This is a genomic window from Halobacteriovorax sp. CON-3, from assembly GCF_043196995.1.
Lineage (GTDB): Bacteria > Bdellovibrionota > Bacteriovoracia > Bacteriovoracales > Bacteriovoracaceae > Halobacteriovorax_A.
The window spans coordinates 577,136-634,173 of the sequence record NZ_JBEBNA010000002.1 but is presented as its reverse complement, the minus strand read 5'-3'; the positions used below and the strand labels follow the sequence as shown (position 1 = coordinate 634,173).

At 36.4% G+C, this 57,038-nt stretch carries 62 protein-coding genes (1 of these 62 cut by a window edge); 19 read left to right on the top strand and 43 right to left on the bottom strand.

The genetic code is table 11. The features are described from left to right. Positions 1-821 carry the 5' portion of an NnrS family protein gene (locus ABMA72_RS13750; protein WP_392859314.1) on the bottom strand. 340 nt of this gene lie to the left of the window's left edge, so 821 of the gene's 1,161 nt are visible here — the first part of the coding sequence; the start codon lies at positions 819-821; the stop codon falls past the left edge of the window. Positions 822-834: 13 nt separating this feature from the next. Then, on the bottom strand, positions 835-1,200 hold the full coding sequence (locus ABMA72_RS13745) for a group 1 truncated hemoglobin (RefSeq protein WP_392859312.1): 366 nt from the start codon (positions 1,198-1,200) through the stop codon (positions 835-837). Positions 1,201-1,279: 79 nt separating this feature from the next. Here ABMA72_RS13745 and ABMA72_RS13740 point away from each other — a divergent pair, with 79 nt between their 5' ends. Further along, positions 1,280-1,714, top strand: coding sequence for an RrF2 family transcriptional regulator (locus tag ABMA72_RS13740; protein WP_392859310.1), 435 nt, complete (start codon positions 1,280-1,282; stop codon positions 1,712-1,714). Here ABMA72_RS13740 and ABMA72_RS13735 read toward each other — a convergent pair. Then, complete coding sequence (locus tag ABMA72_RS13735) at positions 1,698-2,039, bottom strand: MerR family transcriptional regulator (RefSeq protein WP_392859307.1); 342 nt, start codon at positions 2,037-2,039, stop codon at positions 1,698-1,700. The two genes, ABMA72_RS13740 and ABMA72_RS13735, sit on opposite strands and share 17 nt — an antisense overlap. A 78-nt stretch (positions 2,040-2,117) precedes the next feature. On the opposite strand from ABMA72_RS13735, the gene ABMA72_RS13730 reads away from it, so the two are divergent. Continuing rightward, positions 2,118-2,954 carry an MBL fold metallo-hydrolase gene (locus tag ABMA72_RS13730; protein WP_392859305.1) on the top strand — a complete coding sequence of 279 codons (837 nt, stop codon included), beginning with the start codon at positions 2,118-2,120 and terminating at the stop codon, positions 2,952-2,954. Positions 2,955-2,956: 2 nt separating this feature from the next. Here the strand turns inward: ABMA72_RS13730 and ABMA72_RS13725 are convergent, their stop codons facing one another. Beyond that, positions 2,957-3,559: a trimeric intracellular cation channel family protein gene (locus ABMA72_RS13725; protein WP_392859303.1), complete on the bottom strand. Its 603-nt coding sequence runs from the start codon at positions 3,557-3,559 to the stop codon at positions 2,957-2,959. Between the two features lie 124 nt (positions 3,560-3,683). Between ABMA72_RS13725 and ABMA72_RS13720 the strand changes: the two genes are divergently transcribed. Continuing rightward, the gene (locus tag ABMA72_RS13720) at positions 3,684-5,147 is read left to right on the top strand and encodes a carbon starvation protein A (protein WP_392859300.1); all 1,464 of its coding nucleotides are present in this window, start codon (positions 3,684-3,686) and stop codon (positions 5,145-5,147) included. On the opposite strand, the gene ABMA72_RS13715 is transcribed toward ABMA72_RS13720, so the two are convergent. From ABMA72_RS13715 to ABMA72_RS13705, 3 genes are all read right to left on the bottom strand, one after another. Next, the gene (locus ABMA72_RS13715) at positions 5,140-6,084 is read right to left on the bottom strand and encodes a carbon-nitrogen hydrolase family protein (protein ID WP_393057531.1); all 945 of its coding nucleotides are present in this window, start codon (positions 6,082-6,084) and stop codon (positions 5,140-5,142) included. The genes ABMA72_RS13720 and ABMA72_RS13715 overlap by 8 nt on opposite strands. A 78-nt stretch (positions 6,085-6,162) precedes the next feature. Next, positions 6,163-6,339, bottom strand: coding sequence for a hypothetical protein (locus ABMA72_RS13710; RefSeq protein ID WP_392859296.1), 177 nt, complete (start codon positions 6,337-6,339; stop codon positions 6,163-6,165). Between the two features lie 203 nt (positions 6,340-6,542). Then, entirely contained in the window at positions 6,543-6,971 is a 429-nt protein-coding gene (locus tag ABMA72_RS13705; protein WP_392859294.1) for a host attachment protein, read from the bottom strand. 163 nt (positions 6,972-7,134) lie between these two features. On the opposite strand from ABMA72_RS13705, the gene rlmF reads away from it, so the two are divergent. Further along, positions 7,135-8,049, top strand: a complete 915-nt coding sequence (rlmF, locus tag ABMA72_RS13700; RefSeq protein WP_392859291.1) for a 23S rRNA (adenine(1618)-N(6))-methyltransferase RlmF — start codon at positions 7,135-7,137, stop codon at positions 8,047-8,049. Between the two features lie 51 nt (positions 8,050-8,100). On the opposite strand, the gene ABMA72_RS13695 is transcribed toward rlmF, so the two are convergent. Continuing rightward, positions 8,101-8,592, bottom strand: coding sequence for a hypothetical protein (locus tag ABMA72_RS13695; protein WP_392859289.1), 492 nt, complete (start codon positions 8,590-8,592; stop codon positions 8,101-8,103). A gap of 224 nt (positions 8,593-8,816) precedes the next feature. On the opposite strand from ABMA72_RS13695, the gene ABMA72_RS13690 reads away from it, so the two are divergent. Further along, entirely contained in the window at positions 8,817-9,605 is a 789-nt protein-coding gene (locus tag ABMA72_RS13690; protein WP_392859287.1) for a hypothetical protein, read from the top strand. After that, a complete protein-coding gene (locus tag ABMA72_RS13685) occupies positions 9,602-10,042 on the top strand; it encodes a hypothetical protein (protein ID WP_392859284.1) in 441 nt (146 codons plus the stop codon). The genes ABMA72_RS13690 and ABMA72_RS13685 overlap by 4 nt, the downstream gene beginning before the upstream one ends. 10 nt (positions 10,043-10,052) lie before the next feature. Here ABMA72_RS13685 and ABMA72_RS13680 read toward each other — a convergent pair whose 3' ends face one another. Then, positions 10,053-10,412 (bottom strand): nucleotide pyrophosphohydrolase, encoded by a 360-nt coding sequence (locus ABMA72_RS13680; RefSeq protein WP_393057529.1) that lies wholly within the window; start codon positions 10,410-10,412, stop codon positions 10,053-10,055. A gap of 34 nt (positions 10,413-10,446) precedes the next feature. Then, positions 10,447-10,779 carry a hypothetical protein gene (locus ABMA72_RS13675; RefSeq protein ID WP_392859279.1) on the bottom strand — a complete coding sequence of 111 codons (333 nt, stop codon included), beginning with the start codon at positions 10,777-10,779 and terminating at the stop codon, positions 10,447-10,449. Positions 10,780-10,990: 211 nt separating this feature from the next. Here ABMA72_RS13675 and ABMA72_RS13670 point away from each other — a divergent pair, with 211 nt between their 5' ends. Further along, complete coding sequence (locus ABMA72_RS13670) at positions 10,991-12,619, top strand: AMP-binding protein (protein ID WP_392859276.1); 1,629 nt, start codon at positions 10,991-10,993, stop codon at positions 12,617-12,619. Here ABMA72_RS13670 and ABMA72_RS13665 read toward each other — a convergent pair. After that, entirely contained in the window at positions 12,616-13,782 is a 1,167-nt protein-coding gene (locus ABMA72_RS13665) for a hypothetical protein (protein WP_392859273.1), read from the bottom strand. The genes ABMA72_RS13670 and ABMA72_RS13665 overlap by 4 nt on opposite strands. A gap of 120 nt (positions 13,783-13,902) precedes the next feature. Between ABMA72_RS13665 and rluF the strand changes: the two genes are divergently transcribed. Beyond that, complete coding sequence (rluF, locus tag ABMA72_RS13660) at positions 13,903-14,790, top strand: 23S rRNA pseudouridine(2604) synthase RluF (RefSeq protein WP_392859270.1); 888 nt, start codon at positions 13,903-13,905, stop codon at positions 14,788-14,790. Between the two features lie 22 nt (positions 14,791-14,812). Here the strand turns inward: rluF and ABMA72_RS13655 are convergent, their stop codons facing one another. The 5 genes from ABMA72_RS13655 to ABMA72_RS13635 all read right to left on the bottom strand — a co-directional run bounded on the left by ABMA72_RS13655 (position 14,813) and on the right by ABMA72_RS13635 (position 18,994). Next, positions 14,813-15,643 carry a hypothetical protein gene (locus ABMA72_RS13655; RefSeq protein WP_392859267.1) on the bottom strand — a complete coding sequence of 277 codons (831 nt, stop codon included), beginning with the start codon at positions 15,641-15,643 and terminating at the stop codon, positions 14,813-14,815. A gap of 194 nt (positions 15,644-15,837) precedes the next feature. Next, positions 15,838-16,377 (bottom strand): hypothetical protein, encoded by a 540-nt coding sequence (locus ABMA72_RS13650; RefSeq protein WP_392859265.1) that lies wholly within the window; start codon positions 16,375-16,377, stop codon positions 15,838-15,840. Positions 16,378-16,408: 31 nt separating this feature from the next. After that, on the bottom strand, positions 16,409-17,068 hold the full coding sequence (locus tag ABMA72_RS13645; protein WP_393057527.1) for a hypothetical protein: 660 nt from the start codon (positions 17,066-17,068) through the stop codon (positions 16,409-16,411). Between the two features lie 37 nt (positions 17,069-17,105). Further along, the gene (locus tag ABMA72_RS13640) at positions 17,106-18,428 is read right to left on the bottom strand and encodes a peptidoglycan DD-metalloendopeptidase family protein (RefSeq protein ID WP_392859260.1); all 1,323 of its coding nucleotides are present in this window, start codon (positions 18,426-18,428) and stop codon (positions 17,106-17,108) included. A gap of 62 nt (positions 18,429-18,490) precedes the next feature. Continuing rightward, positions 18,491-18,994 (bottom strand): GrpB family protein, encoded by a 504-nt coding sequence (locus ABMA72_RS13635; RefSeq protein ID WP_393057525.1) that lies wholly within the window; start codon positions 18,992-18,994, stop codon positions 18,491-18,493. 45 nt (positions 18,995-19,039) lie between these two features. Here ABMA72_RS13635 and ABMA72_RS13630 point away from each other — a divergent pair, with 45 nt between their 5' ends. After that, positions 19,040-19,999, top strand: a complete 960-nt coding sequence (locus tag ABMA72_RS13630) for a YeiH family protein (RefSeq protein WP_393057523.1) — start codon at positions 19,040-19,042, stop codon at positions 19,997-19,999. Here the strand turns inward: ABMA72_RS13630 and ABMA72_RS13625 are convergent. Then, positions 19,989-20,696 carry a hypothetical protein gene (locus tag ABMA72_RS13625; protein ID WP_392859253.1) on the bottom strand — a complete coding sequence of 236 codons (708 nt, stop codon included), beginning with the start codon at positions 20,694-20,696 and terminating at the stop codon, positions 19,989-19,991. The two genes, ABMA72_RS13630 and ABMA72_RS13625, sit on opposite strands and share 11 nt — an antisense overlap. Positions 20,697-20,763: 67 nt before the next feature. Here ABMA72_RS13625 and ABMA72_RS13620 point away from each other — a divergent pair, with 67 nt between their 5' ends. Next, positions 20,764-21,663 carry a helix-turn-helix domain-containing protein gene (locus ABMA72_RS13620; RefSeq protein ID WP_392990075.1) on the top strand — a complete coding sequence of 300 codons (900 nt, stop codon included), beginning with the start codon at positions 20,764-20,766 and terminating at the stop codon, positions 21,661-21,663. Between the two features lie 12 nt (positions 21,664-21,675). Here the strand turns inward: ABMA72_RS13620 and ABMA72_RS13615 are convergent, their stop codons facing one another. From ABMA72_RS13615 to ABMA72_RS13585, 7 genes are all read right to left on the bottom strand, one after another. Then, positions 21,676-21,855: a hypothetical protein gene (locus ABMA72_RS13615; protein ID WP_392859250.1), complete on the bottom strand. Its 180-nt coding sequence runs from the start codon at positions 21,853-21,855 to the stop codon at positions 21,676-21,678. Positions 21,856-21,983: 128 nt separating this feature from the next. Next, positions 21,984-26,111 (bottom strand): ankyrin repeat domain-containing protein, encoded by a 4,128-nt coding sequence (locus ABMA72_RS13610; RefSeq protein WP_393057521.1) that lies wholly within the window; start codon positions 26,109-26,111, stop codon positions 21,984-21,986. Next, positions 26,108-27,820, bottom strand: a complete 1,713-nt coding sequence (locus tag ABMA72_RS13605; RefSeq protein WP_392859245.1) for a hypothetical protein — start codon at positions 27,818-27,820, stop codon at positions 26,108-26,110. Before ABMA72_RS13605 ends, ABMA72_RS13610 begins: the two co-directional genes overlap by 4 nt. Then, positions 27,817-28,755 (bottom strand): hypothetical protein, encoded by a 939-nt coding sequence (locus ABMA72_RS13600; protein ID WP_392859243.1) that lies wholly within the window; start codon positions 28,753-28,755, stop codon positions 27,817-27,819. Before ABMA72_RS13600 ends, ABMA72_RS13605 begins: the two co-directional genes overlap by 4 nt. Next, the gene (locus ABMA72_RS13595) at positions 28,734-29,390 is read right to left on the bottom strand and encodes a hypothetical protein (protein WP_392859240.1); all 657 of its coding nucleotides are present in this window, start codon (positions 29,388-29,390) and stop codon (positions 28,734-28,736) included. The genes ABMA72_RS13600 and ABMA72_RS13595 overlap by 22 nt, the downstream gene beginning before the upstream one ends. An 18-nt stretch (positions 29,391-29,408) precedes the next feature. Beyond that, entirely contained in the window at positions 29,409-30,407 is a 999-nt protein-coding gene (locus tag ABMA72_RS13590) for a hypothetical protein (RefSeq protein WP_393057519.1), read from the bottom strand. 92 nt (positions 30,408-30,499) lie between these two features. Next, positions 30,500-31,066, bottom strand: a complete 567-nt coding sequence (locus ABMA72_RS13585) for an NAD(P)H-dependent oxidoreductase (RefSeq protein ID WP_392859234.1) — start codon at positions 31,064-31,066, stop codon at positions 30,500-30,502. An 84-nt stretch (positions 31,067-31,150) separates the two neighbouring features. Here ABMA72_RS13585 and ABMA72_RS13580 point away from each other — a divergent pair, with 84 nt between their 5' ends. Beyond that, the gene (locus ABMA72_RS13580) at positions 31,151-31,702 is read left to right on the top strand and encodes a TetR/AcrR family transcriptional regulator (protein ID WP_393057517.1); all 552 of its coding nucleotides are present in this window, start codon (positions 31,151-31,153) and stop codon (positions 31,700-31,702) included. Positions 31,703-31,715: 13 nt separating this feature from the next. On the opposite strand, the gene ABMA72_RS13575 is transcribed toward ABMA72_RS13580, so the two are convergent. Beyond that, entirely contained in the window at positions 31,716-32,336 is a 621-nt protein-coding gene (locus ABMA72_RS13575) for an HD domain-containing protein (protein WP_393057515.1), read from the bottom strand. Between the two features lie 152 nt (positions 32,337-32,488). Between ABMA72_RS13575 and ABMA72_RS13570 the strand changes: the two genes are divergently transcribed. Further along, complete coding sequence (locus tag ABMA72_RS13570; protein ID WP_393057513.1) at positions 32,489-34,222, top strand: cystathionine beta-synthase; 1,734 nt, start codon at positions 32,489-32,491, stop codon at positions 34,220-34,222. Here ABMA72_RS13570 and ABMA72_RS13565 read toward each other — a convergent pair. Next, entirely contained in the window at positions 34,194-34,595 is a 402-nt protein-coding gene (locus ABMA72_RS13565; protein ID WP_392859213.1) for a MerR family DNA-binding protein, read from the bottom strand. The genes ABMA72_RS13570 and ABMA72_RS13565 overlap by 29 nt on opposite strands. 74 nt (positions 34,596-34,669) lie before the next feature. Between ABMA72_RS13565 and ABMA72_RS13560 the strand changes: the two genes are divergently transcribed. After that, positions 34,670-35,137 carry a DUF2938 domain-containing protein gene (locus ABMA72_RS13560; protein ID WP_393057511.1) on the top strand — a complete coding sequence of 156 codons (468 nt, stop codon included), beginning with the start codon at positions 34,670-34,672 and terminating at the stop codon, positions 35,135-35,137. A 313-nt stretch (positions 35,138-35,450) separates the two neighbouring features. Here the strand turns inward: ABMA72_RS13560 and ABMA72_RS13555 are convergent, their stop codons facing one another. Together ABMA72_RS13555 and ABMA72_RS13550 are read right to left on the bottom strand one after the other, a co-directional pair. Then, complete coding sequence (locus ABMA72_RS13555; RefSeq protein WP_392859209.1) at positions 35,451-35,663, bottom strand: hypothetical protein; 213 nt, start codon at positions 35,661-35,663, stop codon at positions 35,451-35,453. Positions 35,664-35,722: 59 nt separating this feature from the next. After that, a complete protein-coding gene (locus ABMA72_RS13550) occupies positions 35,723-35,995 on the bottom strand; it encodes an RNA recognition motif domain-containing protein (RefSeq protein WP_392859207.1) in 273 nt (90 codons plus the stop codon). A gap of 396 nt (positions 35,996-36,391) precedes the next feature. Between ABMA72_RS13550 and ABMA72_RS13545 the strand changes: the two genes are divergently transcribed. After that, positions 36,392-37,855 carry a hypothetical protein gene (locus ABMA72_RS13545; protein WP_393057509.1) on the top strand — a complete coding sequence of 488 codons (1,464 nt, stop codon included), beginning with the start codon at positions 36,392-36,394 and terminating at the stop codon, positions 37,853-37,855. A gap of 15 nt (positions 37,856-37,870) precedes the next feature. Here ABMA72_RS13545 and ABMA72_RS13540 read toward each other — a convergent pair whose 3' ends face one another. Next, a complete protein-coding gene (locus ABMA72_RS13540) occupies positions 37,871-38,548 on the bottom strand; it encodes a hypothetical protein (protein ID WP_392859203.1) in 678 nt (225 codons plus the stop codon). A 176-nt stretch (positions 38,549-38,724) separates the two neighbouring features. Here ABMA72_RS13540 and ABMA72_RS13535 point away from each other — a divergent pair, with 176 nt between their 5' ends. Beyond that, positions 38,725-39,738, top strand: a complete 1,014-nt coding sequence (locus ABMA72_RS13535) for a S8 family serine peptidase (protein ID WP_393057507.1) — start codon at positions 38,725-38,727, stop codon at positions 39,736-39,738. A gap of 22 nt (positions 39,739-39,760) precedes the next feature. Beyond that, positions 39,761-40,684, top strand: coding sequence for a hypothetical protein (locus ABMA72_RS13530; protein WP_392859198.1), 924 nt, complete (start codon positions 39,761-39,763; stop codon positions 40,682-40,684). Here ABMA72_RS13530 and mnhG read toward each other — a convergent pair. The 9 genes from mnhG to ABMA72_RS13485 all read right to left on the bottom strand — a co-directional run bounded on the left by mnhG (position 40,679) and on the right by ABMA72_RS13485 (position 47,259). Next, a complete protein-coding gene (gene mnhG / locus ABMA72_RS13525; protein ID WP_392859196.1) occupies positions 40,679-40,963 on the bottom strand; it encodes a monovalent cation/H(+) antiporter subunit G in 285 nt (94 codons plus the stop codon). The genes ABMA72_RS13530 and mnhG overlap by 6 nt on opposite strands. After that, a complete protein-coding gene (locus ABMA72_RS13520; protein WP_392859193.1) occupies positions 40,960-41,229 on the bottom strand; it encodes a monovalent cation/H+ antiporter complex subunit F in 270 nt (89 codons plus the stop codon). The genes mnhG and ABMA72_RS13520 overlap by 4 nt, the downstream gene beginning before the upstream one ends. After that, positions 41,226-41,573, bottom strand: a complete 348-nt coding sequence (locus ABMA72_RS13515; RefSeq protein WP_392859191.1) for a Na+/H+ antiporter subunit E — start codon at positions 41,571-41,573, stop codon at positions 41,226-41,228. Before ABMA72_RS13515 ends, ABMA72_RS13520 begins: the two co-directional genes overlap by 4 nt. Positions 41,574-41,583: 10 nt before the next feature. Then, on the bottom strand, positions 41,584-43,059 hold the full coding sequence (locus tag ABMA72_RS13510; protein ID WP_392859188.1) for a complex I subunit 5 family protein: 1,476 nt from the start codon (positions 43,057-43,059) through the stop codon (positions 41,584-41,586). Then, positions 43,059-43,370, bottom strand: a complete 312-nt coding sequence (locus ABMA72_RS13505) for a sodium:proton antiporter (protein WP_392859186.1) — start codon at positions 43,368-43,370, stop codon at positions 43,059-43,061. Before ABMA72_RS13505 ends, ABMA72_RS13510 begins: the two co-directional genes overlap by 1 nt. After that, positions 43,371-43,796: an MnhB domain-containing protein gene (locus ABMA72_RS13500; RefSeq protein WP_392859183.1), complete on the bottom strand. Its 426-nt coding sequence runs from the start codon at positions 43,794-43,796 to the stop codon at positions 43,371-43,373. Next, positions 43,789-45,906 (bottom strand): hydrogen gas-evolving membrane-bound hydrogenase subunit E, encoded by a 2,118-nt coding sequence (gene mbhE / locus ABMA72_RS13495; protein WP_392859180.1) that lies wholly within the window; start codon positions 45,904-45,906, stop codon positions 43,789-43,791. Before mbhE ends, ABMA72_RS13500 begins: the two co-directional genes overlap by 8 nt. A 117-nt stretch (positions 45,907-46,023) precedes the next feature. After that, positions 46,024-46,242, bottom strand: a complete 219-nt coding sequence (locus ABMA72_RS13490) for a hypothetical protein (protein ID WP_392859178.1) — start codon at positions 46,240-46,242, stop codon at positions 46,024-46,026. A 144-nt stretch (positions 46,243-46,386) separates the two neighbouring features. Beyond that, positions 46,387-47,259 carry a GyrI-like domain-containing protein gene (locus tag ABMA72_RS13485; RefSeq protein ID WP_393057505.1) on the bottom strand — a complete coding sequence of 291 codons (873 nt, stop codon included), beginning with the start codon at positions 47,257-47,259 and terminating at the stop codon, positions 46,387-46,389. Positions 47,260-47,373: 114 nt separating this feature from the next. On the opposite strand from ABMA72_RS13485, the gene thpR reads away from it, so the two are divergent. After that, positions 47,374-47,898, top strand: a complete 525-nt coding sequence (gene thpR, locus ABMA72_RS13480) for an RNA 2',3'-cyclic phosphodiesterase (protein ID WP_393057503.1) — start codon at positions 47,374-47,376, stop codon at positions 47,896-47,898. A 15-nt stretch (positions 47,899-47,913) separates the two neighbouring features. Then, on the top strand, positions 47,914-48,426 hold the full coding sequence (locus ABMA72_RS13475) for a M48 family metallopeptidase (protein ID WP_392859166.1): 513 nt from the start codon (positions 47,914-47,916) through the stop codon (positions 48,424-48,426). On the opposite strand, the gene ABMA72_RS13470 is transcribed toward ABMA72_RS13475, so the two are convergent. Then, positions 48,409-49,305, bottom strand: a complete 897-nt coding sequence (locus ABMA72_RS13470) for a M14 family metallocarboxypeptidase (RefSeq protein ID WP_393057501.1) — start codon at positions 49,303-49,305, stop codon at positions 48,409-48,411. The two genes, ABMA72_RS13475 and ABMA72_RS13470, sit on opposite strands and share 18 nt — an antisense overlap. Before the next feature lie 2 nt (positions 49,306-49,307). Beyond that, positions 49,308-50,666 (bottom strand): HD domain-containing phosphohydrolase, encoded by a 1,359-nt coding sequence (locus ABMA72_RS13465; RefSeq protein ID WP_393057499.1) that lies wholly within the window; start codon positions 50,664-50,666, stop codon positions 49,308-49,310. Positions 50,667-50,722: 56 nt separating this feature from the next. Between ABMA72_RS13465 and ABMA72_RS13460 the strand changes: the two genes are divergently transcribed. Next, positions 50,723-52,087, top strand: coding sequence for an HD domain-containing protein (locus ABMA72_RS13460; RefSeq protein WP_393057497.1), 1,365 nt, complete (start codon positions 50,723-50,725; stop codon positions 52,085-52,087). A 44-nt stretch (positions 52,088-52,131) separates the two neighbouring features. On the opposite strand, the gene ABMA72_RS13455 is transcribed toward ABMA72_RS13460, so the two are convergent. Genes ABMA72_RS13455 through ABMA72_RS13445 form a run of 3 tightly spaced genes read right to left on the bottom strand, consistent with a single transcriptional unit; the run spans position 52,132 to position 56,821 of the window. Continuing rightward, positions 52,132-55,191: an efflux RND transporter permease subunit gene (locus ABMA72_RS13455; RefSeq protein WP_393057495.1), complete on the bottom strand. Its 3,060-nt coding sequence runs from the start codon at positions 55,189-55,191 to the stop codon at positions 52,132-52,134. A gap of 11 nt (positions 55,192-55,202) precedes the next feature. Beyond that, positions 55,203-56,432 (bottom strand): TolC family protein, encoded by a 1,230-nt coding sequence (locus ABMA72_RS13450; protein WP_392859157.1) that lies wholly within the window; start codon positions 56,430-56,432, stop codon positions 55,203-55,205. Next, positions 56,429-56,821, bottom strand: a complete 393-nt coding sequence (locus ABMA72_RS13445) for a MarR family winged helix-turn-helix transcriptional regulator (protein WP_393057493.1) — start codon at positions 56,819-56,821, stop codon at positions 56,429-56,431. The genes ABMA72_RS13450 and ABMA72_RS13445 overlap by 4 nt, the downstream gene beginning before the upstream one ends. Between the last annotated feature and the right edge of the window lie 217 nt (positions 56,822-57,038).

The window sequence follows — 57,038 nt, the reverse complement described above, 5'->3', positions numbered from 1 at the left end:
AAGATCAGCTCTAAATTTATACACCCAATCCCAATATGAAGAATAAAGAGAATCGGAATACTTTTCGTTGATAAGGGATGCCACAAAAGCTGTCTAAAAAGGTTCGAGATAATTGCAATAATAAGGATTGAAATATACGCTACAGATGGGTTCATAAGATCCCAAAAAAATGACAGGAGTAGAACAGACCCTAAGCTTAGCAGATTAAGCCACTTAGGAATATCAATCTTAGTATTAGGAATTTTACTTCTCGTAAAAAATGGGATGACTCTTCCAGCTATCAGTAGAATAATAAAGCGTATTAGGCCAATCGCAACGTCCCTTCCATAATCAGCAATGGCCGCTTCTGAATATAAATTTCCCCAAGTATGTAAAAAGTTAGAAAATGTGAACCCCAATAATATTGGAATAAAGACATATTTTTGCTTTGGAAATTTTTGTAACTTTCTAAAAAGCATAAGTAGAAGCGCTGGAAAGAAAAGATTTAAAGCAATAAGTAGTGCAGGCCCTGAGAGAGGTAAAAAATATGAGAAGCGCTCAACAAGCCACAATAGAAGTAAAACAACGAGGGCCTTTCCTTGATATGGCCTTGAGCCCGTCCAATTGGCACTGGCCGTAAGTAGAAACCCAGCAATGAGAGCACCAGTGAACCCAAAGAGCATTTCATGAGAATGCCAAAAGAGAGAACTTAAGTTAAGGACTGGAACTTCAATATGTCCCAGATAAGTCAAAACCCAAATAATGGGGTTAAGGGCCGCAATTAATCCGGCCATGATAAAAAATGGCCTAAAACTAATTGAAAATAGTGGTCTTAACCCCATCACTTCTCTCTGCCTATTTAAGAAGTACGTCGGCCCTAGTCGACTCAGCAATTGCTGCTGCTTCTTGTATTAGCTCATCTGCCACACCCAGCTCTTGTAAAGTAGCACCAAGGTTTTCAACAACAGCATCAAAGTGCTCATCATTTAGACCTTGGGCAACTAGGGCCTCGTGTGCTTCTCTCATTCCCTTTCCGTCATAAGTATTTGGGCCACCAAAAGCATATGTTAAGAACATGATCTGCTTTCTTCTTTGTGCGGCCATATCAATCCCCTCAAAGAAGTGCTTAATACGTGTATCTGCTAAAACTTTATTATAAAAAACATCCACAGCTGCATTAACAGCATCTCTACCACCTATTCTTTCAAATAATTTTGACATAATATCTCCTTAATATATATCTAAAATACATATTATGTATGCTAGACTTAAATGGTATTAAAGTAAACAGGAAATTAATATGCGTTTGGCCAGTTTTACAGATTACAGTCTAAGAGTTCTTTTATATATCGCCACAAAGGGCGATGAACGCTCTACTGTGGGTGAAATTGCAGATAAGTATAAGATTTCTCGTAATCACTTAGTAAAGGTTGTTCATAATCTTTCATCAATGGGAATCATTGACTCGTATAAAGGAAAAGGCGGAGGCATCACTCTGTCTAGTGCTCCAGATCAAATTGTCATTGGAAATTTAGTACGTGAACTAGAAGAAGACTCTCCCCTTGTGGAGTGCTTTGGAAGTAATGGCGGCTGCATTATTAGTCCTGCGTGCAAGTTAAAAGGTGCGCTAATGATAGCGCAAAACCAATTCTACGAAGCATTGAATGCCTATACTCTGGCCGATCTTCTTACTAATAAGGACAGGCTTGTGGATATTTTTAAAGCGGACAATTAGAATCCAGAAGTCCCCTAATATTCTTTTGAAACTTTCTAATCACCTTAATTTGATTATCCAATTGAGTCAGCTTTTCTTCTAATTGCTTTCTAAGTCGCCCATTTGGTTTTCTTGTTGCTAGAACTTTTGCCATCGACTTAATTTCTGCAAGAGAGAATCCAAGTTCCTTGGCCTGAACAATGAGTTTTAGTAAATCAACAGCTTCCTCAGGATAAACGCGGTAACCATTACCACTTCTTCTTGGAACTAATAATTCAACCTTCTCATAATAGCGTATTGCTGATGAAGGTATCCCCGTTTGCTTAGATAAATCACCTATTTTCATTTTTTCTCTCCGACGCTTGACCTTAAAGTATAGTTTAAGGTTTATACTAGTCTAAACTGATAACAAAAAGGAAAACAAGTGAAATATCTTATCACTCTCTTAATTGCACTTAATATATTTGCCGCCAGCGAAGGCCCTCGTTTTTCAATTATTCAAACGGGTACTGCTAAGACTCTTGAAGCCTTAATATATGAGAAAGGAAGCCTCTTTAAGACAATGATGGTTAATCACGCAGGTTTTCTTATTGAAAATAAGGGAAGGTATATTCTTTTTGAGACAGGTTTAGGAAATGAAGTCGATCATCAGTTTGATAAAGATATGTCTTGGTGGACAAGGCCACTCTTTGCCTATAACAAACTCGATTCAATAAAGGAGCAACTTAAAGATAATTATCAAATTGAAAATATCATTTTATCCCATGCCCACTGGGATCATGCCAGTGGCCTCGTTGATTATCCAACGACAACAACCCTAGTAAGCCCTGAAGAAATGGAAGAAATTGAGCACCCTATTGCCAATAGAACATTTCCTTCGCAATTTAAAGGAACAAAGACGAAACCATTTAAGTGGAAGCAAGAAAGCTATCTTGGATTTGATAAATACTATGACGTCTTTGGGGATAATAAAGTCATCATTGTTCCATTATTTGGACACACGCATGGCTCTCTTGGCCTAATTCTAAATGGAGCGAATAAGAAGTACTTCTTTGTTGGTGATGCTATCTGGACTACTAGACAGCTCTCCCCAATTCAAAATAAACCATTCATTTCATCTAAGCTTGTTGATACAGACAAAGAAGTGGCCCAAAAGAAAATTAAAATTGTAAAGAGTATGCAAGAAGAAGGATTCATTATTATCCCAACCCATGACTACTACGTTCATGAATCACTTGGCCACTATCCAAAGTGGAACTAGCTTTACTCTTTCATTGTTGGCAGTTTTAAACCGAATTTAATGGCCCCATATCTAAGAACAAAAGTAGTTATGATAACGGTTATTGCAGGAAAAATTGGCTCAAGATCAACGTCAGACAATAGAATAAAAACGAGAGATGAGATCGCGGCCACCGTTGCATATAATTCTTTTTGGTAGAGAATTGAAAGTTCCCCACTAAAGGCCGAGCGTAAGATACCACCTAAAACAGCAGTGATGACACCCATAAGAAGAGCAGTCTCATTATTAAAGCCTAGTAGTAAAGTCTTTTGAGTTCCGATGACAACAAAGAAGCCAAGTCCTAGTGTATCGAGGAAGAGTAAGAGAGAGCTCTGGCGCTCATAGAACTTTCTCATAAAGAATGTTGAAAGTGTCGCAATGATAATAATATAGAGGTAAGTTGTATTTTGCGTCCAAAAAACAGGTTCATCAATAATAAGGTCTCGAACTGTCCCGCCTCCAACTGCAGTTAGAAAAGCTAAGAATAGCATTCCAAAGAGATCAAGTTTTGACTTGCCTCCTACTGACGCGCCAGTAACAGCAAATGCAAATGTTCCAAGGTAATCAATATAGATAAATTCATTCATTATAACTTCCTTAGATTGGAGTTTAGCATAAATTTCAAGAAATTTTACTTTTAGAATTAACCAACGACATCTGTTTATCCCCTTATAATTAAGAATAGAAAAATCTTAACCATGGATGTGTTAAATGATTATTTTTTTTATTTGCCTACTGATGCTGGCCCTTGCTTATATCTTCTATGGCCCCTTTGTCGAGAAACAGGCCGGCATTGATCCTAGCAAAGACACCCCTGTTACAAAGTTTGAAGATGGTGTTGACTACGTTGAGGTTTCACCTATCAAGGCCTTTCTCATTCAATTCTTAAATATTGCCGGAGTGGGGCCAATTTTCGGGCCAATACTTGGAGCAATCTACGGCCCTATCGCACTCGTCTGGATCGTGCTTGGAAATATCATTGGAGGCTCTGTTCATGATTTCTACTCAGGAGTTCTAAGCATCAAAGAAGATGGAAAGAGCTTGCCTGAAATAGCTGGCCATTACTTGAATCAATACTTTAAGGCAATCATGCTACTCTTTACAGCAATGCTGCTCTTCTTTGTTGGTGTTGTCTTTATTATGAGTCCGGCCGGTTTAATTAGTAACCTTGATGCCTTTAAGGACACAATCTTTGCGAGTAATAATTTTTGGGTTTTAGTTATTCTTGCCTATTACCTACTTGCAACTCTTCTTCCTATCGATAAAATCATTACAAAATTCTACCCACTCTTTGGCCTCTTAATGGTTGTCATGACGGTCTTAATTGCCTTTGCTTTGATACTCCATGCGCCAATGCTACCTAAGATCGAAAATATCTTTGCCTATTTTTCTCATTCACATCTTAACTATGAATTATTAAATCGAGATCCTAATGGACCTCCTGTCTGGCCACTACTATTTGTCACAATCACTTGTGGTGCCATCAGTGGTTTTCATTCAACCCAAGCCCCTATCATCGCCAGATGTCTTAAGAATGAAAAGTATGTAAGACCTGTTTACTATGGCGCCATGTTAGCAGAGGGAGTCGTTGCTTGTGTTTGGGCCCTAGCAGGGATATCGGCATTCCCAGAAGGCTATGTCCAACTAAAGGCAGTCATCGCACAAGGAGGACCTGGTTTAGTTGTAAAGCAAATCTCATCAACCTATTTGGGAACACTCGGTGGAGTTATGGCAGTACTTGCTGTAGCGATCTTTCCAATAACTTCTGGAGATACTGCCTTTCGTTCACTAAGGCTTACGATCATAGATGCCTTTAATATTCACCAAAGTATAAAGAATCGACTCTTCGTATCGATTCCAATTCTAACCATCGCCTACTTTATGACAAAAATCGACTTCTCTCTTATTTGGCGCTACTTTGCATTTTCAAATATGCTCTTATCAACGAGTGTACTCTGGTTGGCAACAAAATACCTATTTGATCGCAAGGCCATACATTGGGTTGTAAGTCTTCCAGCTATCGTGGGAACAGCAGTTACGATATCCTATATCCTTACTGCGCCTATAGGAGTAAATCTTTCAAAAGCGCAAGCACAACCAATCGGTGCCATCGTAGGGTTGCTATGTTTTGTTTTACTCGTCGTTTTTCACCGCAGGAGGTACGCGTTTAACTAGCTTTTCTTAAATGAAAAGCGTCCATCTTTCTTTTATCGACAGTTAGATCAAAGATATCTGGCCGAGAGTAGTGGCCCCCAATATCTAGAGATCGTCTAGCATCAATAACTTCTTCAAGATCGTATTCAGCATAGAGTATTGCTTTCTCACGTGACATTGGCCCGGCAACAGCACCGCCAAAGGGCCGAAATAAAACCGCATCCCCATCTGATAACCAATCATCTGGTTCTGGAAACACATCGTCTTTGAATGGGATATCATCTGGAATATCACGGCATTGAATTGCAGTCGAACATCCGGCAACCCAGCAGCCTCCTTCACGAGCAATATGCCTTAGGGTACCGACCCAAGACTCTCCACAGTCCCAGGTTGGTGCAAGGTAAACTTCTACACCTTGAGCGTATAAGCTAAAGCGAGAAAGCGGCATATAGTTTTCCCAGCAAATTAAGCTGCCAATTTTACCAGCAGGAGTATCAACAACATTTAATCCCCGAGCATCTCCCCAACCCCAAACCATACGCTCAGGGTTCGTTGGGATAAGCTTACGATGGTTGTTTAGAATCTTTCCATCAGGTCCAATGATGGCATAGGAATTAAAAAGAGTTGAGCCGCTAGCTTCAGAATTAATTTCGTTGAAACCAATTGCGACTGTCACATTTTCTTTCTTAGCTGTTTCTTGAATTTCAGAAAGTTGTCCCTTGGAAAGGTCAACAGAGTTCTTGAAAAGAAGGTGGTGCAATTCTTTAGACATACCGATATCACCACCAGGTCTTAACCTCCATACCCATGAAGGATAGCCTGGCAAGTAAGCTTCGGGAAACATCACTAAGTCGGCACCATTTGCTGCGGCTTCGGAAATTGAGTCACAGGCCTGTTCAATTGTTTTAGTTAAGTTTAAAAATACCGGTGGAAGCTGAACGATTGCAATCTTTTTCACATCGATCTCCTAAGTCAGCACCTCACAGAGTATTTTTATTTAAGCATAAAATTGAATCAAAAAGTATTTAACTCTTTCTTATTTTCCAAAGAATTCACTACGGTATTCTTTGATTCCGGCCTCATTCTTTTTTTGACAATTTTTTGATGATGCTTCTTTACTAACCTTTTCTTTTTTTACTTCTTGAACCTTTGCTTCTGATGCAATAGTTGTGATTGATAAAAGTACACATATACCTAAGATAAGTTTTCTCATATTTAATCCCTTGTTTATTTTTTTCAAATTTAACACTTGGGATTGTTGAAATATAGGTACCAAACAAAGAATTCACACTTATGTTAATAGTTTTAACAATAGTGTCTAAAGTCAATAAATCTATTATTGGTAAGAAAAATCTGGATATAAAAAAGGGCCATCGAAGGCCCTTATGTTTTACAACTTAAGACTATTATAAACCTCTACGCGGCCATAATTTTTTCAATCTCGCTATCAGGTAAGTTTCCTAGATCTTTATTTAAGTAATTGCTTACATGCTTATTTAACTTACTATTCAAGTTATTTCGAATAACTCCTAAGAAAGAATTCTCAGCAACGATAACTAAATCATCAAAGTTATTCTTATTATGATTTTGATTGAGAAATTGATTTATTTCTTTTGCAAATAATTCCTCACGATGCTTCTTATTCGTTTTTTTCGGAGTAAATGACTGATACCCATGGCCATTACTATTGGCCATTGAACCATGTCGATCAGAGTCGACTTCCCCTTCTTTAAGTTTTATTTTTGGGTTCTCAAGAGACTTGATTAATTTTAGTGTATTTCTTTTTTTACGCTCATAAATACGCGCATTAGACTTACTTGCGACAACAACCCATGATCGATGCATATCTACCTCCAAGAGATATTTTTTCAATCATCACTCTATTTCAAAAAAAACTCCAACAAATAAATAGTAAAAATTTCTTATCTGCAAGCAGCTGAACATTGTGTATTTTCTTCGCTAATTCCTTTTTTCTTATAAAGAACTAAAAATATGTTAAAAATAAAGAATGAAAAATGAAAATAAAGCATTACATCAAAGAAATCTTCACAATAAGGGCTATGACTTTAAGGCCTTAATTAAATCATTCCCTTCCCTAGCAGGCTTTGTCAAAGAGAACCAGTATGGCAATCAGAGCGTGAACTTCTCTGATGCTGGAGCAGTCCTATGTTTAAACCAGGCCCTATTAGCTCATTACTACAAAGTAGAAAATTGGAGTGTTCCCCAAGGAAACCTCGTTCCACCGATACCCGGACGTGTGGACTATATTCATTATATTGCCGATCTTTTGGCCGAAGACAATGATGCAAAAATTCCAGTTGGCCCAAAAATCAAGGGACTTGATATTGGTACGGGAACAACTTGTATCTACCCTATTCTTGGTAATAGTATCTATGGCTGGAAATTTGTTGGCAGTGATATCAGCTCAGAGGCCATTAATCATGCCAATACAATCATTAAGTCTAATGCAAGCTTTAAGAAGAATATTAAGGCACGCTTTCAAAAGTCACCAAATCATATCTTTATCGATCTAATTAAGAATGATGAAAAATTCGATTTTACAATGTGTAATCCTCCTTTCTACTCATCACAAGAAGAAGCCGATAAAGAGAGGGCCACAAAGCTTAAGAACTTAAATGTTAATAAAGTAAAGAAAGGTCATAATCCTTCAGCGAAATCAAATTTCGGTGGTGTAAGCAATGAGCTTTGGTGCGAAGGTGGCGAAAAAGCCTTTGTGACAAATATGATTCAAGAAAGTGTTGAGTTTAAGAGTCAGTGTCGCTGGTTTACCACTCTCATTTCTCAAAAAGAGAATCTCGTTGAACTAGAGAAAGAGCTTATAAAACAAAGAGTAAGTGAAAGTCGAGTAATTGAGATGATTCATGGAAATAAGATCGCGCATATACTTGGTTGGCGATTTTAAGAGAAAGTCCATACCTCGACCTTAGGGAAATCAAGGTATGGACATATAAAATTAAAGAAGAATGATTGTATGAACAGCACCTTCTCTAACAACTTCAAATTCAAACATTTCTAGAGCTAGATCTTTACGATCTGATCTCTTAGCGTTCTTAAGAATTTCTACATCAGAGCTTGATAATTCGTCTAGAGAGATATTGAAAGCTACGAACTCGTTTCTTTTTCCGTTATTTACTTCACCGTGACGGTCAGCTGTACCAAATGGCTTATAGCTTAGAACAACTTGAGCAACTTCAACTTTTGTAAGTGTTACTTCACTACAAAGACCTGTTTGAGCTCTATCTCTAACTGGACCATTAGAGTTACAGTTAGTAACAACAACATTTTTAGATTTTACAACTTCAGTAATTTTGAAATCAAATACGTTTACTTTTACAGTTCTAGAAGACTCAACTTTTTTCTCAGTTGCGAATACGTCGTATGAGATAGTTTTTGCTTGAGTTGAAAGTCCTGCGATTAGTGTAAGTGCGATTAATAAGTTTTTCATAAATCCTCCAAAAATTGGTTAGCAATGTTTTCTATGGAGGTAATTTGAACTAAGCACGACAAAAAATATATATTCTTCAAATTTTGTCCAAATTTTCAAAGACATTTGTCCAATATCCTAATTTCAAGGCCCTAGAGCGGACAAATCCCAGACTTTTGTCCAAAATTTTCATAGTTTCACAACAATTATTGATTAAATGAATAGTGAACGATAGTTATATATCCATGCAAAATAGCATTTCCGCTTCCCATTCAAAGCTTGGCCTTAGGGCACAAGTCCAGGCCGATATCAATCGCTACCTTGTGAATTTCAAGGATCCTAAGATTGGTCAAAGGAAGCTGGCCGAAAGTGCTGATATCCATCCAAAGACAATCCAAAGAATCTGTCGTCAGGAGAATACTCCGGGACACATTACGATTCTAAAGATTTACCGCGTTCTTCTTGGAGAGAGCAATACATCGAAGCTCCTTCCCCTACTTCCAAATTCGATTAAAGAAGTTGTTTTAAAAGATGGAATTGATTTACCGGAGACTGACGTTGATTACTCCGCAGTCATAAAGAGTGAAATTTTAAAGAATGCTGTCTTTTGTGAGATTTACTTCTTAATTGATACAGCACCTGTTACGCGTGATCTAATCATGTTCAAATACGGTGAGCATGGACTACATATTCTTGATAATATGTTTTCTCTCAATGCCATTAAGTACCTTGATGATGGTGCCATTACTCTTGGAACTTCTAGAATTCAGCTCGATGCTGAAATCATTAAGAAGGCCGGGCTTACTTTGTCAGAAAAGTATTCTAAGCATCAAAATTGTGAAGTAACTGGTGATAACTTCATCGGACTCTATGTAGAATCCCTACCAGAAGAAGCCTACCAGATGTGGTTAGAGATTGATAAAGAAGCCTTTATCAAGAAAGCTGAAATAGCAAAACAGTATCGTACCAATGTAAAAGGCAAAAGAGTCTTTACCTATATGACAACTGATACATTTACAAAGAGTGAATTATGAAATTTTTTAAGTGGATAGTATTATCTTTTATCGCTGCAAGTATCCTTGCCGGCGGAGACTATGGTGGAGGACCTAAAGTTGTCGCTCTAAATAAACTCGACCACTCTGTTCACCTTGGCGATATTAAGCTGACAAAAGATAATGAGAAAGTCGAGCTTACAGTTATTTACCAGAGACGAGTTATGAAGTTTGATCCTTTCCTAGGAGAGAGAGATGCACATAAGCTTAAGTATGGTAAGTATGCTGAGGCGAGAGTCAAATACGATAAGGAACTATTCAACCAAGACTTAATTGATGAATTAAGTGGCCGAGGGCCAATAACTATCTTTAGATCAAAGTATCGAAAACTTGTGAATGAATACTTCACAATTGATGAAGTAACTGATCAAGTTAATATTGATTCAGATAAAAGATATTTTGAAGTAAATATAAAATAATAAAGAAAGCTTAGAGCTCAGTATATTTCTTTACTGAGCCCTTTGCTTTTTCAACCGGATATTTCTTTGCATTCTTATGCATTTTTCTAAGAGTAACCTCTTCAATATCAATATCTGCTTTAATAGCGATTCTCATCAGGTAAACAAAGATATCAGCAACTTCATCCTCAAGCTTCTCCTTAAGACTTGCATTTGAAGCGATATCATTGGACTCACTCTCTTTTAGCCACTGAAAGATCTCAACAAGCTCAGAGGTTTCCACACTAAGTGCCATGGCCAAGTTCTTAATCGAGTGAAACTGATCCCAATCTCTCTCACTAATAAATTTACTTACTTCAGAGTTAATTTTTTCAACATTAATCGATTTCATATAGGCCTTTTCTTTAAGTCTTAAAAGGTGTCTCCTATTCGATTATAGTAATTTTCCCATTAGCAAAGCAAGTAAATGTCGATTTCACAGTAACGTCACCGCTACATCCACCTGGAAATGGCGATTCGTTGTGAACAACGACCTCAAGATCGTTACTATTCAGGCGACTCAATTCTCCATTTAGGCCATCGCACCACTTCTGAGCATCATGTAGAATCATATCCACAGCACCGCTTAGCGCCCCAATACTATCAGTGTAACAAGCGTAGTTTTGAACCTCAAAATCTTTGCGAACGATACTCCCATTACTTGCTAGCAGACTTGTAGACGTAAAAATTGTAAGTGCGATTAGTAGAAAATTCTTCATCTCTCCTCCCTTTGGTTAAGAGTAAGATAGAAAATCCTACTTAATAAATACAATAAATTTATGAGTAATATCTAATAAGATAATTTTATGACAAGGAGAAATCTTCACTAAGTACCTAATAACACAGCTTAAAGTTAACCATCTTAACCATATTAAGTTTTACACAGATCAAATTCCCCTTATAATTAAACTCATACCTTAAGGAGAAGTTATGAAAAGAAAGTACGTAGACCACTATAGTAATTTCGACATTAATGAATTCAATAAATTCTTTGATGGAGATATCAATAACTCAATCAATGCTGCTGTCGAGTGTTGTGACCGCTATGCAGATTCAGATAAGGTTGCCCTCTACTGGGAAGGCGTCAATGGCGAAGAAGAAGTTATCACTTTTAAAAAATTAAAAGATGAAACCTCTAGACTTGCAAACTTTCTTGTCGCTCAAGGAGTCAAACCAGGAGAAGTTATTTCAGGTCTTCTGCCACGAACTCCGGAACTCTTGTATACAATCCTAGGAGCGTGGAAAGCTGGCGTAATCTATCAGCCACTCTTTACAGCGTTTGGACCTAAGGCAATTGAACAAAGACTAAATTCAAGTCAGGCCAAGATTGTTTTTACCGATGATACCAATCGTGCAAAATTAGATGAGCTTCCAATGAAGCCTAAGAAATGTGTTCTCGTACGTTCTAATGACTACCAATTAGCACAAGACGATTTTGACTTTCATAAGGCCATGACCGAACAAAGTGTAGACTTCACCCCAGTAATGAAAAAAGGTGAAGATACATTCTGTCTTCTTTCAACTTCTGGAACCACAGGACTTCCAAAGGCCGTGCCAGTTCCACTCTTTGCCCTCTCTTCGTTTAAGCAGTATATGGATCTCGCAGTTGATTTGAAACCAACAGATCGCTTCTGGAACCTTGCTGATCCAGGTTGGGCTTATGGCCTCTATTATTCAGTCATTGGCCCACTTGTTAATGGTAATGCCCTTCTCTTCTATGAAGGTGGCTTTAGTGCAGAAAGCACAGTACGTGTGATTCAAAAATATAAAGTAACTAATTTAGCAGGATCTCCTACGGCCTTCAGGTTATTAATTGGAAATGGTGATGAAGTATCTAAGGCCATAAAAGGACAACTTAGAGTTGTCAGCAGTGCCGGAGAACCTCTTAACCCCGAGGTTATTAATTGGTTTAAAAATAAACTCGATGTTGTCATTAACGATCACTACGGACAAACAGAAACAGGAATGACTGTTAATAACCACCATGAAATAGAACATGAAATTAAGCCAGGAAGTATGGGCTATGCTATGCCTGGTTACAAAGTAGTCATCCTTGATGAAAACGGCAAGGTTGCCCCACCAAACACGCCAGGGGTTATTGCTGTTGATATCGCGAACTCTCCTATTATGTGGTTTAAGGGTTACTTAAAAGCTGAAACTCCGGCCATTGCAAACGGCTTCTATACAACTGGAGATACCGCCGAACAAACTGAAGACGGACGCATCACTTATGTAGGACGTAATGATGATGTCATCACTTCTTCAGGTTATCGAATTGGCCCATTTGATGTTGAAAGTGTCCTTCTTGAGCATCCTTGTGTTTTAGAGACGGCCGTCATTGGAAAGCCTGATCCAAAGAGAACAGAAATCGTAAAAGCATTTGTTGTTTTAAATAAGGGCTTTGAGGCTTCGGAAGAATTGAAAGAAGAGCTTAGTCTATTTGTGAAGAAAGGATTAGCGGCCCATGCCTACCCACGTGAAATTGAGTTCATTGAAGAACTACCCAAAACTCCAAGTGGGAAGGTTCAGCGCTTTCTTTTGAAAAGACGTGAAGATTAAAACTTCATATTAGTAACGGGGCAGACGAAGTCTTCAAGACGTTTCTTGTAGTCTGCCTCAAACTCTTCGCGAGAAACTTTAGCAAGCTCGCTGAATTCAGACTTCTTCATTTCTGCAACAAGATCAAATGGAAGATACATTTCAAGTGCAGCAAGTCCGCCGTCAACTGACTCAATTAGGTTTTTATATCCTCGGATATAACCAAAGGCTTCATCTTGTCTCTTATAACCATCGTAGAATGCAGTTACAATCTCTGCCTTCTCCTCCATTGAAAGAAGGTCACTCTCACCAAGCACTCTTCCCCAAGAGTCCATAAACGGCCCAACTGGGATAAGAAATTTTGAAGACTTTCTTAGACACTTTGGTTGTCTCATGGACATGTGGCGATGATTCTCTTTTGAAGAGAATGTCTTATTCACCTTTCCTGTATACACAAGAATCGGGTCGTAGTTTTCATTTAATTGATGGCCTAGCTTAAAGATTCGCTTGTAGAAGGCGTCCTCTGGATTCATATTCCACTGAACCATCACGCGATCAAGATCCCCAAAGTTATGGGCCATAAGAGGAGCAGCTCTTAGGAAGTTGATATGATCTCTTTCCTCGCGAAGCTTTTGCATAATAAGCTCTTCTTTTTTGATCTCTTCTAAAATGACATCCGCCATTTCCTGGGCAAGTTCAGTTTTACGATTTTTCACAAGAGCACAGTAAGCACCAATGGCAACACTTAGCCATGTTCCTTCGTGAGTACTCATGACCGTATTATTGTCGTTATTATAGGCCTTACGACTTGTTACCTGAGCGTAATCCCAAGTCCACGACTCAATTGTCAGGCGGGCCATTTTCTCAATATGCTTTGAGATATGTCCGTGCTTCCACAAAGACTCTCTAATCTGATTGTCCACATCTGTTGGAACAAAAGTTCCCGCTGTCGCCCAGTGTGCACTTATACAAATATGAAAGTACTCAGCTAGATTGATATTATTTAGCTGCTTTAAATTCTTCTTGTAAAACCTTAGCTTCTCTAGGAAAGCTCGCTTTTCACCTGTCGTATCCAGCTCCCCTTGAAAGAGAAAAGGTGCTGTATTTTCAACATGTTGAAGGAGAATATTCGGTGCAATACCTACACCCTGTAATGCCATCGTTGATTTTTTCTTTTTGCTCATAAAGCCTTGATAACATATTGCACTCAAAAAGAGAGAATTATTTCAAGATGCTATATTTATGACATAAAAATATGATAGATTGGCTCACTTTTATTTACTTAGATAAGGTTTATTCTGCATATGAGAATCAATAAATACATTAGCCAAAGTGGTATCTGCTCTCGTCGTGAAGTAGACGATTTAATTGAACAGCAGGTTGTAAAAATCAATGGAGTTCTGGCAGGCATCGGTGCCACTGTTAACGAAGGTGACGTCGTTGAAGTTCGCGGTCAAATCGTAAAACCAAAAGTTGCAGAAAAAGAGATTATTATCGCTCTAAATAAACCTCGCGGAATTGTTTCAACGACAGAAAGCAGTGAAAAAGACAATATTGTCGACTACGTCAATCACGTGGAAAGAATCTTCCCTATTGGCCGCCTTGATAAAGACTCGCAAGGACTGATCTTTCTGACTAATAATGGTGATATCGTAAACAAGATCCTGCGCGCAGGAAATAATCACGAAAAAGAATATGTCGTTACAGTTGATAAACCAATCAATGATAACTTTATCAAAGGCATGGGCGGTGGAGTTCCAATTTTAGGAACAATGACTAAGAAGTGTAAGGTTGAACAAATGAGTATGATGGTCTTTAAGATCACACTTGTTCAGGGCCTTAATCGCCAAATTCGCCGTATGTGTGAACACTTTGGCTACAATGTCACAAAGCTTGATCGTGTGCGTATCATGAATGTAGGTCTTAATGGCCTTGGTGTTGGAGACTGGCGAGAGCTAAGCGAAACAGAGGTGGCGACCCTCTACAAGTTAATTGAAGGCTCTTCGTCTGAAGATAAGAAGGCCGTAAAGAAAGCGCCTGCTAAAAAGCCACAACAACCACAGAAGAAGAAAAAGAGTAAGTACGATAAGCTCTTTAAAGACTTAGATAAGGAATTTAACTTCAGTGGCAAGACGACAAAGCGAGAAGAAAAGCGCAAACAAAATGCGAAAGGCAAGCACCGTCGTCGCTAAACCAAGTGCTTGCCCGCTGGAATTACTTAGTAATTCCGTACTCTGCTAAAATTGTATTTCTTAAGTAACGATAGATATCCGACTTCTTTGCAAGTCTCTTTCTAAGAGGAGCACCAAACTTCTTTGCACTCTTCGACTTTCTAAGTTCACCTGTACAAAACATTGAGTTTTGATCTGCTTCAACAAGTAGCTCAGAGATTCTTTCTGGAGCAACCTCAACTTCTTCAAGTCCCTCTTTCTTAAGAGCACGGTTTACTCTTTTATTAATCTTGGCAACAAGCTTATCAAACTTCTTCCCTCCACCGATATAACCAGTAAATGACATCTTCGCAGCATTCTTAGTGGCAATAATCTTTGAACTAATAACACCCATCTTCACTGTATTATAAATAAGTACAATACCAAGAGCACCAATCCCTGCTCCAGCTCCAGTTTGAATAGCTTCAATAGGCTTAATTCCCAAATCATCCATAATCTTTTGTGCCGTTTCAGCGTCAATCGTCTCTGTTAAATCAATATCAAGTAGCTCTAGAATTTTTTCTCCGAACTCAGTAATCGGGCCACCATCAGCAATACCACCAAGAACAAAACCACCAAGAGTTGCTACGATTGGAAGTTGAACGAGACCTAGTGTAAGCTTCACTGGTTGCATTAGTAGGTCTTTTCTAAGCTTTCTAACTCTTTGATGATACTCATCCATACAAGTTGAATTTGCAGCAAAGTTATCTTGTGCATAATTCTTCATTTCTTTGTAAGTATTAATCTTTTCAAACTCAGCTGGAACTTGAGTCTGTGCAACAACAGATGATGCAAAGGCAATAGTAATCACAATCGTCAGTAAGCTACGAAACATTTTTCTCTCCGGTAATTTTGGTTGTAAATAAATATAGGTGACACCAATACTGGCCAACGCAAAGCTTTGTCAACAGCCCAAAAATTCGAAAAAGGAGGAATAGGACGTGAATCTTTAGGTTATCTAAAGATTAAATTGATGAATGTGCATGAATACATATGATTACTTTGAAGTCATAAAAATAAAAAAAATAATTAAAATGCAGCATCTAGAAGAAGATCTGCAGTTCCATCTAATAGTCTCTCAAGAGCATTGGGCTTCTTTTCCTTATGAAGAAATGGCCCTTCTGAATACACTGCAGACTCTAGGACAAGGCCAGAAGAGACAAGCTTTGATTCACCGTTAATTGTTGTTCCGCCAATAAAGTTAAAACCAACTGTTTCACCATTTGTTACATCACAGCTAATCTTTGGATTTCTTCGATTTAAAAACATTTGCGTATAGTAACTTTCAACTTCTACATCATCAGTGAAACAATGAGTACAGCCCTGGTAATTTGGACGTGGTGTATTCACAATCTTATCCATCGGTATAACACACTTTTCTTTCCCATAGGTTTCAATAAGGATCACTCGTCCACCATCAGCAGAGAGTCTCGTCTTTTTTATTTTTTTAATTTTATAAGTCTTAGCTTCTTCGCTAGAGGTGCGAATTGTTAACGTATTCATATCGGCTTCATTTGCAAGGCCTGTGAACACAACTAGAAATATGAGAAATGCTTTAATTAATCTCATGTGTTCTTATCGTTAAAAACAGCGATAAGCTTTAATCGACAATGGCATCAGGTACGGTAACGTAGCGAATTCTTTGTTGTAATTCTTTGGAAATATTATTTTTAATCCACTTTTTTAAGTCGCTTACATTTCTTTGTCTCATATAAGAGAGATCCACAAGAATATGAATATTACCAACGGCCTCAAGCTTGTGCTTGATACTATTTCCGGCCTTCTCAATATTAAAACGCCAAGAATGAGTAAGAAGTGGTGAGATTGGTGTTTTCACATCCCAAAAGATCCCATCACCATCAACAAACTCAGTTCCCTCAGGCCCTCTTTCAATCCCTGCAGCAATGATTCCCCTTTCCTGGGCATAGAGTCCACTTACGGCCTCAAGCTGACTCGTTTGAGTTTGCTTAAAGTTATGGTCTGGATCTGATGCGAGAGAGTCAAAGTCTTCGTGAGAAAGGTATTTTGGATTAACTGATGCCCCCTGCTCTTTAAAGATATGCCAAAGCATAATATTCTCTTCAAGATTTAAAGGAGAAAGAAAAGTTCTAAGTGCACTTGAGCAACTTATTTCTGAAACAGATCTTGAAGTTGAGTATGAACTTATCGAGCGCTGGCCTTCTTTCGTACTAGAAGAATAGAAGCCAAGACCGAAGATGGCAATAAATTGAATTGTTAGTATAAAGAGCTTTAAACGCATATGAACGTTTATCGACAAAACTTAATAATAGTTGAGCTTATTCTTTAGGTAAGAAGCTAAAATTATCAAGAGCACTTGGAAAGCGCTTAATCTTATCTAAGTTAGCAACTAGATATTTTGACTCTTTACTAATTTGTAAATCAGCAACAACACCCTTGATCTTACTAACCTGTCCTTGTAGATTCGCAAGGCGCTCACCTGTAAGCTTAGGAGTTGCAATCATTCTCTTATTTAGTGGATTCATCCATCTTCCTCTTGAGTCTTTAAAACCGAAGTGAAGATGTGGGCCAGTTACTCTTCCTGTCGCACCAACAGTTCCAATAACTTGATGTGATCTAACCCATGCTCCTACTTTTACACTACGACGATTTAGGTGATAGTAGTACGAAGTTGATCCGTCTCTGTGCCTAATTCCAATTTTGTTACCTGCAAACTTATTATAAGTGGACATGATAACTTTTCCGGCAGCAACAGCGTGTACTCGCTCACCAGTTCTTCCCCTTAAATCAACACCTCTGTGCATAGCACGTCTTCCCGTAACTGGGTGCATGCGCCAACCATAGTTTGAACGCACGTGAAGTCTAGGAAGAGGATAACGAAGCCCTGAGTTAATTAAGGCCTGGCCATTTGGAGTGTAATGAGCTGTATAAGTCGAGCTCTTTTCTTCATCTTCGTAGAAATAAGCTTCATGACTACCAGCTTTTACACCACTATAAGAAGTAAAGAGAACTTTTGTTTGAACAGTTTTCTTAGAGTGCTTTCTTTCGCTAAGAAGAATCTTATACTGATCTCCCGCACGTGCATTCATTCTAAAATTCACTTTGCAAAGTAGAACATTGATAACTTCATTAACAACTGATCTTTCTAGGCCCATGGCCAAAAGATCATCTTGAAGAGTTGATCCCGAATTGAGATTTCCTTCAATCATTCGTGGCTGCCAATAAGTATCCAACTCGTTTAAAGAGTAATCCCACTTACCAGTATCTTCATTTAAAGAAACAACATGAGTTTCATAATCATTTTGCGCAAAAGAAAATTTAATAAGCATATTATACTCATCAAAAGTTGCTTCTAATCGATCACCGACTTTAAGTTTTGAAAACTCAACTTCATCTCTAAGTTGATTGATTAGATTCAATGCTTGCTTATTATCGATATTAATATTTTGCAAGGCCTGATACAGACCTTGTCCCCTTTTGACCTTACCCTTCTTCACAATCGTTGTATGAATAAGGGGGCTTTTGACAATCATTTGTGTAGAGGCTTCTACATTTTGAGAGACATAAACTTGTTGGCAGCCAGTGAGGCCACTTAATAGAATTAAGCTAATAAATAATTTCGACATCTTACCAATAAGCATAGCAAACTTATCGGAATATACCAAAATTTCTTAACCAACTCTTAACGATTTCTAAATAAGATCTAGCTAATTTTAGAAAGTACTGCCTCAATAAATCTCGCCTTCATTTCTTCATAAAGAGCAATATCATTTGAGTGATTTTGTATGAGATTCAACTTTGCATTCTTATACTCAGTCGCAATCATAGGTTCAGCGTTTAGGTAATCTCTAAAGTCTAGAATATCGCTAATTTTGATATCCCCTTTCTTAAGAATACGAACACTCGTAAGGACTCGATCTCCCTCAGGTGACTTGCGCTCAAATAAGAAATGTTTTGAATCATTTGAAGTTAATGAAAAACCTTGGTCCTTGAATTCATTTCGAAACATTTCAATGCCATCAAGAGTATGGACAACACATAGAATATCCAGGGTTGGACGGGCAACAACTTTTGGCATAGCTGTCGAGCCAATATGCTCACAACCCATTAGATTATTTCTCAAAAGCTTTGCCAGAGTCTGACTCTCCTTTTCAAAAACTTTTAACCAAAAATCATTATATTCTACTAACTCTATTTTGTTTTCCATGTGGCGAACTTAGCATATTCGCAAAAAGAGTGCGATAGTAAAGTTATGAAAAATCAAAACGTAAAGAAATTACTGTTCATCATCCTCTCTATCCTATGTTTAAGTCCGTGGGTCTCATCCGCCATTGCTCTTTTTGCAGGTATCTTATTTTCATTACTTATAGGAAACCCATTTCAAGACTGGACGAGCAAAGCAGTTAAGAAACTACTGGCCCTTGCTGTCGTTGGCCTAGGTGCGGGAATGGATCTAAATGTGGTAACAAAGGTTGGGCTACAATCAGTCGGTTTTACGGCCCTAAGTATTGTGGCCGTATTTGCTATAGGAAGTCTCTTAGGAAAGCTTTTTAAAACTCCTCTTAATACAACTCTTTTAATAAGCTCAGGAACGGCAATTTGTGGAGGAAGTGCAATCGCTGCAGTCGCTCCTGTCATCAAGGCAAAGAATCATGAAGTAACAGTATCACTGGCCGTGGTTTTCACATTAAATGCCATTGCCCTATTCGTCTTCCCATGGGTTGGCCACTTACTTCATCTTGACCAAACTTCATTTGGGCTTTGGTCGGCCTTGGCCATTCACGATACAAGTTCCGTTGTTGGAGCAGCTCTGAGTTATGGGCCCAAAGCACTTGAGGTTGGAACAATTGTAAAACTCGTTCGTGCACTTTGGATTATTCCATTAGCTCTTATCTTTAGTTTTACAACGGCCATGCAACTTAAGAAACAAGGTGCTACTGTTCAAACAAAAACAAAGAAACCATGGTTCATCCTGGGCTTTATTACGGCGGCGGCCCTCGTTACATTTATTCCTGAATTAAAACCAACAGGAACGATGATTTACGCTGGTGCCAAAAAACTTATGGTCCTGACTCTCTTTTATATTGGCTCGAGTATTACTTTAGATCATATTAAAGAAGCAGGAGTTAAGCCTATGCTTCAAGGTGTGCTACTTTGGTGTTTCACAGCAATCTCAACACTTACCTTAATCATGTCTAATATTATCTCTTAGGGGCGTCCTTTTTTTTCATTTTCCCAAGGAAGCCCAAGTTAATAACAGTAGAGAGGTACATATTTGGGTTTTCGTTCATTCTCTTTTTTAAAAGATCAATCATATACGGAATATGACCTTGCGAAGGGTACTTACTATAGACTTCAAAATAATTTTGTTCATTTAGGCGGTGACTCCACAAATCCGCAACATCAACCCCAGCACCATAGTGAAGATATTTTAGCTCGTTACTTTTATTCTCTGCATACCCTATTGCTCCGTGCAGAAGAATCATTTCATGAATAATATCAAGCTGCTTTGCAGTTAATATATCGCTACAATGAGCGCATGCCTCGTCTGCCCCAACAAGCTCAAAAGTCGTACCAGTGCAGTCCTTGATTAGGCCAAGGTCATGAAGAAGCGAGCCAATAAAGAAAACTTCATTATCAACCTTTTCATCATTCAAACTCATTAAGATCTTTCCAAAGGCATAGCTTCTGATGCCATGATTAAAGAGAGGTCCATCATAGAGCTTGTCAGCAAGAGTAATAATCTTTTGCACCTTTTCACTCTTTGGGATACTCCATTCAACTGAGTTGATATAGCTGGCACTTCTTCTCGTCAGCGCCATTTTGCTACGATAGATAGTCTCTTTTAAGTCATATTTTATTAAGCTCTTGATTACCCCACACTTGTGAGGAGGACTGATTGTTTTCATAGATTCTCCTTAAGTAAACTCTACCGAAGGCTTGACTTAAACACCATTGTCACTTATGACATAATCTATGCAAAACACGACAATATTAAATATTCATATTCTAGATTGCAAAGACTCTTTAAAGAGTACGACGCAGAACTTTATCGATTACTTTGAAATCCTTAGATACATAAATGATAAGGTTATATTTAAAATCACGAACCAAATGAATAAAAAAATAGCAGCAGGAAATGTTGCGGACTACCTTATCCTTCCCCCTTGCTACAAGCCTCAAAAGGCCACAAAAGAGGAAGCAAAGATAATCAAGGCCCATATTGCTCATAAGAAAGCAAAAGTTGTGGCATGCTGTGGTGGTGCAATAAAGCTTGCTTCAACAGGGGCACTCGATAGACGAAAAGCAACAACTCACTGGCTTTTTGAAAAGAAGTTAAAAGCAGAGTATCCAAAAGTTAATGTCGAGGCCCACAGAACAATCATTGAATCAGGAAAGATTATTACGGCAGGTGGAGTTCTTAGTTACCTTGATGTCATTTGCCTAATAATAAAGAAAGAGCTGGGGAAGAAGACGGCCAGACAATACAACGAAATTATTCAAGGTCCAGGAATTCGCGAATATCAAATTCCAAAGCATAAATATGATAATGATCCAGAATTAAAAAAGTTATTTAATGTTTATGACAAGCTTAAAAGCGACGAGCTCACCTTAACAAGTATTGCCCAAAGCTTAGGGATGTCCCCTCGTGGACTACAACGACACCTGAAAGAAAACTTCAACACAACCTTCCGCGATAGCCTAAAGTCCTATCGTATAAAGAAAGTTCAAGAATATATCCTCAAAGACATGCCTATTAAGGAGATCTCTTTCAAACTAGGCTTCATTGATGACATGAGCTTTAGGCGTTTCTTTAAGAAGGAAATGAAAATGCCAATCTCCCAATACAGAGATCTGCTCTTATTAAATATCTAAGTTCTATTCCATCTAAAAGGCACTTTTAATAATTATATAAATATTCTTGTAAAAATTAGCACTGAATAAAAAGTCATAGATTGTCTTATCAGTACTCTCCATTGAGAAATAGATAATGACTGGAAGAATATAGAAATTAATAGTACTTAACTCTTTTAAGAATTGATACTTTGTTGATTCACTTTTAAGCATGTAAGAACATATAAAATAGTGGAAAATAAAATAAATAAAAATATAAATTGCGATAAAATCAACAAAGCTAGAGAGATAGAATAAATTTAATATTCCTAACAAATATACTATTGATTTTAAAATTATAACTACTCTATTACGAATAGACATACGCTACCTTTCACCAAATGTATTTGGGCCCCTTTTTTAAGGCTTAAACTTACTTTAGTTTCTAAACTATTAATCCCAGTACCAAAATACTCTACAAACTTCTCACTAAAATGTGATTTACTATAATTACATACATTCAAAAAATTAATAGAACTATCAACTGTAAAAACCTCTCCAAAATGGTCTCTCAATAATTTTGCACCAATGCCTACAAACGTTAATTTTTTCTTCTCAACAGTCATTAACCCATTTAATGCTAACCCATCTTGATAAAAGCTATACGATGATCTTAACTTTTCTAGGGCATTACCATCTTCAACCAAAAGATATTCGTTTAACTCAGATATACCTAGACCAAAAGCTCCCTCTATAAATTCCTTCAGTGGCTTATAAGAATAAATTTTAGATGTTGTTGATGGAAAAATTACCTCTGTCAATCTTCTCATGATTTTCGAAGGCAAAATGCCATCAAATGCATTTGCTAAAACTTTATTGATTTTGCTACTAAATGGAACTCTTAATAAAATATCACTTAAACAAGAAAGAGCTCGATTTGTTTCCTCAACGTTAGTTGTATGCATCCCTAAACGTATACGATTGAAATACTCATAGCTACATTTTATCATACCAAGACTTTTTGCAACAATCGGTCCCCCTGGAACAGTATGAAGAATAGGGTTTGCAAGTACAAATAATATATCAATTACCTCTTCTGCTCTTTTTGCATCGTTAATTTGGTCGGCCATCTTTAACAAAGAGACAATAATTGAAAGGTTATGGTTTTGATTTAAATCATCCATTGTTACATCAGGATAAATCTTACGATATTTCGAAACAACTTCTAAAATACGCTCTCTCACAACACCAGTTGAAGTAAGTTCAAAGTCAAGTGGTGACCTATCTTCTTCATCTACAGAAATCGGCATCCCAGTTTCATCAACAACAAAGTCACCATAATTTGTAATGATCTTAACTGAATTAAGCTCGCCATCAGTCACCTTTTCTATTGTCACTATATCTTTTAAAGAACGAATGAATAAATCACGACCTTCAATTGTATATAGACCTTGTGGCCCCCTCATATTTATAGCTAAAACATCAAACCACTGTCCTAACAATGAAGGTATATTCTTTTTAGAGTAAGTCTTAACAGTCTTTAACTCTTCAAAATTAAGAGATACTGTATTTAAAACTAAAGGTGTATATTCTTGTTCTTCTTTAACGATCAAAGACTCAATAGTTAGTTCATTATCTATCCCTAATTGTGCTTTCAGATCACTTCGTTGACTATTATTAACCTCTACGGCATTTTTAAAAAACTGATTCTTAAAAACTAGCTCTTCAATTGAAATAAGTTCATTTAAGATTTGGTTATCCGAAGACTGGACATCTTTTAAATCTTTTGACTTTAATAGAAGATCTTTACTTATTGTTCTTGTCTTATCAAGTAAAGAAGCTTCTTGTTTGTTTAGCTTCTTGATTTCAAGGGCCATTTTATCAAGATTATTAACTTGATATCGATATGTATGTTGAGAATCATATACCGTATTATAACTTGCATACTTCAATGAAAGAGACATTACTTTTTCGTTGAAATCTTTAGATAGCTTTGTACCATTATCTGGAAGTAAAATAATTGGAGCACACCCCAACATTCCACATCTCATAGCGTCTTTTAAAGATGCTATTGAGTTTAGTTTCTGTACCGAAGTATAGATATTATTCCAAGTATTCTCAACATTAGAAATATCCCCAAATCGCATTTCTATTTCATTTTTTAAACCTTCAACTTCTATCCTTACATCATCGAAATCGAGGTCTCTACTATATTCAAGAGTTGCGAGTTCATTTCGAACATTATTTTCTTTTATTTTGATTTCATTATTTATCTTTGCTCTAAAATCTTGTATTTTCTGACTTGAGAAAGCTTTATATTTTGCATAGTCATTTTTTGCAAAATTATAGTTCTTTAACATATCGTTAAATATCTGATTTGATCTTCTACGTTTAATATCTAAACTTTCTATTTGTTTGGTTAATACTTCAATTCGCCTTTGCATTGCCTTACGTTTTGTCGTCCACTGGCAAGTATTAGGGTCATGCCCTGGATGGTTTTCTCTACTCTTATAATCTTCTTTACTCCAAACAGCAGAAGCTTTATTTGCCTTCGCCTGTCGTATCAGCTTGTCATCTTCATCCAGATTTGATTTAGCATGATCTAGTTTGCCTTTTTCATGTCGCACATTAGATTCAAGGGATAATAATTCACCACTGTAGAAAAATTTAGTTTCTTCAATAGAAGCTAAAAGCTGCTTCTTAGATTGAGTAAATTCTTGTCTAATGACATCAATCTCAAGAGAGATTTTATCTTTGCCTTCTTTAAATTGCTTAAGAACACCTTCAAGTTCGTTACGGTGTGAGCTAAACTCTTTCAATTCAAAATTAACTTCATTTACAAAATTGATGATATTACTAAGTTCACCCTTTAATTGAGACACACTAGAGTTAATCGTTCGATTAAAGCTCTCACCATCAAAACCATCGAGGCTGGCCTTAAGTTGTTGATAAGATGCTAATACTTCAATTTTCTTATGTTTTATAGATTTCAAAGAACTTTGTGTATTTCTCAATACCGACTTAAGATCCTCAACTTCATTAAACGTAGAAGAGAATTCTTCGTCGTGAATTGATAATAAATTTAAGAGATGTGATTTAAAACTTGATACTGCTCTTGTAAGATACGAATCAACGCTATCATTAACAAACTTGTCAAATAAACGATCTCCAATATAAGAATCAATATTACTTAAATCCGTCGAAACCTTATCAACAGTTTTAATATCAGCATTAAGATTTGGCGTGTTTAATTGTTCAGAATCAACATTAGGTAGCTCATTTAAAGTTGTCCCTACCTCTACAGGGTTCGTACGTGGAATTTTTACGTCCGCTAAGATAACCGCACGATTTCCAAACTTATCTGAATGTGTAAAGTCATAATTTCCTTTCAACTCCTTAAGAATTGAATTTAATAGCTCAGGTTTATTTTTAGCAAGTTTTATAACAGCATCAGTACCATCATTATTTTGGATACTCAGTAAATCAAGATTGTCCTTTATATAAGTCTTAACATTAGCATTATCAAAACTATCGATCATAAGCATTAAAGCTGTGTCACCTTTTCGATTACGTAGGCTAAGCTTTAACCCCCTTTTAATCAAAAAATCTACAATTAATGGACGATTCTTAATAATTGCTAAATGTAGATATGAGTTACCTGCAATATCTTTAATTTTAAGATCTTTTTGTTTCTTAATAATACTTAATAAAATATCATCTGGAGCATCATTTTTTAGTGCAACTTCAAGAAGACTCTCCCCTTTTGGTCCGTTTATAATATTTGTACGATAATCCGACAATTCTTTATATGCCTCGAAATTTTTAGAAGTAATAAGTTGATAGATAAATCCTTTTTCGAATACATCTAGGCCAAGTGATGCAAGATAAGACATTGACCACTTACTAAGAGAATTAGACTTGATTAGAAAGTCTAAAACAGAAAGATTACTAATTTTAATATTAATCGTTCGATACTTACTAAGATATTGCTCGAGCTTCCTTGTATCACCATTTGTAAGAGAGTTTTCCAATTCATTTGCTTGAATGAGTGATATTTCTTTAATCTTATTATATTCAGCTTTGATAAATCTCTTTATTGCCTCATTACTATTTTTTTCAAGATAATAAAATATATCTCGTTGATGCTTATCTTTAGCTTTAAGATCAACTCCGTTTTCCATTAAAAGCTTAAATAATTCAACATCATCAAACTTACTAAGGGCAATAGTAATTGGAGAACGGCTGATATAATCTTTTGCATAAACACCTAACTTCCTAGAGATTAAATACTTTGCTACATTTAATTTTCTTTTATGGAGTGCATAGATTAAAGGAGTCTGCCCGGCCTTATCTCTTGATCTGCTGGATAGCTGTTCGAACTTATGCTTCGCAAGTTCCTCAACATTATCTCTTTCAATAGCATTTTTCACACTATCTGATATAGCAAAAATATTTAAAGAAAATAAAAGTAAGATTATTATTTTATTCATAGAACACCACCTATTAATTTATGGAGTTCAGGGATAGAAGAAATATTATCTTTCAACATTCTTTTTTCACTCTTGTTTAATTTTATAATTTCTTTTTCTAACGCAATCTTCACGAGATAACTAAAGTATTCAATATTTTCATTTTGAGTAACTTGATTTTGATAATCATAGTCATCAAACGTTCTCTCAAACTGGTCATTAAGATTGAATGATTTAGAGCTACTTAATGTTGCACCATTTTCAAGTAATAACCTAATCATCTTCAAGTCTCTTTTATAGACAGCGTAGTCAATTGGAAGTTTTCCTCTAATATCCTTTTCATCAACTCGTGCACCATTTGCGATTAGTTTTAATGCTTCACTATAATTTGAGCTTCTCACTCTCATCGTCAGTAGAGTTTTACCTTGATAAAGAGTATTAATGTCAGCATTTTTAAAGAGATACTTCTTATCTGAAAAGATTAGCTTTGGACGACATGTCCCTGCAACTTCAATACTCTTTTTATCGAATGATAGCTTAAGCGAATCATCACGTGCGCTAACACTATAGTCCCCATATTTTAAAACTCGACTTGATGGTGCAGCTTTTTTATACATTCCTTCTGATATCTCGTTTTGAACCTTATCAAAGTTAATATTTAAATCTTTTAAAACTCTAAATTCTTGTCCGAGATCTAATACATACTTTTTAAAACCAATATTACTGCTACTAAAAACATCACTTACATCATATTTATACTTAGTGAAGTGATTTTCGGTTAGCGAATAACTAGTTTGTAACATTCTTGTTTTTGGGAAACGGTATGAAATCAGAATTTCAAGAGACTCAAATGACATCTCTTCTTTTATATAGATACTAATTGTCTTACTGATTCTTTCGGCCTGCTTAAAGAGTTTATACCTGGCCTCTTCTACATTTATTAATCTTTCATTAGTGTCATTAAACTTTAATTTTCCAACACTCGTTACAATTTCTTTAACAGATTCAAATTTATTAGCATTTCTTGCAATAAGATTTAATCTCATTCCTTCTCTATCATAAGATACAATGACAAATTTATCTTTAGAGATCCCAAAAGCAGAAATAAAGTACTGATCTGCTAGGTCAAACAAAACAGGAGTAACCGTATTATCTTTAGTATCTAGTACTTGAAAACTTCCCCTATCTAAAACAAGAATTGCATCAACTACATTTAATTTTGTATAAATGCTATCTTTAACGAAGTTTATTTCTTTATCTTCTACACTAATTAAATTCCTATTTCCATTATCTAAAACATACTTCTTTAATGAAAGACCGGCACCACATTGAGAACCATCATCAAGAACAAAGATATTATTCATACGAACACTCTTAACTTCACAGTCATGACTGTAAGTCATATTCGTATGACTGACCGTTAAGTTTGGAAATAGATCGATCATATCGATAAGATCTTGCGATAAACCTTGATCAACTTTAATAGAGCTCTTAGCATTGATTAACTTATTTTGAATCTTATCGTCTAAGGAATAAACGAACTCTCCACCTGATAAATAATCGATATTTTTAAGATAAATATTTCGACAATAGTAGCTTGATGTTCCCTGATTCTCTAAAGTATAAACAGATTTGAATAATTCGCTGCTTGCAGGCTTTCCTGTTACAGCAATTGATTTTCCAAAAGAAAGGTTCGAATAGAGAAGAATTAATAAAGATATCATTCTCATTGCATATCCTTATTGATGATGGAGACATCTCCAACTCGACCAAAAAAGATATAATCACCACTACCTCTTAAAGAGGTTCCTATTCGGCCAGGATTACCTGCATCTCCACCACTTCGTTTCCATAGCCCACATCTTACAGAGTCACCACCAGAACCACCTGCTCCACCATTTCCAGGATTACCAGCAAGTCCCGCGTATTGTCTTACATTTAATCCAAATGGTATTTGTCCAGTAGTTATAAGAGGTAAATCACTTTGCCACATGATATTTATTGCACCGACACTTCCAGGGAATCCCCCTTGTCCACCATTTCCACCATGTCCACCGTTGGCACCACGATTTCTATCACACTCAGCATGGCTACCACCTTGACCGTCTGATCCATGTCCTCCATGCCCACCACTTTCTCCAACTAAGACAACATCTAGCTGACCGAATGAGGCAATATTAATATCTAAATTTAATTCTTTAATTCCACTGATTCCGCTTCGACCGTTCTTTCCATTTTTTCCATCTCTACCTTTATCTCCATCCCCGCTTGGAGCACGTTCATGATTAACACGCTCTCCATCTTCACCCTTTTCGGCCCTTGGAATTAAGTCTTCATAATACTCTTTTAAACCAACTTCTCCCTTATGACGTACAATATTCACATTACTTCGTACTGACTGGGCAATATAGCCTTTACCATGAACGTGAAGTTCATCAATTGTTATTTTGGCTATTTTATTAGAGAGACTAGTTGGAAGAAATAAGACGGACTCGTTATTTAGAGTTAGCTTTTTAATATAGAGAGAATAAACGGTATCACTCTCTTTTTTGAACTTTTTTAGACTTAAATACTTAGTCTGATTCGGTTTTACAAAAAGCTCTTCTGCAAAAACAAAAGAGCTTATTATACTTAAAAATATGATTATAGTTTTAATTTTTCCCATACTGGCGTCAAATGCTTTTGCGTTTCCTTTAGTTGATCTAATGCCATTTGTATTTCAAGTGGCGTATCTCTTAGATCTTGTCCATAATCAAATAGGTATTCTTTCAATTCAATTACTTCTTCAACACTGTCGTATCCGAGTTTAGCTCTAACGAGATCAACATCTCCTTCTAGGTGTGGAACAAAGTTTTCAAGCAGTGCTCCAGTTGCTCGCATACCACTAATTTCGTTAGTGAAATTTCTTTCTTTGACTGCGATATCTTGGCTAATATTGATTAACTTTTGGAAATAAATATTCTTTTTGCTTTCAAAGGCGTTATTTCCAACATCAATTATCATCATTTCTTCAAGGGCCTTAGCTTCTTTCATAACTGACTTCTTGAAATCTTTTGCACTCTTCTCAAGATTTTCTAATCTATCAAATTGCTTTTGAAGGTTTTGCGCAAAAATCGTTAAAGCACTCTTTACATATTTTGGGTTACCTTCTAAGCAGCTATATTCTATAAATGGTACAAAGCCAGAATTATTTGATAAAAATGCATCAATCTGCTTTAGGCTTTTATCGCAATAATTTTGGGCAAAGCTGTTATTACTAAACAAAGCAAGTAGTATGCCAATTACAATTGTTGTTCTCATTATAAGCTCCCGAAATTACTAGTACTTCACTTTGATATAGTTAAGGTCTTTATCAAAAATGTATATTGATTTATCTTCATGTTTACTTGTTAGACACTCTGGGTATAAGCCTTTTTTAAAGGCCATTGTATATAAAACGCCATTTTCGATTCTCTTTGAAATCATGCCAGTTTTATAATTCATCCCAACGCACTTGTGGCTTAATCCTGTAATAGGATTAGATGTAACAAAGGCCCCTTTATCAATTTCATTGATTACTTTAAAAGAGAGCTTATTATAATCTTCGTCTAATTCTTCAATATTAAAGTCGATTTTGAAGTTTTCACTAAGCGCATTATCAATATTAATAGACTCGATGATCTCAAACTCTTTATAAGAAACAATGTCACCGGAAATCTCTTTAACCATCTTCAACTCATTATCAAACCAAAATTCATAAGTTCCATTTTGATCGAGGTTTCCGACTCGTCGGGCGGCCAAGTATTGTATAGGAGCATCAGTGATATGTGCAACGTAGTTCTTAAGGTTTTCACTATCATCCCTTCTCTTCAAAAGAATTTTTCCATTTTCTAATAATTTTGAATTCGGAGTACTGTCGTAAAAGCTATGACGAAGAATATTTTCGGCTTCAATTACATCAAATACTTCAAGGATAAGTTCTTTATTTGCACCTTTCTTTCTAAAGACAGGATTAGCTCCGGAGATATCTAATACTTCAATATTAGATAAATCAGAAACGCTTAACTGGGCAACTAGTTTAGCTGTATCACGAGTTTTAAAAAATAGATTGCCGTCGCTTAACTCACTAACCAGATTTACAGGACTATAAGATATCGATAAATCGTCGTATTTTACTCGCTTCAGAATATCAATGTTTTCCAGGTTGAATACGCTATTATTCCCTACAGAACTGACTTCTGCAGAGTCACTTTGAAAATTCATACGACTATTTGTCTTATCTTTACATGAAATTAAAAGTGACGGTAAGACTAATGATAAAATGAATAAATGCTTCATTCTAACTCCTAATAGTTAACTATTACTTAAAGTTAGCATGAATAAATTTTAGTTTGTGTGTTACATGATTATTTACATAGGGTGAGCAATGATTAATCAATTTGCTTCATTTTCTCTATCCAAGACCTTGTCTTATTTTCATCGAAATTACGCACAGGTCCCACTAAAATCGTTCTCATAGTTTTTATCCCTGAGAAGCTAAGAATTAAACTTTTAAGCAGCTTTGGTCCTAAATTCCCTTGAACGTACTTGTAATAAAAAGGTGGCGTATCCATTGTCGTAACAATTGTCGCAGTCTTACCACTCAGAAGTTTTGTTTGAAAGCTCTGCCCTGGCTCAAACTTAAAGGCAAATCCTGGCAAGAAAACACGATCAAAGAAACCCTTTAATTTGGAAGGTAGACTCCCCCACCATGTTGGGTAGAAGATAGCGATATGACTGGCCTCTTGTATTGATGTCTGTGCAGAAATAAGCACATCTTCAAGAGGAACAATTTCTTTATATCCTTTGTCTAAAATAGGATTGAATTCAATTTCAGATAGATCAATTAAGCTTACACGATTTCCCTTGGCTTCCTGTGCCTCAAGATAAGACTTGGCAAGAGAGTATGTAAGAGATGTTGAATCAGAATGACCTTGGATAACTAAAATATTTTTCATATGCTCCTCAAATGTTAACACTTGTTCACATAATATAAGTTAACACTTGTTTACTTTCAAGCCAAAAGAAGGCAAAATGAAGAAATGAGAAAAAAATCGGATACTTATCATCATGGGGCACTTAAAGAATCAATCCTATTAAATGCAAGTCAAATCATTGCAGAGAATGGGAGTGTCGATTTCTCAATCAGAGATATTAGCAATGCTTGCAAAGTATCTCCTGCTGCAATTTATAAGCACTTTAAATCAAGAAATGAAATTGCAGTAAAACTTGCTCTTCAAGGAGTAAGTCTTCTTAAAGAAGAGTTTGATATTATTTCAAACTCAAAGTCCCCTGGCCTTCTAAAGTTCTGTAAAGCTTATATTAATTTTGCAAAAGAAAACGAGGGACACTTTAGGGCCATTTATTTTAAGAAAATTTGTTCAATGGATGAGTTTCAAGAAGTTGAAAGCATCACAGATCAACTCTATGCATACCTTTTGGAATCAATCGATACAAAGACAAAGCTTAAGAAAGATGATTATAAAATAAAGAAAATATTGGCCTGTATCCACGGCGTTTCGTTTCTTATCATTGATAATTGTGCAGAATTTTCTGAAAAGGAAATTGATAAAATCCTGAAAGATGTCATCTAAGCCGATAGCTATATTATATTTCAGATTTAAGTTGATCTAAGAAGGCATGAAAGAAAGCAAGCCTTCTCTTCCCTTCTTCTTTTCCTGCTTGCGTGTTAAGACGGTCATTTAGTTTTAATAACTTTTTTTCAAAATGATCTAGAGAAAAACTCTTATCATCTAAAGAGCGCTCTTGTGCCCATGGATCATCAAGATGATAATACTTAGATTTCATCTTAGTTCCACAACTGGCCCATCTCATTACACCGATGGCACCCATTGCATCGAGCTTATCTGCATCTTGTAAGATCTCTGATTCAATTGAGCTGGCCTTTAAGTTGGCACTATATGAATGCTCTAAGATAACTTGTGCAATATGCTCAATTTCACTATTAGAATAATCACTTTCACCAAGTAAGGACTTCGCTTTTTGAGCAGCAAGAGCACTGGCCTTACTACGGTGCTCACTATTTTTAGGAATATTGATAATATCGTGTAAGTAAGCAGAAGCGCTTAAGACTCTCGAATTAACTTCATGGCCATGAGAGAGTCTCTCACATAAGTTTGCTACCCTAATAACGTGAGACCAGTCGTGACTCGGATCATCGTGATCATAGTAAGATCTGATCTTGTCTAATATATCTTTTTTAAACATTTAATACCTTATAACTAAATACTATTTCTCACAGTGTCATGATAAGAATAATTTTAACATTGTGTTCAAAAAAAATCCCCTGCCAAAGGCCGACATCTGATAATTTATATCGTAGAATCTCACCAAATATTGAATCAATTACGGAGTTCCATATGGACACAAATATAACAAAGACATTAACGCAAATCGTAAATAACATGCCTACAGACTGGCTTCGTTTAACGACACACAGGCTTGATATCTACAATGAGTCACTTGCAAAAGTTGAATTCCTTACGAAACTTGAAGAAGGTGTTGAACTTGAAGAGCTACCAACAGCGTATGATTATATTCGCCTTGGTCACCCTCTTTCATGTGTTCTAGAGTGGGCCATTGCAAAGGAAGCTGACTTAAATCCAGAGAGTGTTATTTCATTTTCTTCAGAGACAATGCCAATCCTTGCTGTTCTTAGAGCAAATAAATTTAAAGGGATTCGCACTCAAATTGTAAGTGAAAAGCCTCTGTCAGAACTCTTTCAATCTGTTTATCAATATGACTTCATTCAAAACCAAACAATCGACAAAGACTTTGATGGAACAACGATTGTTATCGATGGTAGTGAGAAAGCTGATATCAATGTTGCTCGCTATCCAAATCTTGGAAGTGTTATCACTGTAAATGACAACAACGCTGCTTACATTAAAGAGATTCAACACGTAAGACGTCGTGAATCGATTGCCATGACTCCTCAAAACTGTCTTACAGTTATTAAGGCCATGACTGGAGAAAGTCCAAAAAGCACGACTCCTGTCGACACAACAGAGCTAACAAGAACAATTCAAGAAATTACAAATTCTAAGACTTCTGTTGCTTTTAGCAATTGTGGGCTTTCTGCTCAATATGCAATCATGATGGGGCAAGTTCACTATGCAAATAAAAATCACCCAGGAAAGGATATTAAGTTTATCGTCCCTCCAAATTGTTACGGTGGCACAAATGACCAAGCAAGACGTGTTGCCGCTTGTATCGATAACGTCGAAATTATTGATCTACCTGTTGATAGCGGAAAGGATATGGTAACAGAGCTTGAGCGTATTTTAACAGACGTCGCTCATGCAGATGCAGTTCCATATATTATTGGAGAGATTCCAACTAACCCACGAGTGGAAATTCCAGACTTAATTAAACTTCGTGAAACACTTAAGAAGCCAAGATTTACCAATGACGGAGCGACTGCTGTTGGTGCCGTTTTTAATCTCGATCAAACATTTTGTCCAAATGTGAAATTCTTTGGCGATCACGGCTACCTAAATGACGTTAAGGTTATTTCATATGTAAGTGGTTCAAAATTCCCAAGTGGTGGACTTTGTACCGCTGGCTATGCTGTGGCAAGTGATAGTGCTGCTGAGTATATGAGCTTTGTTGAAAACCACTTAAAGCTTTGTGATAACGTTGCAACAAATTTACAACTTCAAATTCTTACTCGTGAAATGCCAGCGATGAACGAAAGAATTGCAAAGGCCTATGCAAATACACGCGGGTTCGTTGATTATATTCAAGAGCAACTTCCAAAAGCAAAGATCAACTTTGTTTCACATGAACTTGCTGATGCAACATTTACACCTTCTGTTTTCTCACTAGACCTTCCGGCCACTAGCGAAGAACACAAGCGTGAACTAAACCACAAATTAATTCGCATGATGATTGATGCTATTCCAGAAGAGAGCAAGCACTGTGTAAGTTATGGCCAGCTTAAAGGCTGTTATTGGACTATTCCGGCCACTTCAACTCAAGGAACAACGAAAGAGAGCGACAAAGACTATATTGTTCGTGTCTCTGTTGCTGCCGACTTTGAACTGACAAAGCATAAAGAAGTCTTTAAGGATTTCGTACGTGAGGCCTATTAAGGGCCTCACTCATTAGCTTTTGAAAGTTAGGACAAGAAAAGTGATCTTTTTCCCTACAGTTATTCAAGTGTTCTAAGCTACTCTTCATCTTCTTTAGCTTCTTTATTTGCTCATCAATCTCATCAATCTTCTTCGTGAAAAGTGAGCGTCTTACCCTAAACTTACCATTAGCAGTTAGCATTGAAGAAATATCGTCTAAGCTGAGGCCACAAGATTGTGCCAATGCAATAAATGAGAGGTTGTTAATCACTCCCTTAGCAAAGACACGTTTTAATCCATTTCTTCCCACTGATTTTATTAGACCAATCTTTTCATAATAACGAATCTTAGAAGAAGCAAGGGAAGTAATTTTTGATAATTCACTTATATCCATAAAAATCCTTTAAAGCATAGCTTGACTTGAAGTTAACTTTAACTTGTAGAGTGAGGATAACAAAGGATTATTTTATGAGAATTATAGTACTTGGAATTCTTGCAACTGTTTTCATGGACCTGTGGGCCTATTTCATAAAGACCGTCTTCAGAGTGAAAGGACTTGATTACAAATTCGTTGGCCGATGGGCCTACTATCTTACAAAAGGTGTTTTCTTTCATGATACGATTATTCAAACGAAGCCGGCACCAAATGAAAAACTAATTGGATGGACAATTCATTATCTAATTGGAATCTTCTTTGCTTATCTATTAATTTTTACTTTTGGCAAAGCTTGGCTAGCATCACCACAAATTATGCCAGCAGTTCTCATTGGACTCCTGACTTTACTTGCCCCCTTTTGTATTATGCAACCGGCTTTTGGTTTTGGAGTGGCCGCTTCACTTACCCCTGCGCCACTTATAACAAGAGCAAAGAGCATAATGGCACATACATCTTATGGTATCGGTTTATACTTAGCAGGAGTAATCCTTTCTGTGTAAAAGATTAAGGGAGTTTAAAAGCAAGGGCCTTGACGCTTTTTGAAATTTTATCATGTGATAGAGCTATGGGGATTCTCAATCAACTCTTACGATGAGAAATAGTAAGAACGCGATCAAAAGCATCTGCAATTGATGCTTCTAATTTCGTTTTATCTTCAACACTACAAGTTGAGAAAATTAAAAAAACTAAAGAATTTAGTATAAAGAACACAAAAACTGTTGAAAAAATAATGTTACGATTAATATGAGCAAGCTGCCAGAATCAGGAATGAAACTACTTCCTTAGCAATTTCATTTCCAAGTCATTTGGTATTTAAGATAAAATAATAGAATTAGAACAAATACGCATTTTATCATTTGCTCTCACTTGAAAGTACTTTTTTAAATTGTCTTTTTCGAAGTGAACTTCGAAATAATCAAAGACTCCGTCATACAATTTAAAAATACCAACAACTCTTCCAACTCCATATTCATCTGAATATACTTTTGTTTTATCAATAATGTGTTTTTCAAAATCTATAATCATTAGTTTCTCCTAGTAAAATTGTAAAGGCGCCATAAAATGACGCCCAATTTATTTAGAAACTAGTAGCGATTGTGTGTTTTTTTCTTTGTTGTTTTTGCCATATTCACAATTAAAGATCTTCCCATAAAGTTTTTATCGTTAAGGTCATTAATTGCTTTTTCAGCATCGCTTGCAGTTTCCATTTCAACAAAACCGAAACCTCTTGCTCTTCCTGACTCTTGGTCTCTTATAACATTTACTGCTACAACATTTCCGACATCAGCAAATAGTTTTTCTAGATCAGAGTTTTCAATATCGTATGATAAATTTCCTACATAAACATTTGATTTCATTTTTACCTCCAAGGTAAATCCCTTTAGTGAGATATGCTCATCACTAAAAGTAAAAGATATAACGAGACAACTGTCCCTATTACACAAGATTGTGTAATTTAAGTTTTAATTAAATTATTTAGACTGTTGCTAATAGCGAAAATAACCTAGGACAATTTATTTATCCTATAGTCAAAAAGATATTTATAATTCAGTGATTGCTAGCTACTTGGCCATAAAGAAAATCCCGACCTACCTAGTATAGCCTACTAATGCATTATAAGCAAATGTACCTAATTATGAATGAATGCAACTACTTAGAATGAGCAATGCAAAAGGTAGCATATCCAATTTAATATCAAAAAACTAACAGAAAACTGTCTTGGATCACCATTGTAACTATTGTAATAATAAAGTATGAAAAATTTTATTATCCTTTTAATCCTATTACCTACTGCATTCTTATATACAAAACTTCCTACCTACAATAACCAAGTTATCCAATTCGACATGCCAAATAATGAGGGAATTGATGTCAGCGAAGACTACCTTTCATTTGCACTTGATATGGCGCAAGTACTTGGTGGAAAGTGGTGGGAAGGATCAATGGATTTCACAGGCGGACGTGGTGGAAAGATAACAAAACCATTTGATTTCAACCGAAATAAATTAGATGAATTATTAAGACCTCTCGCCCCCTTCACCCTCAGACTAGGTGGTTCAGAAGCAGACTCCGCACACTATGATATTAAATCGACTCGCACTGCTCTTACTCAATCAGAAATGGAGCAAGGTTTTCAAACTCTTTTTAACAAGACCAAACTCGACAATATTAAAAGCTTTGTCTCTAGAAATAATTTAGATCTTCTTATCACACTAAATATTGGGCCAGGCTATCGTAATGATGGAGAGCTTAATCTGACTCCAATTGAAAATTTCATTCAAAATCTATCGCAAGAGATCAAGGACATAAAGTACTTTGAACTTGGAAATGAGGCCAATGCATTTTTTCTAAACTATGGGCCTTTTGGTCAAATTAGTGAAAGCGAATATAAGAGAAACTACCGTGAGATTAAAAATATTATTAGAAAGTACTATCCTGAAGCGAAGCTAGCAGGCCCGGCCAATGCCTTTTGGCCAATCTTGGGAGAAGTCTTTGATTGGTTCACTGTAAACTCTTTTAATATTGTTAAAGATCTGGGTAGTGAACTCGATATCTACACTTGGCACTACTACCCGACTCAATCCACTCGTTGCCCACTTCAAGTTATTAAATCAGACAATGAGAGCATGATTAAGGCCATTAAATCCAATGATATGATTGAGACAATGGAGGCCATTACAAAAGTCACAAAAGGGCGCTCAAAAGAAGTTTGGTTAGGAGAAACTGGCCCTGCTCAGTGTGGAGGTCAACCTGGTGTATCAACAGAGTTTAACTCTGCTCTGTGGTTCTTCGATCATATTTTTAAGGTCATGGCAGCTGGAAATAAGAAGCTTATTCGCCAAACAATTGTAGGCTCAGATTATGGCCTGATTGACGACAAGGAGCTTAGACCTAATCATGATTATTATATTGCTAGGATTTATAAGAAATTGAATATTACAAAGATTTATTCGAGACCTAATGATTCAGTACATACAGTATGTGCTAACAATAAGATATCGTTCTTAACTTCAGTTATTGATGGCCAAACCATCACTCTACCAAGAACTACAGATAAGTATATGACTGTGAATGAAAAGGCCCTTTCAGCATTTGATCATCTTAGCTTTGAGAGTCAATTTGAAAAGAAATGGGAAGAAACTCGTCGTGACAAAATTGATATCAAGAATTCGACGATATTGATCATAAAGACAACAACTGGCTGCAACGAATTGTAGCCAGTATTAAAAAGCTTATCTTCTTACAACTCTTTTCATTTCTTCATTACCATAACATCTCATATACAAGTGGTAAGAAGCACCATTATGAACTTTTGGTGAAAAGTGAAGTTGGTAACGAATTGTCACACTACGCTTAGAGTGATCCGTCGTTAGGCCTTTAAAATTTCTATCATTAACAAGGTAGCTATAATTTTCGATACCATTATCTCTTGAGTACAACTTAGAGAACTCAACATCTGACTCAAAGTATTCAATCTCATCCAGTGGCGCAGTAAACTCTTCATCCACGAGTGATTTGATCAGAGAGACAAGAAATTGCTTCCCCTCACTCTTAGAATAAGACTTCTTGAAGTTAACTAATGGTAGTCCAGCAAAATATGTATATAGGCTTGGTGCTGTTTGATAAACAAAGCGTTGATAAAGATACTTATAATCAACAAGCGGTAGTTCAGCATTTTCAGGAGTAAATCCTCTATCAAGGTGTAGAACTTCAGCAGGCCCTAGGCTCTCCTTAGTATAGACAAAGTTATTACGAAACGAGATTTTCTTATCCTGAAATAGCGTCTCATAAGTAAAAAGATCTTGATAAGAAGCGCTAAATTCGCATCCACCTTTATATCTCTTATAATCAACGGCCCATGTATTTAGCCCAAGTACTAATAGAATAATCGCAAGTGATATCTTTCTCATAACAGTCCCTAAATAAATAATGTCTTCAAAGTTGTTACGTTATAGCAGATTTAAAATTTGAGACGGAAGGATTGTAAAATCTTTAGGATTATTGGCTTTGCCCTTGTTCCAAGTAACTAAAAATACTATAAGTCCCGGAAGAAAACGAATATAGAACGACAAGGAATACCTATCCTATGAAGATAATCATATCTCTTCTTTCACTTCTTACATTAAGCGCGGCCCTTGCAAATGATCCTCTTGAAAAAGATCAGTGGTATCTAAAATATAATACTAAGAATAAGGGCGCTAATATTGAGAAGGCCTGGAAGATCCTTGAATCGAATTACCAACCAGTCATTGCAATTATTGATGCAGGTTTTGACGTCAATCATGAAGACTTAAAAGATAGCATTCTTATCAATAAGGATGAGATTCCAAATAATGGTATTGATGATGATAATAACGGTTATACTGACGATTACTATGGTTATAACTCCAATAAGAAAAATGGTGATTTGGCCGGCGATTACGATTTTCAAACAAAGCACGGTACAGCTGTAGCAGGAGTCATCGCTGCAAAACATAATAATGACATTGGTATCAAAGGTGTCGCTAAGGGGATAAAGATCATCCCTATCGTCAAGCCAGAGCCTATGGCAAAGAGAAAAGAGAAACTTCCACACCTCATTGAGGCCATGAGATATGCCATGGAGCGAGGTGCAGATATCATCAGTTTTTCTGCACGTCTAAAAGTAACTTCTCCTGCATTTAAAAAAGCTCTTAGAGAGCTCAATGACAAAGGTATTCTTGTCATTGCTTCTTCTGGAAACGTAGGAGTTGAAAACTCAACAAATCGCTATCCAGGGGCCTATGCAGATGAGTTTCCAAATATCATAGTAGTCGGATCAAATGATAAGAATGGAAAAAGAGCGAAGTCCTCAAATTATGGAAACAAGTCTGTCCACCTCTTTGCACCAGGTGTAAAAATTCAAACGACTCACCTATCGGATACATATGGTTATTCAAGTGGCACGAGCTTTTCAACACCACTTGTGGCCGCCGTTGCAGCTATGGTTCTAGCAAAGCATGGCCCTGAAGCGAGGTGGACAATGCGTGAAAGGCTTATACAAACAAGCCGTCCTCTAAAGACGCTAGAAGGTCTTAGTGTATCAGGAGGGATTATTGATGCCTTCGAGGCGCTCAAGTAATAATTTGTGATATAATGGAGAGATGATAAATCAACTCCTTGATAACTTCATTCCTCTATTCTTCTTAGGGGCCATGGCCATCTTCGGACTCTTCTTTCATCTTCTTATCAGAAGTGTAAACTCATACTATAAAAAGCATGGTAGGCTCACAAAAGGTAAGATTATTGCCTTTAAAGAAGAAACCAAGACAAGAAGATCACGTGGTAGACGTGAAACCTCGACAACTATTCGTCCAGTTATTGAATATATCAAACAGGGTGAAAGAAAGTTATTTCTCGGAACAAATCAGAACTATCTCAATAACTTCATAGGAAAAGAAGTTGAAATTTACCTCGTTGAAGACAAGGAAAATCAAGTTCTACAAAAAGACAATGTTTATAAAGTCTTTACCTATGTCTCCCTACTCTTTGTCATAATCCCATTGGTAATTATTGGGCTTTTAAAAGTTGATCTCATCTATAAAATGACTATTCCGTTTTTATCACTAGTGGCCTTCACTCCCATAGCTCTTGTGATCAAGGGCCGCATGAAAAAACACGCATTAGCTTCAAACGATCACCGAGGACTTCTCGAAATCATGAGGGAGAAGATGATTACGAATAACGATGTTATTGCCCCTTCTGATTTTGAAAATAGCGATAAGTATATCAAGACATCAAGAGACTTTAATAAGAAACTTAGAGTCGCAAATCTCTTTGGTGTTATCTTCTCCCTTATCTTTGGAGGAGGTCTCTATTTTCTTACCATACATGTCTACACAACAAAGATGTCACAGGCAGAAAAACAAATTATCGATAATTTTCTTGAGGATATGTCCAATTACCAACCTCTTCTAGACCAATTGGGTAAGAGTGATGATATAACAATACTCATTGCACTTAGCGGCTTTGCAGTGATTTTGACATATGCTTTCGTGAAGAACTTAAGCGGTTTACTAAAGTCATGAGACTTCATTCTTCTTAGCATAAGCATAGGCCATAGCATGGGTTGCAATTGGTGTTGTAATAAGAAGAAATATGAAGAGTACAAAGTTGGTAATCATAATATTAATTTCAGCAATAATCATACTAGAACCCAATAAGATAAGTGCAGCACCAAAGGCACTGGCCTTACTTGCAGCTTGAAGCTTCATAAAGAAGTCTGGCATTTTAATAAATCCAACAACTGCCAAGAAAACAAAGATAGAACCTAAGAGAATTAAGACCTCACCTATTAAATGTATCATTTACTCTCCTTATTCATATCTGATAAAAATACAGCAAAGACAAATGCAGTAACGAAGCCAACAATCGCAAATAGTTGCGCTATATTGTGAAAGAATGTATCTCTATTTGCTGTATACAGTATTAGAAAGAGACTAACTCCTGAAATTCCAATTAAGTCGAAGGCCAAGACTTTGACCAAAACTTCTTGTTCTCTCTTTGCTTCGATTGTCAGCAAAAGAAATGTTAGAATAACAATACCAGTTGAAATCATTAGTAGCACACTCATTTAGATTTCTCCTTTTGACTTCCTCTCAATATCCTTAACACACGATTTTCAATAATTTCCTTAAATTCTTTTATTGCTTCCTCTTCGTTTTCTAAGAACATCATATGAATATATAAGTGTGATTTATCTGGGTCTAAATCAATGACCATTGTCCCCGGTGAAAAGGTAATTAAATTAGAAAGAAGAGCAATTTCAAAATCGCTTTGTACTTCGAGTGGAAATTTTATAATACCAGGAGTAGATAAGTTTTGAGGCGTAACAACATCTTGCGCGACTCTTAATGCCCCTAAAGAAAGATCCCATAAGTAGAGAATAACAAATTCAAAAATATACCATAATCTCATCGACACCTCACTAATACACCAATCCAATCTTTCCCACCTGCTGGGCCAGTTTGAAGATGAGAAGAGGGTTAAAACTAATAATCAGAGTAAAAATACAAAGTAAGATACAAGAGATATATGATCGAATGATTGCGACCTTGGGAAAAGAGACAATAAACTCATGGTACTCTCCCCAAAAGACACCACTCCAAATTTTGACCATACTATATAATGTGAAGAAGCTTCCAATAATCATAGGTATGATGATCCAAATAAGACGACTTTCAGTTGCTATCTTAAAAAGACCTAACTTTGCCCAAAAACCAGAAAATGGTGGTATTCCAATTAGACTTGCAGCAGGGATCATAAATAGTATCGCAATTGTTGGAGAAGTCTTAAGTAGCCCTCCCAATTTTGTTATCTTTTCCGTATATGCAAAGTTTCTAACGAGGCCAGAAACAAAGAAGAGATTTGTTTTAACAATAATGTGATGAAAAATATAAAATAAGGCACAAGCTAGTCCAAACTTCTTTATTGCCATATCAGGATGCAAACAAAAGCTCACACCTATTCCAATAAAACCAACCTGACTAATAATATGGTAACTTAAGATTTCACGTAATTTATTTTGGACGACAGCGAACCATACACCGATGAGAAGAGTCAACATGGCCAATATAAGAATTGTCCAAAACAACTGAAGATCTGGCGGAAAAACCTGTCCAAAAACTCTAATCATTGCATAGAGTCCTAGCTTTGTGAGTAGCCCTGCTAAGACTCCACTAAGGCCTGCGGAAAGCTTTGGGTAGCTTTCTGGTAACCAAAAAAATAGAGGAAAGAACGCTGATTTAATGGCAAAGGCACCAAAGAGCGAGAGCGCAAGAGAGCGAACGAGGCCCGCATCAATAGCATATAATTGAGATAGCCTTTCACTTAAGACTTTAAAGTCTAATGTATTTGTAAATTTATAAATTAGAGCAATTGAAATCAAAAAGATAAGCCCACTGATAAAATTAAGAAGAATATACTTCAGCCCACTCTTTAGTCTTTTTCGAGACGAATCAAGTACGACAAGAACATAGCTACTCATAAGTGTGATTTCAAACCACACAAATAAATTAAATAAGTCGCGAGTAAGAAATGCCCCTGTAAGACCTAAAAAAAGGGTGTTATATAAGAAGTGATAAACACTCTTTTTCTCAACCGTAACTCCTGGGTATGCATAGAGAGCACCGGTAAAATAAATTGCTCCAATAACAAAAATCATGACTCCAGAGAAAAGATCATAGCTTAAAGATATTCCAATGCCACTTTCCCAGTCTCCTGCGACAAATGTGGAAGCTTCAGTGTAAGAGAAGAGACAAATCCCAGAATATATAAAGTATAAGAGCGAAAATAAGTTTGAAAAGAATAGCCCTAACCGATCAGATTCTTTAAACATGAGCGTAAAGGATGCAGAAAGAAGCGGCAAGACGAGAAAGATGATAAAGAAGTATTGATGGATCATTACGCCTTTCCCCCTTGCCTAGAATCATTAATCTTCTTAATTACAGAAATGACAAAACACAGTGTTGCAAAAGAGATAACGATTGCAGTTAGAACAAGCGCCTGAGTTAAGGGATCTGCAAAGTCGGAATCGAAGGTATCTCCTTCTTTGGCGAAGGGGTATCCATGAGCAACGACCTGGCCAATTGAGAAGATGATAAGGTTTGCTCCATTACCCAATGTGATAATGGCAAAGATACTATTGACCCATGTGTTCTTTAACAAGAAAAGAAAACCGATGAATAAAAATATACAACCAACTAGAAATGTCATTTAAACACCATTCTCCTTTGAGAAACTGATAAATTTCACATAGGCCATGGTAGTACTTGATGAGACAATGATAAAAACAATTGAATCAAATACTAAGACAGAGCTAATTTTTCCAGCAATCGGAAAAGGGATACTTGTCCACATAGAACTCAGTCCGGCTTTTCCTAAGGCAATGGGTATTATGAGAACAAGAATAAGAACTAAGATACTCATAGCGATAATAGAAGTGAAATTAGTGTATATCCATTTCCTTAACCTAGAATCCTGATGGGAGATAAAGTGGAGTATCATGGACAATGATAATACTAACCCACCAATAAAGCCTCCTCCTGATAGATCATGTCCTCTTAAAAGTAGTAAGAGAGATAAGATAGCAAGAAGTGGACAGACAACCTTAAAGCTTCCCCGTATTAGTGCCTCATTCACGTTCACCTCTCTTAGAGAAAATTGCTAGTACACCAACAATTGCAATTGCCACGACAAGCACTTCACCAAATGTATCCATGGCCCGATAATCCACAAGAATGACGTTAACAACATTCTCCCCCTTGGCCAAAAGCTTTGAATTCTCAAAAAAGTAGCGACTGGCAGTCATATCAAAATTTAGATTCTTGGCCATGGAAAAAGTAAATATAGAAACTCCATATAAGAAAGCGATTATGAAATTAATTGGTTTAATATTTATTCTCAAATCCCGTCCATCAATGGGAACGGCCTTAATGAGGAAGAATACAAAGAATAAAGAGAGAGTTTCAACCATAAGCTGAGTCATGCTAACATCTGCGGCACTATGATAGCCGAAGAATAAAACCAGGAAGAAACCTGAAAGAACGAAATAGAGAATTGCTTTAAGATTTGATTTACTTAAGTATGCAAAAACCAATCCAGCTAAAATCCCTGATAAACTCAAAAACTTTGACAGTGTGAAGTCAATCTTTGGAGAAACTATATTTGCTATCCCAATATGAGTAGAAAGAGTCAGGAGTGTAAGAAAACCAAGAGTGATGCGTATATAGTGGGCGAAATTACCATTTTGTAACGCCAGATTCATTTTCTTAAATACATCCAAAGTAATAGACAGTCCCCTTTCAAGCATGGGCCATGGACTAAAGTCAGAATATTTCTTTGAAAATTCATCAAGTTTCAAAAAGTGCTTATCCAGAAGAATACTCCCTAAAACACTACCTAAGATTGTAATGATACTTAGAACTAGAACTGTGCCATATGGGTACTCAAGCCCATGCCAAGGTTTAATATGTATATTTTGAGAGCTAAGCCCAACCTCACCGACTGCCTTTTCAGCAATTAAGTTAATCCCTAACACATTTGGGGCCAGAGCAATAGATAATGCGATTAATGAATAGATTAATGGAGAGATAAGAAGTCCCTTATAACCGATTACATAGCTTCTTACTTGTGGCCAAGAGACACGAAGAAGATTGACGGCCTGAATACCCATAAAGAGGTTTCCAAGAAAAAAGGTAGGAACGAGAATCCATAGTAGATAAGATTTTATCGATGTTAAGTAAATATATTCCTTAGCATAAAAGCCCACACTTAGTGGAATCCCTACCATGCTCATTGTACTCAATAGAGCTACAATAAATGGCAATATACCAACACGATCACTATTTAATAATTCATGTCTATCCATTGTTTTTAAAGCTTTTGCAAAATAGCCAACATATTGAAAGAGACTTGCCTTGTAAAAAGCATGTGCAATGACTAATAAGACAAAGCTTATGATTGAATATTCGTTTGCAATCCCAAGTAGAATGGCAAGCATTCCAAGAATACAAATGGTGGAATATGCTAGCATTGTCTTAAAATTACTTTGTAGCAGACACTGGAAGCCACCGTGAAGCACAGTTAAAATACCTGCTCCAATAAAGAGCACCTGCCACAGTGGATCTTGAGCATATAGTGGAAATACCTTAACTCCTAAGATGAGTCCGGCCTTTACCATGGTTGCAGAGTGAAGAAAGCTACTGACGGGAGTCGGGCCGGCCATGGCCAAAGGGAGCCAGTACGAAAATGGGAAGAGTGCCGATTTTGAACTAATTCCTATAAATAGTGTGATCAAAGAAACTTTAAAATACTCATGATTAGAAAAGCCTTCCTTCTCCATTAAGCTGGATAAGTTAAATGACTCAGAAAATGATAGGCCTAAATCAACTCCTATTTGAGAAATTAATAAGATACCAAAGAGAAGAAAAAGCCCACCTCCTACAGTTGTGTACAGGGCCCACTTTGCTTTTTCTCTAACTTTTGAATCTTCATTCTTTAGTCCAATCAAAAAGAAGGATGTGACACTCGTCATTTCCCAAAATAAATATAATAGTAATAGATTTGATGAGTAGATTATTCCAAACATCGAAATTGTGAAAAGAATAAGTGAGATATAGTAGATAATTTTATCTTTCATGCTGAAGCTCTTCATATAGAAGAAACTATAGACAAAGACACCTAACCCAATGATGGCCACAAGTGCACCAAATAGATTATTCACACTTGATAGAGAAAATATACCTTCCATTAGTATCTTCAAAACAATCCTTCGTACAAATTACGAGTTTAATTTTATCTAAGTGTGTGTTGGAAATTTTGAGGCCATACTTAATTAAGTACGACCTCAGAAATGAATCGTTTTTTTCTAAGCGCTTTTCTTAGCTGATAATTGATTTTTCTTTTTCATGGCCACTAAGTGATCAGTAGTAATCTTACTTCTACGATCTTTTGTATCGCTCATATCACCGGCATTAGTATAGTAGTCTCTTTTCGAAGATTTAATTTTTATAAACTTCTCAATCGTAATATATACCCCAATCAATGCGAGGCATGAAATTAGGAAAATGATTTCATTGGCATTCATGCAATGCTCCTTTGTTTACACCTCCAATAACTATACCGGAATTGTAAACAGCAATAATATATATATTGACAATAGATTATATTAATTTATTCAATGCTAAATTTCAGTTTTTCTTCAGTAATGAGCAATATTGATACATTAGGCTTACTTTATTGGAATTAGAATTTCTGTCATCAATTCATCTTCCGGCGTAATACTTGGGTCATTTAGATACACCTCGAGGCAAGGAGCATCCCCTATTTCATAGTCTCCTTCATTTATAAATTTGAATGCCTTATCAAAGGCAAACCAAATACCATCATAAGAACCTTTGAGCAAAAATTTAGCATACTTGGATGCAGGAATTTCACTTCGAGTAAGTTTGGGAATAATTGCACTTTCATTTGTAGGTAGAGAAATTGCTGCTTGATAAGTACATTCTTCATTAATGATGTCACCTACACCTAGAAATTCAGATTGTGATAAGTCTTCTTGAACTTTTGAGAGAATTTGTAAAAACTCTTGCCAAGCAATTTGAGCTGCATCTTTGAAAGAAGCATCTTGAGCCTCATAACCATAGATTACCGTTTTATGTCGAATAATAATTTCGGGTTTCATTTCCATATTGATGTTCATAATAATCTCCTTTTTCTTTGGACCCATTCGCAAATTATTAAATATCTTATCTCTCTCGGCCTTTCCTAAATTGCGAAACTCACTAGGTGAAACTTGAGTCTCTCTCTTAAATGCCTTATTAAAAGAGCTTGGAGTTTCAAATCCAATTGCTAGAGAAACATCAGTAATATTTTGATTTTCTTCTAATAGTCTAAGTGACTCAACAATTCTTTCTCTTCTAATATAGGAGAAAGGCGTCTCTCCCGTATATGCTGCAAAAACTCTAATGAAATGATAGATGGATGCTCCAGAAGCCTTAGCTACTTCATCAAGAGATACCTTTTCAGCGAGTTTTGAACGAATAAACTTCTTTGCTTTTGCTAACTGCATTTTATGGAAATGCGTTTGTATAATTTTTGTCATATGATAATTATAACAGGTAATTATATTAAGAACTTGTCCTATATTGCTAATATTATAATTTTAGTTCCACAACTAGTGCTTGATAAAAGAATGAAAACAAAACAGGGAATTATTATGAGAGTTTTTGTCGCCATTGATTTACCCAAGGACGCAAAGGAAAAATTGAAGAATGTGAAGATGGGACATGCTAAATTTCACCGCTATCCTGCGGAAAATCTCCACTTAACCTTGAAATTCATTGGCGAGGTTTCAGATGAATTATTAGAACAAATCAAAGAGCAGCTTGATACAATTAACTTCTCATCTTTTTCATTGAGCTTCAAGGCCTTGGGCCACTTTCATCCTCATCGTCGCGGTACTCCCATTTGGATGGGTGTCGAAAATAATGAAGAGCTAATGAAGCTACAGGCAAAAATAGAAGAGGTTCTCCAAGACCTAGAACTAAAAAAGGATAAGATGAAATTCACCCCTCACCTCACTTTGGGCAGAATGGAGCGAGGAACTAGTGAGGATGAAGTAGAAGAGTTTATTCAAACACTTCACATACCTGAATTTAGTATTGAAACTAAAGAGTTTATCTTATTTCATAGTCATTCAACCAAAAATGGTGTTGAATACCTTCCATTAGAAACTTTCTAACTAATCGGAGTGGGTATGCCTATTGAAAAGTACTTTCGACATTATCCGGAACATTTGAAACAGCAAATCCAGGATTTGATTGCCAGTGGTAATCTTAGGTCATACCTCTTAAATAAGTACCCACATCCGCATGAAATCAACTCTGACAAATTACTCTACAAGTATGCAAATGAGCTTAAGGACAAGTACATGCGTAATGTCCCTCAATTGAGCAAGGTCATCTACGAAAAGCAAAAAGATCTCGTTAACGATGCTCTTGGAACCCACACTTATATTAGTCGAAATCATGGTGGTAAGCTAAAGAAGAAGCACGAGATGAGAATCTCACGCACTCTAAAAAATGCTCCTCGTGAGATGCTTGAAATGCTTGTTGTTCACGAACTGGCCCACTTTAAGGAAAAGGACCATAACAAGGCCTTCTATAAACTTTGCGAGTATATGCAGCCTAATTATCATCAAGTTGAGTTCGACCTGCGCCTTTATCTTGTTCTGTTAGATCAGGGGATGACTCTATATTCTAGAGATTAAATAATCAAGCCCACCAACAATAGCTGCGACCTGTGCATTTACACAATCCTCGTCGGTAACCTTTGGACTATCGGGATAGACTTCAGTCGTTGTACAAAACTTTGCATTGGAAAAAGATGCACAGAGATGAAGTTTCTTTAGGGCATAATTGATAACCCCCTCTTGTTCAACAGCAGATCCTATAATCTTGCCACTTTCATCAGCAGGAGCAATATGTGTGACCTTGCGAACTGAATCAATGATCGCCTTTTGAAACTCAGGAGTAGGATTATCACTATCATCAACAAGATAGAATCCATCAGGGATATCCCAAACATCTTGAGGAATTCCATCCCTCTTCTCTAGGGCCGGCCTAAAGATAGTATTGTCAGTATCTGTCGTCTCATGAAGATCAAAATGGGCAAAGATCTCAACACCTAAATCAGAAATGGCCTTCATAACGAGGTTACACTCTGGTGCTGGCCCATTTACATAGAAGGAGCGATTTGGATCAACTGTCTTTGGGTTCCAACGATTGATGGTCTCATACCCCCAGGGGCTGATACATGGAGTAACGATGAAGTTAAATGAATCAATATTATTTAAAGCTTCTCTTTCTAGAAAACCAAGGGCACCGTGAACTCCACTAGTTTCATAACCATGGACACCACCAGTAATCAGAACCGTTCTTTTATCTGGTGAAGAGTTCTTACTTTTAATGATAAAAAGTGGATACTTTTCTTCATCATATGGAAGAGCGCCATATTGTAAAATTTCAAAATGCTCTTCTAACTTTTTGATCTTTGAAACGACTTCTTCAAGATACGATCTCTTGATCGTTTGTTCTTTGAACCACTTTTCTTTTTCGCTTTCGCCCCAGGGGATTAGTTTAGTTGTCATTCTTAGGCCAATTTCTTAGTTAACATTTTAAAAGGCTCTTTAAATGGTACATACGCATATTTTTCTTCTAAAACTTCTGCAGCTTTTCTCAGCACCGATCTCTTTAGGCCTCTTTGTATTATATAAGAAGCAAAGTCATTGGAAAGGATAAAAATGGCAGAGATTAAAGTTATCTTTTTCCCTCGTAACCCTACAGGAAAGCCAGTACCATCAGGTTGTTCATGATGCTGGTGAAGAATGAAGTCAACTTCAGGATACTTTGTAAAAAGGCTCGCGAGCTCCCCTTCTCTAACAGGATGAATCTTAAACTCTTCTTGTTCCTCTTCGGAGAACATTCTTAGGTTTGGATCCTTCACTGAATTGATTTTACATAAATCATCGTTTTCTAAAGTCGAGTCACATAGGATAGCACTTAGAATGATTTTTGATCTTGTCCCACTTGCCTTATAGTTTATGGACTCAAGAATACTACAGCCAAATAGCGATGTGAGAAGACTCTTTTCTGCCACATCTCCTGCAGTGAAAGGGAATTTACTTAATAGTGTCAATAGATCAGGTTCTTTTTCAATGACCAGTTCACATTTTTCAATCACCTTATCAACAAGAGATAAGACAGCATCTCCAGTACCAATCCATCTTAAATACGAATGGATAATTCCAACAGATCTTATTAAATTTTCAAGTAAGACCTTTGTGTCCTTATGTTTATCCAAAGTTATATACATCTCAGTAATAGCGTCTTCCAAGATTTGTAATTGATCACTTTTATAAAGGTATACAAACTTTACTTTTCTTTTAACAAAGCTTTGAATCAAGGCCTCTGTGATGACTGCATTCTTTTTAATTACTTTCATAAATTTATGTGAAGTAAATTTAATATATGCATCAGCAGGTATTGATTTAAATAAGTATAGGCTTCGAAGTTTTAAAGGAGCAAACTCTGACTCATCAATCTCAATAACGGCAGCATTCTCTTCAATCCTCTTATATTTGAGAATAATATCCATAAAGATATTTTCTAGCGCTTCCTCATTAAATGGATACTCAAGATGATGAGCAAGATGCATCAGTTCATCATCTAATTGAGATTCGATATTGCCAGCATATAAAGACGAATTTCCAAAGAAAACAAAGTCCATATCATCAACAAGTTCACTGTAAGTCGTCATTAAGTCCATTGCTGAAATATTCTTATTTTCAACATCAATTAGGCCAATTTGAAAAGGCCCTTTACTCAATACTTGATCAATAGCCTCTTCTTTAGAGTTAACCTTTACTAGTTCTACATCCTTAGGCAGATTACTTCTTAGATAATTGTCTTTATTGATATCTTCATCAGTAATATACAATGCTCTTATCATTTCTGCTCTCCTAACAACTTTAGCTTAATTAAATTAAATAATAGTATATAATACATGTGAATAAATACGATGGGAATTATATGCGATCTAGAGTTTTGATTATTTCAGATGAAAGTATCTTAAGTTCAGTATATGCTGCAAACTTAAGTGCATACGTTGGTTTGAAAGTAGTCGTTGCAAAAAACAAAAGTGAGATTCAAAATCTCCTTGCAAGAAAGAATTATATTGACCTCATCGTCAGTGCAAACTACCTCGATAAATTCCCTCAAATTTCTGATGAAATCTTAGAAATGATCCCCTCTGTTAAGTTAAAGTCCAATATCATTATGTTTAACAATCAAGTAGATAAGGACTCGGCTTCTACAATTCCTCCATCCGTAGTCTATATTCCGAACAGATACGATATTAAATCCATTGTCAGAGCTTCCGCAAAACTTATGAGTGTTACGGCCAAGGATATGGTTGCCTTAGATGTAGGAGAATTTTATCCACTCCCAATCGAACTTCTAAAGCTCACAGACCAAGCCTATAGTGATATTTATCTACGCAAGAACGACGAATATGAATTAACATTTTCAAAAGATGAAAAAATAAGTGATAAAGATATTCAATCAGAGGATGATCAGGTCTACGTTAAGCCTGAAAAAAGACTCCAATGTATCAATCACTTAACCATGGAGTTAATTTTACACCTAAAAAAGACTGCAACACCTGAAGAAAAATTAAAGGCTGTTGAAGTTTCTTTAGAATCACTCGCCTCGGTTTTATTGAGTGATCAAGCTAATCTAGAAGAAGTTACAAAAGTAAGTCTTACTTGTGTAAAAATCATCAAAGAAGTTATTGAAGAATCTAGCGAGCTCGAGAAACTCTTGGCCTATCTTCTTGCTAATAAATCTTCGTACTTATACACCCATTCTATTTTAGCTACATATGTAAGTCAGTTTATCCTAAAACAAGTTTCTTGGGGTAACTCTGCACAAGAAGAAAAACTGGCATGCGCCTTCTTCTTTCATGACATCTTTCTGGCACCTGTCTATGAAGAACATCCAGATGCTTTTGAAGTTGAAGACCTTGCATACAAACTTGATGTTAGTGAGAAGAATCTCAACTATATTCTCATGCATGCCAAGCTAGCTGCGGAGCAAGTTGCAAAGCTTACGAAACTCCCTAATGGTGTCGATCAAATAATTTTACAACACCACGGGACTCGAAATGGAGAAGGCTTCGCCATGGATCCAGGCGACGACATCTCCCCTCTCTCAAAAGTCATGATGATCTCAGAGTCTTTTGTAAACTTTTTCTTCGAAACAAAGGATAAGGGGCAAAATTTTTCAAGTGAACAACTCATTACCTTTTTAAATGGTCAGTACACAAGCAAGAGTTATCAAAAGATTATTAATGTCTTAAAAGACCTAAAGTAAGCATAACACACCACAGGATCGTTACTGCGATCCTGTGGCATCTCTTAATCAAGTTCTTCTAAAATTTTTCTTCTAGGCCTTGCTATCAAAGAATAGAAACAAGGAACAACAACAAGTGTAAAAATAGTTGAGAGAAAAACCCCTCCTATAATAACTAAGGCCATTGGCCTTCTTGTTTCTGAACCAGCGCCTACAATTACCGCTGCAGGTACAGCAGATGCAAGAGTTGTAAAAGTAGTCATAATGATAGGCCTAAAGCGTGTTTCACATGCCTCTAAGATTGCATTCTTTAACTCTTTACCTTCATCTCTTAGTTGATTTGAAAATTCAACGATAAGAATAGAAGTTTTCTTAACAATCCCCATTGTGAGTAAGATACCAATCATCGAGTAGATATTCAGAGTACTTCCTGACAACCATAGTGCGATGAATGAACCGGCTAACCCAAATGGTATTGCCAGAAAGACAGTTAGTGGATCTGAAAAAGAATTAAACTGACTGGCCAGAACCATATAAGCAATAACAAGTCCTAAAACCATGATCATTAAAACACTAAAGAGTGATTCATTTAGATCTTTTGAAAACTTTAAGTAGTAACCCTTTGGTAATACTTTCGCACCAAGTTCTTTGATATAATCAATCGCCCTACTTTGAGCAACACCAGTTTTTAAATTGGCATCAACTCGAATCCCTCTTGCCCTATTTTCACGGTAAATAGACTGTGGCCCAAATGCATCTTCGATCTTTACAACATCATTTAGAGTTACAAATTCTCCGCGATTATTTTGAAGTAGTAGTGACGAGATATTCTCGCGTGTACGATCTTCCTCAGCTAATTGAACAAATACATCGTAACGCCTACCACGCTCCGTATACTTTGTTGCTGCCGAACCAGCAACTCCAACATTAAGAGCAGTTGCAATAGTATTAACTTCAACACCACGTTGTTGTGCTTTAATTCGATCAGGAATAATGTGAACTTCAGGAAGCTGTCCGATGTCATCGGAGCGAATTCCAACCATTAGATCAGATTCTTTCATCCCCTTTTCAAGTTGTTCATATAATTGTGCTTGAATTGCGGCATCTGGCCCCGTAATTGTAAACTCAATTGGACTTCCTCTTCGGCCACCAATGGCAGATCCCATACGATCTCTAATGATAATCTTTAGACCTTTAATAACAGATAATTCTTTTCTCAACTGAGCTGCAACTTCAAATTGAGTGAGCTTTCTCTGATCGCGGTCTTTAAGAATTAAAACACCAAAACCACGGTTTCCAGAAGTAGCACCTCGTCCACCTCCAACTGCAACAATCATTCTTTGAATATTTTCATTTTTAGAGACGATTGCTTCATACTCTTTAACTTTCTCATTTGTGTAATCTAAGCTCTTTCCATCTGGAGCGATGAAAATTACAAACATGAAGCTACGATCAGACTCAGGTGCAAATTCCTTATCGATATGATTAAGAGATAAGAAAGCGACAAGAATCAGTGCTGTCGATACAAGAAGAACTTTAATTCTATGACCTAGTGCGAACTTAAGAATTCCCATGTAAACTTTATTTCCAAACTCTACCGCCCTATCAACCCAAACGTGAACAAAGATTCCTTTTGAAGCAACATTTAAGAATTGTGAACATCTCATTGGTGCTAGAGTTAGGGCCTCTAGAGAAGATAGAGATACAGCAATACAGATTGTTAAAGCAAACTCTTTAAAGAACCTTCCTTCGATTCCAGGCATTAGTGTAATAGGTGCAAAGATTGCAACAAGAACAGCAGTCGTGGCAAGAACAGCAAATGCAATCTCACGACTTCCTTTAAAAGCTGCCTGTACCTTATCATGTCCTTTCTTGGCGTAGCGAACAATATTTTCCAACATAACAATAGCATCATCAACAACAATACCGATTGCTAAGGTTAATCCAAGAAGAGAGAATGTATTTAATGAGAATCCCATTAAGTACATAAAAGAAAACGTTCCAATAATGGCAGTAGGAATGGCCAGAAGAATATTTATTGTTGCCGACATTGAGTTCAAAAACAGCCAACATACTAAAGAAGTTAAAATTACTGATAGAACAAGGTTTTGAAGAAGTTCATCAATTGATAACCTAATAAAAGAAGTTCTATCGAAGTTTACAGAAAGATTTGTCCCCTCAGGCAAGTTCTTAGAAATCTCTTCAACTCTCGCTTTAACTCTATCCGCAACATCAACTGCATTAACACCTCTTTGTTTGTAAATTGGCATCGATAGCGATGGCTTTTGATTAACACGTGAGATACGTGTACGATTTTCAACACCAGCGTAAATATTTGCAACTTCAGAAAGTCTTATCGGTACGTAATTAGCTTGGCCACCACGTCGATTGATAATCATATTCTTGAAGTCTTCAACTGTTCGTCCTTCACCCAAAACCCTTAAACTCTTCTCATTTGAAACCGTCTCAAACTTACCAGCAGGTAGCTCAACACTTTCTCGTTGGAGTGTAAGAACAATATCAGAGAGAGTTAATTGAAATGCTTCTAGCTTATCAGCAATAACATCAATTCTCATCATAGGCTCTCTCGCACCAAAAGCACGAACTTCAGAGACACCCTCGATTGTGGTCAGCTGATCAATAACACCATCTTTAAACAAAATATTTAGTTCTCTTTCAGTTAAAGTATCTGAAACAAGAGCTAAATAGAGAATTGGATCATCAGCTGCGTTGGATTTTGTAACTGTTGGAGTTTCGACATCGTCAGGAAGCTGTCTTTGAGCACGTCCTAGAAGAGTTTGAACTTCCTGAAGTGCGAAATCAATATCTTTATCAAGTGTAAACTCTAAATCAATTCGCCCTTGCCCACGTCCAGCAGTAGATGTCATATCTTTAATCCCTTGCATTGAAACAAGAATAGACTCGGCCGGCTCTAATACGTCTTTTTCCACAACTTCTGGGGTTGCCCCTTCATATTGGTAGGCGATTGAAATTGATGGGTAATCAACATCTGGGTTTTCATTAATTCCCAATTCTCTAAATCCTAAGATTCCAAAGAGAATGAGAGAGAACATTAACATCCATGCAAATACAGGATTTCTTATCGATAATGATGATAAACTCATATATAACCTTCTTAAATTTTAGGGATATTACCTAAGTAAGCATTCGCTTGATAATATAAAGACTTAACTTCAAGAGACGATCTAATCGCTAGCTTCTCAAGATCGATGACATCATCTAGTGACCTAATAACTTCAATCTGTGTAACAAGGCCTTTATTTAGATCTTTCAACTGCTCTTGATACGAAGCACGACTTCGAAACAATGCTTTTCTAAGTGTTTTTAACTCATTTTTCTTATATTCAAAATTTTGAACAAATGCATTCCAACGATTTTTCGTATTACGTCTACTGAAATCAATTTGGGCCTTGTTGATTTGTGAAGCGATTCTCTTACTTACAACTCGAGATTTTCTTTCACCAAAATCTAATAAATTTAAGGAAACATTGAGACTTACACCCCAATCACGCTCTCCAATCTCGTTCTTATCAATATTGTAATTGGCCCTAAGATCAACCTGGGGATAATATGCGGCCTTTTCGATCTTTGCTTCTGCAATAGAAGCTTCATAATCATACTTCAAACTTTTTAGTTCAGGTGTGTTCTCAAGGTCGACATTTAATGAAAGCGTTAGCTTTAATGGATCGACACTATCTTTCACTTCAGCAATATTGTCGAGTCCAGAAAAATTCATAAGGTCAGTCATCGAAGTCTTTACCTGTGCCTTACTTTGTACAAGTCCTGCTTCGAGGCGGTGTAATTGGGACTCTAGAGCAAATAAATCGGCCTTGCGATCTCGTCCAATTTTTGTTCTACCTCTAACAATACTAACCCTCTTTCTAAGGTTCTCTAATAACGCATCGACTCTTTCTTTTTCTTCAATAGCGGAAGACATTTGAAAGAAAAGCGATGTGAATTGAGAGTAGTACTCTGCAAGACTTCTATTAGTAAGAGCTTTAGCTTGCTTTGGTACAATTTTATTATAGTCATACAGAGCAAACTCAGCTCCACCTTGAAATAGTTTCTGATTTAGAGAAAGGAAAACTTCTGAATCAACTTCATTATTACGAGTTGTAACATTGCGATACTCTTCACTATAAGTGTTAGTATTTACAATATCAACTGACGGATAAAGCGTTGACTCTACAGTTGCAAGGTCTGAAATAGTCTTCTTCTCTGTGAGATCAAATACTTCAACTTGTTTTGACTTTTTTAAAGATTTTAAATAAAGATCCTCAACTGAAGCGCTACTTAAGCAAGGAACAAGTGTAAAAAACAATAATCCAATTTTATAAAACTTCAAGAATTAGTCTCCTGTATATTTTTAACAAAACTTTCAATTACCAGTAGTGCATCTGATACTCTTTCAACCTCAGATGAATCAATTTCATCTAGGTTTTCTAAAAAGCGACAGCTGGCAGCACTTCTGACTTTTTCAAACTTCTTTTTGCCTTTTGATGTAATTTTTAGATTCGTGATTCTTCGATCTGTTTTACAAGTCTCTCGAGATATATATTTATCATTGACCAAGGTATCCACTAATTTTGAAATGGCAGCACAAGATACACACATGATTTCAGCTAGGTCACTTACTGAACATGTGCCATTATCAACCCTTGCAAGGATTCGATATTTTGGAAAGCTAAGCTCTGACTCACTTGCACTTTTAATATAAGATCTAATAATGCTCATGGATGATGGGATGACTTCGATAAATTTACGAGATAATGAATCTTTAATAATGCGTAACCTTGTTAATATTTAACTTTGTTAAGTATTTTACAAAGATATCTTAAGATTTCAAATATAATTCATTAGAAAGATTTTAGCTTATTTAACCCAGTTAACTAAAGAACCATGCCACCAACAATTGCGGCTACTTGTGCATCGACACAATTTTTAACACTGA

Coding starts and splice junctions, on each gene's coding strand:
- ABMA72_RS13685 (WP_392859284.1), top strand. CDS start 9,602: ATGAAATTTTTTAAGTGGATAGTATTATCTTTTATCGCTGCAAGTATC.
- ABMA72_RS13610 (WP_393057521.1), bottom strand. CDS start 26,111: ATGAATAAAATAATAATCTTACTTTTATTTTCTTTAAATATTTTTGCT.
- ABMA72_RS13465 (WP_393057499.1), bottom strand. CDS start 50,666: ATGATAAGAGCATTGTATATTACTGATGAAGATATCAATAAAGACAAT.
- ABMA72_RS13640 (WP_392859260.1), bottom strand. CDS start 18,428: ATGCTTATTGGTAAGATGTCGAAATTATTTATTAGCTTAATTCTATTA.
- ABMA72_RS13745 (WP_392859312.1), bottom strand. CDS start 1,200: ATGTCAAAATTATTTGAAAGAATAGGTGGTAGAGATGCTGTTAATGCA.
- ABMA72_RS13555 (WP_392859209.1), bottom strand. CDS start 35,663: ATGATTATAGATTTTGAAAAACACATTATTGATAAAACAAAAGTATAT.
- ABMA72_RS13630 (WP_393057523.1), top strand. CDS start 19,040: ATGAAAAATCAAAACGTAAAGAAATTACTGTTCATCATCCTCTCTATC.
- ABMA72_RS13560 (WP_393057511.1), top strand. CDS start 34,670: ATGAGAATTATAGTACTTGGAATTCTTGCAACTGTTTTCATGGACCTG.
- ABMA72_RS13670 (WP_392859276.1), top strand. CDS start 10,991: ATGAAAAGAAAGTACGTAGACCACTATAGTAATTTCGACATTAATGAA.
- ABMA72_RS13570 (WP_393057513.1), top strand. CDS start 32,489: ATGGACACAAATATAACAAAGACATTAACGCAAATCGTAAATAACATG.
- ABMA72_RS13635 (WP_393057525.1), bottom strand. CDS start 18,994: ATGGAAAACAAAATAGAGTTAGTAGAATATAATGATTTTTGGTTAAAA.
- ABMA72_RS13575 (WP_393057515.1), bottom strand. CDS start 32,336: ATGTTTAAAAAAGATATATTAGACAAGATCAGATCTTACTATGATCAC.
- ABMA72_RS13475 (WP_392859166.1), top strand. CDS start 47,914: ATGCCTATTGAAAAGTACTTTCGACATTATCCGGAACATTTGAAACAG.
- ABMA72_RS13565 (WP_392859213.1), bottom strand. CDS start 34,595: ATGGATATAAGTGAATTATCAAAAATTACTTCCCTTGCTTCTTCTAAG.
- rlmF (WP_392859291.1), top strand. CDS start 7,135: ATGAAAAATGAAAATAAAGCATTACATCAAAGAAATCTTCACAATAAG.
- ABMA72_RS13735 (WP_392859307.1), bottom strand. CDS start 2,039: ATGAAAATAGGTGATTTATCTAAGCAAACGGGGATACCTTCATCAGCA.
- ABMA72_RS13690 (WP_392859287.1), top strand. CDS start 8,817: ATGCAAAATAGCATTTCCGCTTCCCATTCAAAGCTTGGCCTTAGGGCA.
- ABMA72_RS13515 (WP_392859191.1), bottom strand. CDS start 41,573: ATGAGATTATGGTATATTTTTGAATTTGTTATTCTCTACTTATGGGAT.
- ABMA72_RS13520 (WP_392859193.1), bottom strand. CDS start 41,229: ATGAGTGTGCTACTAATGATTTCAACTGGTATTGTTATTCTAACATTT.
- ABMA72_RS13655 (WP_392859267.1), bottom strand. CDS start 15,643: ATGTTTCGTAGCTTACTGACGATTGTGATTACTATTGCCTTTGCATCA.
- ABMA72_RS13540 (WP_392859203.1), bottom strand. CDS start 38,548: ATGAGAAAGATATCACTTGCGATTATTCTATTAGTACTTGGGCTAAAT.
- rluF (WP_392859270.1), top strand. CDS start 13,903: ATGAGAATCAATAAATACATTAGCCAAAGTGGTATCTGCTCTCGTCGT.
- ABMA72_RS13600 (WP_392859243.1), bottom strand. CDS start 28,755: ATGGGAAAAATTAAAACTATAATCATATTTTTAAGTATAATAAGCTCT.
- ABMA72_RS13595 (WP_392859240.1), bottom strand. CDS start 29,390: ATGAGAACAACAATTGTAATTGGCATACTACTTGCTTTGTTTAGTAAT.
- ABMA72_RS13720 (WP_392859300.1), top strand. CDS start 3,684: ATGATTATTTTTTTTATTTGCCTACTGATGCTGGCCCTTGCTTATATC.
- thpR (WP_393057503.1), top strand. CDS start 47,374: ATGAGAGTTTTTGTCGCCATTGATTTACCCAAGGACGCAAAGGAAAAA.
- ABMA72_RS13680 (WP_393057529.1), bottom strand. CDS start 10,412: ATGAAATCGATTAATGTTGAAAAAATTAACTCTGAAGTAAGTAAATTT.
- ABMA72_RS13490 (WP_392859178.1), bottom strand. CDS start 46,242: ATGAATGCCAATGAAATCATTTTCCTAATTTCATGCCTCGCATTGATT.
- ABMA72_RS13485 (WP_393057505.1), bottom strand. CDS start 47,259: ATGACAAAAATTATACAAACGCATTTCCATAAAATGCAGTTAGCAAAA.
- ABMA72_RS13605 (WP_392859245.1), bottom strand. CDS start 27,820: ATGAGAATGATATCTTTATTAATTCTTCTCTATTCGAACCTTTCTTTT.
- ABMA72_RS13665 (WP_392859273.1), bottom strand. CDS start 13,782: ATGAGCAAAAAGAAAAAATCAACGATGGCATTACAGGGTGTAGGTATT.
- mbhE (WP_392859180.1), bottom strand. CDS start 45,906: ATGGAAGGTATATTTTCTCTATCAAGTGTGAATAATCTATTTGGTGCA.
- ABMA72_RS13455 (WP_393057495.1), bottom strand. CDS start 55,191: ATGAGTTTATCATCATTATCGATAAGAAATCCTGTATTTGCATGGATG.
- ABMA72_RS13675 (WP_392859279.1), bottom strand. CDS start 10,779: ATGAAGAATTTTCTACTAATCGCACTTACAATTTTTACGTCTACAAGT.
- ABMA72_RS13510 (WP_392859188.1), bottom strand. CDS start 43,059: ATGATCCATCAATACTTCTTTATCATCTTTCTCGTCTTGCCGCTTCTT.
- ABMA72_RS13545 (WP_393057509.1), top strand. CDS start 36,392: ATGAAAAATTTTATTATCCTTTTAATCCTATTACCTACTGCATTCTTA.
- ABMA72_RS13535 (WP_393057507.1), top strand. CDS start 38,725: ATGAAGATAATCATATCTCTTCTTTCACTTCTTACATTAAGCGCGGCC.
- ABMA72_RS13470 (WP_393057501.1), bottom strand. CDS start 49,305: ATGACAACTAAACTAATCCCCTGGGGCGAAAGCGAAAAAGAAAAGTGG.
- ABMA72_RS13740 (WP_392859310.1), top strand. CDS start 1,280: ATGCGTTTGGCCAGTTTTACAGATTACAGTCTAAGAGTTCTTTTATAT.
- ABMA72_RS13590 (WP_393057519.1), bottom strand. CDS start 30,407: ATGAAGCATTTATTCATTTTATCATTAGTCTTACCGTCACTTTTAATT.
- ABMA72_RS13645 (WP_393057527.1), bottom strand. CDS start 17,068: ATGCGTTTAAAGCTCTTTATACTAACAATTCAATTTATTGCCATCTTC.
- ABMA72_RS13650 (WP_392859265.1), bottom strand. CDS start 16,377: ATGAGATTAATTAAAGCATTTCTCATATTTCTAGTTGTGTTCACAGGC.
- ABMA72_RS13530 (WP_392859198.1), top strand. CDS start 39,761: ATGATAAATCAACTCCTTGATAACTTCATTCCTCTATTCTTCTTAGGG.
- ABMA72_RS13705 (WP_392859294.1), bottom strand. CDS start 6,971: ATGCATCGATCATGGGTTGTTGTCGCAAGTAAGTCTAATGCGCGTATT.
- ABMA72_RS13580 (WP_393057517.1), top strand. CDS start 31,151: ATGAGAAAAAAATCGGATACTTATCATCATGGGGCACTTAAAGAATCA.
- ABMA72_RS13625 (WP_392859253.1), bottom strand. CDS start 20,696: ATGAAAACAATCAGTCCTCCTCACAAGTGTGGGGTAATCAAGAGCTTA.
- ABMA72_RS13615 (WP_392859250.1), bottom strand. CDS start 21,855: ATGCTTAAAAGTGAATCAACAAAGTATCAATTCTTAAAAGAGTTAAGT.
- ABMA72_RS13550 (WP_392859207.1), bottom strand. CDS start 35,995: ATGAAATCAAATGTTTATGTAGGAAATTTATCATACGATATTGAAAAC.
- mnhG (WP_392859196.1), bottom strand. CDS start 40,963: ATGATACATTTAATAGGTGAGGTCTTAATTCTCTTAGGTTCTATCTTT.
- ABMA72_RS13505 (WP_392859186.1), bottom strand. CDS start 43,370: ATGACATTTCTAGTTGGTTGTATATTTTTATTCATCGGTTTTCTTTTC.
- ABMA72_RS13710 (WP_392859296.1), bottom strand. CDS start 6,339: ATGAGAAAACTTATCTTAGGTATATGTGTACTTTTATCAATCACAACT.
- ABMA72_RS13620 (WP_392990075.1), top strand. CDS start 20,764: ATGCAAAACACGACAATATTAAATATTCATATTCTAGATTGCAAAGAC.
- ABMA72_RS13445 (WP_393057493.1), bottom strand. CDS start 56,821: ATGAGCATTATTAGATCTTATATTAAAAGTGCAAGTGAGTCAGAGCTT.
- ABMA72_RS13585 (WP_392859234.1), bottom strand. CDS start 31,066: ATGAAAAATATTTTAGTTATCCAAGGTCATTCTGATTCAACATCTCTT.
- ABMA72_RS13695 (WP_392859289.1), bottom strand. CDS start 8,592: ATGAAAAACTTATTAATCGCACTTACACTAATCGCAGGACTTTCAACT.
- ABMA72_RS13725 (WP_392859303.1), bottom strand. CDS start 3,559: ATGAATGAATTTATCTATATTGATTACCTTGGAACATTTGCATTTGCT.